At 54.0% G+C, this 57671-nt stretch carries 44 protein-coding genes and 5 pseudogenes (1 of these 49 cut by a window edge); 30 read left to right on the top strand and 19 right to left on the bottom strand.

The genetic code is table 11. The features are described from left to right. On the top strand, positions 1–89 hold the end of the coding sequence (locus tag NGM06_RS23645; protein WP_254270767.1) for a DUF8139 family protein. It extends 136 nt beyond the left edge of the window; 89 of the gene's 225 nt are visible here — the last part of the coding sequence; the start codon falls outside the window, past its left edge; it ends in the stop codon at positions 87–89. 27 nt (positions 90–116) lie between these two features. On the opposite strand, the gene NGM06_RS23650 is transcribed toward NGM06_RS23645, so the two are convergent. Together NGM06_RS23650 and NGM06_RS23655 are read right to left on the bottom strand one after the other, a co-directional pair. Continuing rightward, positions 117–1430 carry an McrC family protein gene (locus tag NGM06_RS23650; RefSeq protein WP_254270768.1) on the bottom strand — a complete coding sequence of 438 codons (1314 nt, stop codon included), beginning with the start codon at positions 1428–1430 and terminating at the stop codon, positions 117–119. A gap of 1 nt (position 1431) precedes the next feature. Then, entirely contained in the window at positions 1432–4566 is a 3135-nt protein-coding gene (locus tag NGM06_RS23655) for an McrB family protein (protein ID WP_254270769.1), read from the bottom strand. 124 nt (positions 4567–4690) lie between these two features. Here NGM06_RS23655 and NGM06_RS23660 point away from each other — a divergent pair. Continuing rightward, positions 4691–4933: pseudogene (locus NGM06_RS23660) on the top strand (BlaI/MecI/CopY family transcriptional regulator); the annotation flags it as partial. 743 nt (positions 4934–5676) lie between these two features. Beyond that, positions 5677–6933, top strand: coding sequence for an orc1/cdc6 family replication initiation protein (locus tag NGM06_RS23665; protein WP_254270770.1), 1257 nt, complete (start codon positions 5677–5679; stop codon positions 6931–6933). A gap of 455 nt (positions 6934–7388) precedes the next feature. On the opposite strand, the pseudogene NGM06_RS23670 reads toward NGM06_RS23665, so the two are convergent. The 3 genes and pseudogenes from NGM06_RS23670 to NGM06_RS23680 all read right to left on the bottom strand — a co-directional run bounded on the left by NGM06_RS23670 (position 7389) and on the right by NGM06_RS23680 (position 9393). Continuing rightward, a pseudogene (locus NGM06_RS23670) lies at positions 7389–7985 on the bottom strand (DUF8170 family protein). Positions 7986–8078: 93 nt separating this feature from the next. After that, entirely contained in the window at positions 8079–8402 is a 324-nt protein-coding gene (locus tag NGM06_RS23675) for a DUF6788 family protein (RefSeq protein WP_122106741.1), read from the bottom strand. 172 nt (positions 8403–8574) lie between these two features. Next, positions 8575–9393: a hypothetical protein gene (locus NGM06_RS23680; RefSeq protein WP_254270771.1), complete on the bottom strand. Its 819-nt coding sequence runs from the start codon at positions 9391–9393 to the stop codon at positions 8575–8577. A gap of 116 nt (positions 9394–9509) precedes the next feature. On the opposite strand from NGM06_RS23680, the gene NGM06_RS23685 reads away from it, so the two are divergent. Further along, positions 9510–10487, top strand: a complete 978-nt coding sequence (locus NGM06_RS23685; protein WP_254270758.1) for an IS1595 family transposase — start codon at positions 9510–9512, stop codon at positions 10485–10487. A 12-nt stretch (positions 10488–10499) separates the two neighbouring features. Here NGM06_RS23685 and NGM06_RS23690 read toward each other — a convergent pair. Further along, positions 10500–10912: pseudogene (locus NGM06_RS23690) on the bottom strand (hypothetical protein); the annotation flags it as partial. A 194-nt stretch (positions 10913–11106) separates the two neighbouring features. Between NGM06_RS23690 and NGM06_RS23695 the strand changes: the two are divergent. Beyond that, entirely contained in the window at positions 11107–12384 is a 1278-nt protein-coding gene (locus NGM06_RS23695; RefSeq protein WP_254270772.1) for a phage NrS-1 polymerase family protein, read from the top strand. Positions 12385–12389: 5 nt separating this feature from the next. Here NGM06_RS23695 and NGM06_RS23700 read toward each other — a convergent pair whose 3' ends face one another. Together NGM06_RS23700 and NGM06_RS23705 are read right to left on the bottom strand one after the other, a co-directional pair. Beyond that, positions 12390–12905, bottom strand: coding sequence for a DUF8154 family protein (locus tag NGM06_RS23700; protein ID WP_254270773.1), 516 nt, complete (start codon positions 12903–12905; stop codon positions 12390–12392). Then, a complete protein-coding gene (locus NGM06_RS23705; RefSeq protein ID WP_254270774.1) occupies positions 12898–13590 on the bottom strand; it encodes a nucleotidyltransferase domain-containing protein in 693 nt (230 codons plus the stop codon). Before NGM06_RS23705 ends, NGM06_RS23700 begins: the two co-directional genes overlap by 8 nt. A 151-nt stretch (positions 13591–13741) precedes the next feature. Here NGM06_RS23705 and NGM06_RS23710 point away from each other — a divergent pair, with 151 nt between their 5' ends. The 4 genes from NGM06_RS23710 to NGM06_RS23725 all read left to right on the top strand — a co-directional run bounded on the left by NGM06_RS23710 (position 13742) and on the right by NGM06_RS23725 (position 17271). Beyond that, positions 13742–14473, top strand: coding sequence for a DUF7437 domain-containing protein (locus NGM06_RS23710; protein WP_254270775.1), 732 nt, complete (start codon positions 13742–13744; stop codon positions 14471–14473). 8 nt (positions 14474–14481) lie between these two features. Next, positions 14482–15012 carry a PIN domain-containing protein gene (locus NGM06_RS23715; RefSeq protein WP_254270776.1) on the top strand — a complete coding sequence of 177 codons (531 nt, stop codon included), beginning with the start codon at positions 14482–14484 and terminating at the stop codon, positions 15010–15012. 1255 nt (positions 15013–16267) lie between these two features. After that, on the top strand, positions 16268–16819 hold the full coding sequence (locus NGM06_RS23720; protein WP_254270777.1) for a DUF7342 family protein: 552 nt from the start codon (positions 16268–16270) through the stop codon (positions 16817–16819). A gap of 77 nt (positions 16820–16896) precedes the next feature. Next, positions 16897–17271, top strand: a complete 375-nt coding sequence (locus NGM06_RS23725) for a hypothetical protein (RefSeq protein ID WP_254270778.1) — start codon at positions 16897–16899, stop codon at positions 17269–17271. Between the two features lie 175 nt (positions 17272–17446). On the opposite strand, the gene NGM06_RS23730 is transcribed toward NGM06_RS23725, so the two are convergent. Further along, positions 17447–18745, bottom strand: a complete 1299-nt coding sequence (locus tag NGM06_RS23730) for a DUF6414 family protein (RefSeq protein WP_254270779.1) — start codon at positions 18743–18745, stop codon at positions 17447–17449. Then, positions 18742–20028 carry an ATP-binding protein gene (locus tag NGM06_RS23735; protein ID WP_254270780.1) on the bottom strand — a complete coding sequence of 429 codons (1287 nt, stop codon included), beginning with the start codon at positions 20026–20028 and terminating at the stop codon, positions 18742–18744. The genes NGM06_RS23730 and NGM06_RS23735 overlap by 4 nt, the downstream gene beginning before the upstream one ends. Before the next feature lie 339 nt (positions 20029–20367). On the opposite strand from NGM06_RS23735, the gene NGM06_RS23740 reads away from it, so the two are divergent. The 6 genes from NGM06_RS23740 (at position 20368) to NGM06_RS23770 (ending at position 26801) form a co-directional block, all read left to right on the top strand. Then, positions 20368–21012 carry a DUF6735 family protein gene (locus tag NGM06_RS23740; RefSeq protein WP_254270781.1) on the top strand — a complete coding sequence of 215 codons (645 nt, stop codon included), beginning with the start codon at positions 20368–20370 and terminating at the stop codon, positions 21010–21012. 1062 nt (positions 21013–22074) lie between these two features. Further along, positions 22075–22680, top strand: coding sequence for a hypothetical protein (locus tag NGM06_RS23750; RefSeq protein WP_254270783.1), 606 nt, complete (start codon positions 22075–22077; stop codon positions 22678–22680). Positions 22681–22997: 317 nt separating this feature from the next. Further along, entirely contained in the window at positions 22998–23231 is a 234-nt protein-coding gene (locus NGM06_RS23755) for a hypothetical protein (RefSeq protein ID WP_254270784.1), read from the top strand. A gap of 196 nt (positions 23232–23427) precedes the next feature. Beyond that, positions 23428–24390 (top strand): HNH endonuclease, encoded by a 963-nt coding sequence (locus NGM06_RS23760; RefSeq protein WP_254270785.1) that lies wholly within the window; start codon positions 23428–23430, stop codon positions 24388–24390. Positions 24391–24602: 212 nt separating this feature from the next. Next, a complete protein-coding gene (locus tag NGM06_RS23765; RefSeq protein ID WP_254270786.1) occupies positions 24603–25715 on the top strand; it encodes a hypothetical protein in 1113 nt (370 codons plus the stop codon). Positions 25716–25814: 99 nt separating this feature from the next. Then, positions 25815–26801, top strand: a complete 987-nt coding sequence (locus NGM06_RS23770) for an HNH endonuclease (protein ID WP_254270787.1) — start codon at positions 25815–25817, stop codon at positions 26799–26801. Positions 26802–26815: 14 nt separating this feature from the next. Here the strand turns inward: NGM06_RS23770 and NGM06_RS23775 are convergent, their stop codons facing one another. Together NGM06_RS23775 and NGM06_RS23780 are read right to left on the bottom strand one after the other, a co-directional pair. Continuing rightward, positions 26816–28054 (bottom strand): hypothetical protein, encoded by a 1239-nt coding sequence (locus tag NGM06_RS23775; RefSeq protein WP_254270788.1) that lies wholly within the window; start codon positions 28052–28054, stop codon positions 26816–26818. Positions 28055–28243: 189 nt separating this feature from the next. Then, the gene (locus tag NGM06_RS23780) at positions 28244–30064 is read right to left on the bottom strand and encodes a 5'-methylthioadenosine/S-adenosylhomocysteine nucleosidase family protein (RefSeq protein WP_254270789.1); all 1821 of its coding nucleotides are present in this window, start codon (positions 30062–30064) and stop codon (positions 28244–28246) included. 526 nt (positions 30065–30590) lie between these two features. On the opposite strand from NGM06_RS23780, the gene NGM06_RS23785 reads away from it, so the two are divergent. After that, complete coding sequence (locus NGM06_RS23785; RefSeq protein WP_254270790.1) at positions 30591–30959, top strand: hypothetical protein; 369 nt, start codon at positions 30591–30593, stop codon at positions 30957–30959. A 112-nt stretch (positions 30960–31071) separates the two neighbouring features. Here NGM06_RS23785 and NGM06_RS23790 read toward each other — a convergent pair whose 3' ends face one another. Further along, positions 31072–31383: a hypothetical protein gene (locus tag NGM06_RS23790; protein ID WP_254270791.1), complete on the bottom strand. Its 312-nt coding sequence runs from the start codon at positions 31381–31383 to the stop codon at positions 31072–31074. A 96-nt stretch (positions 31384–31479) separates the two neighbouring features. On the opposite strand from NGM06_RS23790, the pseudogene NGM06_RS23795 reads away from it, so the two are divergent. From NGM06_RS23795 to NGM06_RS23805, 3 genes and pseudogenes are all read left to right on the top strand, one after another. Next, positions 31480–32293: pseudogene (locus NGM06_RS23795) on the top strand (IS5 family transposase). Between the two features lie 364 nt (positions 32294–32657). Beyond that, on the top strand, positions 32658–35009 hold the full coding sequence (locus NGM06_RS23800) for a type IV secretory system conjugative DNA transfer family protein (protein WP_254270792.1): 2352 nt from the start codon (positions 32658–32660) through the stop codon (positions 35007–35009). 354 nt (positions 35010–35363) lie between these two features. Then, positions 35364–36638 carry a phage NrS-1 polymerase family protein gene (locus tag NGM06_RS23805; RefSeq protein ID WP_248653157.1) on the top strand — a complete coding sequence of 425 codons (1275 nt, stop codon included), beginning with the start codon at positions 35364–35366 and terminating at the stop codon, positions 36636–36638. Positions 36639–36691: 53 nt separating this feature from the next. On the opposite strand, the gene NGM06_RS23810 is transcribed toward NGM06_RS23805, so the two are convergent. After that, positions 36692–36883, bottom strand: coding sequence for a hypothetical protein (locus NGM06_RS23810; protein WP_248653156.1), 192 nt, complete (start codon positions 36881–36883; stop codon positions 36692–36694). A gap of 144 nt (positions 36884–37027) precedes the next feature. Further along, on the bottom strand, positions 37028–37906 hold the full coding sequence (locus NGM06_RS23815; RefSeq protein WP_248653155.1) for a hypothetical protein: 879 nt from the start codon (positions 37904–37906) through the stop codon (positions 37028–37030). 555 nt (positions 37907–38461) lie between these two features. Between NGM06_RS23815 and NGM06_RS23820 the strand changes: the two genes are divergently transcribed. Further along, positions 38462–38911 carry a hypothetical protein gene (locus NGM06_RS23820; protein ID WP_248653154.1) on the top strand — a complete coding sequence of 150 codons (450 nt, stop codon included), beginning with the start codon at positions 38462–38464 and terminating at the stop codon, positions 38909–38911. A gap of 50 nt (positions 38912–38961) precedes the next feature. On the opposite strand, the gene NGM06_RS23825 is transcribed toward NGM06_RS23820, so the two are convergent. Further along, positions 38962–39918: a hypothetical protein gene (locus NGM06_RS23825; protein WP_248653153.1), complete on the bottom strand. Its 957-nt coding sequence runs from the start codon at positions 39916–39918 to the stop codon at positions 38962–38964. Positions 39919–40107: 189 nt separating this feature from the next. On the opposite strand from NGM06_RS23825, the gene NGM06_RS23830 reads away from it, so the two are divergent. The 4 genes and pseudogenes from NGM06_RS23830 (at position 40108) to NGM06_RS23840 (ending at position 45323) form a co-directional block, all read left to right on the top strand. Continuing rightward, positions 40108–40707 (top strand): DUF7437 domain-containing protein, encoded by a 600-nt coding sequence (locus NGM06_RS23830; protein WP_248653152.1) that lies wholly within the window; start codon positions 40108–40110, stop codon positions 40705–40707. 38 nt (positions 40708–40745) lie between these two features. Continuing rightward, positions 40746–41137 (top strand): annotated as a pseudogene (locus NGM06_RS23835) (PIN domain-containing protein); the annotation flags it as partial. Positions 41138–41240: 103 nt separating this feature from the next. Continuing rightward, on the top strand, positions 41241–41435 hold the full coding sequence (locus NGM06_RS24580) for a DUF8139 family protein (protein WP_465260990.1): 195 nt from the start codon (positions 41241–41243) through the stop codon (positions 41433–41435). 81 nt (positions 41436–41516) lie between these two features. Continuing rightward, entirely contained in the window at positions 41517–45323 is a 3807-nt protein-coding gene (locus tag NGM06_RS23840; RefSeq protein ID WP_248653150.1) for a helicase-related protein, read from the top strand. A gap of 8 nt (positions 45324–45331) precedes the next feature. Here NGM06_RS23840 and NGM06_RS23845 read toward each other — a convergent pair whose 3' ends face one another. Then, the gene (locus tag NGM06_RS23845; protein WP_248653149.1) at positions 45332–47638 is read right to left on the bottom strand and encodes an Eco57I restriction-modification methylase domain-containing protein; all 2307 of its coding nucleotides are present in this window, start codon (positions 47636–47638) and stop codon (positions 45332–45334) included. Positions 47639–47800: 162 nt separating this feature from the next. On the opposite strand from NGM06_RS23845, the gene NGM06_RS23850 reads away from it, so the two are divergent. Continuing rightward, positions 47801–48529, top strand: a complete 729-nt coding sequence (locus NGM06_RS23850) for a hypothetical protein (RefSeq protein WP_254270793.1) — start codon at positions 47801–47803, stop codon at positions 48527–48529. Next, positions 48462–51419, top strand: a complete 2958-nt coding sequence (locus tag NGM06_RS23855; RefSeq protein ID WP_254270794.1) for an Eco57I restriction-modification methylase domain-containing protein — start codon at positions 48462–48464, stop codon at positions 51417–51419. The genes NGM06_RS23850 and NGM06_RS23855 overlap by 68 nt, the downstream gene beginning before the upstream one ends. A 49-nt stretch (positions 51420–51468) precedes the next feature. Here NGM06_RS23855 and NGM06_RS23860 read toward each other — a convergent pair whose 3' ends face one another. Then, positions 51469–52200, bottom strand: a complete 732-nt coding sequence (locus NGM06_RS23860; protein ID WP_368410521.1) for a tyrosine-type recombinase/integrase — start codon at positions 52198–52200, stop codon at positions 51469–51471. A 990-nt stretch (positions 52201–53190) separates the two neighbouring features. Here NGM06_RS23860 and NGM06_RS23865 point away from each other — a divergent pair. After that, entirely contained in the window at positions 53191–54087 is an 897-nt protein-coding gene (locus tag NGM06_RS23865; protein WP_248653146.1) for a DNA-binding protein, read from the top strand. A gap of 213 nt (positions 54088–54300) precedes the next feature. Beyond that, positions 54301–55230 (top strand): transcription initiation factor IIB, encoded by a 930-nt coding sequence (locus NGM06_RS23870; protein ID WP_254270795.1) that lies wholly within the window; start codon positions 54301–54303, stop codon positions 55228–55230. 111 nt (positions 55231–55341) lie between these two features. On the opposite strand, the gene NGM06_RS23875 is transcribed toward NGM06_RS23870, so the two are convergent. Beyond that, positions 55342–55704, bottom strand: coding sequence for a DUF7522 family protein (locus NGM06_RS23875; protein WP_254270796.1), 363 nt, complete (start codon positions 55702–55704; stop codon positions 55342–55344). A gap of 86 nt (positions 55705–55790) precedes the next feature. Between NGM06_RS23875 and NGM06_RS23880 the strand changes: the two genes are divergently transcribed. After that, positions 55791–56681 (top strand): biosurfactant protein 1, encoded by an 891-nt coding sequence (locus NGM06_RS23880; protein WP_254270797.1) that lies wholly within the window; start codon positions 55791–55793, stop codon positions 56679–56681. Positions 56682–56873: 192 nt separating this feature from the next. After that, a complete protein-coding gene (locus NGM06_RS23885; protein WP_254270798.1) occupies positions 56874–57365 on the top strand; it encodes a DUF7995 family protein in 492 nt (163 codons plus the stop codon). Positions 57366–57671: the final 306 nt, after the last annotated feature.

The raw sequence follows: 57671 nt of genomic DNA on the forward strand, positions 1-57671 counted from the left end.
CACGGGACTCACGGCTCTATCGAATCCAGCTCGAATCGGGAGAAACGATTGATGTTCGATGGCAAGATATCCGTCCTCCGATTCAGTGAATGACTTCGAACCACCTAATCGAGTATTCATCGAGAGGATTCGGAGGCCTCGGTAACGACTTGATCGAATAATCGCTCCACACTTGCTTCAAGATCCTGCACGTATTCATCGTAGGAACCTGTGTCGGCGTCAGTCGACACTGCGAAGGAGTGCAACGAGTACCCCTCGACTGTTGAGGGAGGCATCTTCACACTTCCACCGGGATAGACTAGAACGCCTGGAACTTCGAGCGAGAGGATGTAAGAGGTCAGCTGATACACGTCGCTAGAAGACGGCGATTCGTGGTTGGTTTTCCACTTCGCGTCGGCGACGAGTATCGGTTCCCCACCAGCTGTCCGGACGAGGACGTCCGGTCGCATTGAAACCGAGTGGGGACCGTCGACGAGGTTCGGGATCGAGGCCTGACCATCAACGCGAAGACCCTCTAGTTCTTGTGCGACAGCACGAAACCCCCGTTCGACGATCCGCTCGAAGACGGTATTCATATTCACGAATAACGCCAGCGAGCGCTGGGTCCCGGCACGGATATCCTCGAAAAATTCTCGCTCTAACACCAGCGTCGCCAGTTCGAGTAATGTCGTGTAGTGGTCATTCAGTCGAGAGAGTTCGATACGTCGAACGGTTGCTGGCTGTACCGGTTCCACGCTAACGAACTCCCTGAGCTGTCGCTCCTGTACTCTGAGCTGGCTCCTAAGGTCGTCATCACTTACGAGAGTGATGAGTACCCGAATTGACGCCAATACCGCCTGATTCAGTGTATTGTCCGTGGTAAATTCCTCGTAGTCGACGGCGAAGTCGGTCGTGACAGGAGAGGGGCGCTGAAGCTGTCGTTGTACGTCGATTCGGCCTTTCACACGTTTTTCGATGCTACTCGTGGAGACATAATCCCGATGAAGACCTTGAGAGAACACCGAGTGGAGTTCAGCCCGAAACAGGATTCCAATCGCGTCAAAAAATGACGAGGCACTTGTGAAGTCCGTCTCCAAATCGAGAGTGTCGACCGGTGTATCAAACGCGTACCGAAGCGCCCACAGTAGCCGGGTCACAGTCCGCTTTGGGGTGACCTCGACGCGAACACCGCTGGGCAGCGTAAGTACCCCTACGTACGATCCACTAGAGAGGGTTACCTGCCCATCGCTCCCGAAGGAAACATCGAGTGGTGCAGTCCCAAAACGCTCCTCCATACACTCTAAAAACTCGGCATCCGCTTGCGAAACGGGGAAAGGGTCCGTCTCCTCATGTTCCCCGAGAGAGATTGGCTCCGACGGAGGCTCAGTTTCGGTGCCGCCAGCTTCGTCGATCTGTGGACCGATCCCGCCAATCGGGAGAAACTCAGTCATGCTATTGTTCGTTCGCCCGATTGACGAACTCGCGAAGGCTTTCGATGAGATCGTCGATATCTGACTGTGCGAGATCTTGTACGTTGAGCTCAGGGCTCTCGAAATCCCCGTTCTCCCCGTCTTCCGGGTCCCACTCGTGTTGATAGCCCGTAACCGATTCGAAGACCGTGGCGGCATCATCGATGAACGCCGGTGAAACCTCACTGTTGTCGTTCGAGACTACCCAGTTCCACCGGAACCCAATCGTACCATCTTCCTCAATCTGGATAACCCCGACAGATGGGTTGACCGAATCTGCTTTTACCATCAGACTCGCATAGTCGCCGTCCCCAAGATCAAGATTGGCGATATCGTCGGCATCATCAATCAACTGGAATATTTTTTCGGCGTTCGCCGGATCAAGCGTTGACGAAATCCGGTCACGGAACGCCTCAGTTGTTCGTTCTCCCACCCTCCATGTGTCGTCAGCGGAGTCAGAATCTGATTCTACTGATGATTCGCGTTCTTGGCCGGACAGATCGACTGGATTCTCGATTCCGCCGAGCGTACAGAGCGCCGTATAGAGGTCGTTGGCATTGAATGACTGAATACGCTCAGTATTCCAGTCAAATAGTGTCTCGCCAGTCCCATCAAGCAGATCTTCTCGAAGCCGGTCGAGCTGCCCAAAGTAGTATTCTTCCAGCTGAGGCAATATGTCGAAGCGCCACGCGTCGACGACTGCTGCCTTCGAATCGTGTTCGAGGAGGTAGGTGTGGCCGAGCTGTTTACCTTTCCCAAGCTGTGCCGCGTCCAAAATACGCTCGTTGAGTTCATCAATAGCAAGGATACTCGCTGCTAAGAGCCGGTCCCTGTCTGAGACGACTCCAGTAGGTGCTGTGAGCAGTTCTTCGGGTTCCATCTCGGCGTCGATGGTGTCGTACTGCTCGAAGACGACATCGAGATTTGGTGGGAAATCGATAAATCGGAACCGTCGACGGAGTGCCGTATCGACCAGCGATATCGACTGGTCGGCAGTGTTCATTGTCCCGATGATGTAGAGATTCGGGGGTAGCGTGAACGAATCGCCGGAGTGTGCGAGTTCGACCTCGAAGCTGCCTCGTTTATCAGCCTCCAGAAGGGTGATGACTTCGCCGAAGATCTGAGCGAGATTTCCGCGGTTGATCTCGTCGATGATTAGGACAAACGGCGGTGCCCGCTCACCCGCCGGCGTTGCCTCTAGCGCGTCGTTCGCGTCCTCAGCAACGTGTTTCAGCACCCCGTCCTCGACATCGTAGGTAACACTTCCAGACTCTGTTGCGTCGGCAGTCAGCCCCTCGATGAAATCCTCGTAAGAAAACGAGGGATGGAACGTCACCGAGCGAATCTGTTTCCCTGTGGGCTCCCTCTCGGTTTTCTCGTGGATCCATCGTTTTGCGAAACGCTTCGCATCAAAGGTCTTCCCCGTTCCAGGAGGACCATACAAGATAACCTGCTTGTTCTGGAAGAGCTGGCGTTCGATTTCTTCAGCACTATTCGGTTTTGACGGTAGTTCAGTGGCGTCGGTTGAGGTCGCCTTGTCGACGTCGATATCAACTTGGCTGAGGAGAAAGTTTGCGGCTGCGTCCGAGAGATCCGCAAGATATGCTTGTGCGAGGTGATCGTTTGAGTTTATTGGGTAGTATTTCTCTGTTCTGTACTTATCTTGACCGAGAGTCTCCTTAAGTTCGCTATCGACAGGGAGTGGTTCGTTGAACCAGTGGAAGTCGACAGCGATTCGCTGGTACTTCTGGTCGCGGAAGGAGTATGTTTCGTAGTGACCCGTGGCGATTGAGTAACCGATGAGCTCGTCGTCGAAATTATGGAAGATTACATCGCCTTCTGCTACCCGTTCAAGATCGTGATGCCACTCGTTGTCTACTTTAGCTCTCAGATATTCGTCTCGAATTTCAGCTTGATTACCTTGATTGATCCAGAACGGGTTGGTGTCCGTCCCTGCGAGGTCCTGAATTGTTGTCGTCGATCCATCGCCGCCCTCAGTACCAGAGTCAGTCTTAGCGTCGAGCACCGTCCGATAGAGTCGGATTGCCGCGTCAGAAGATTCGTTCTCGATACTCGACTCGTCGACCTTGTCGATCACATTGAATAGTTGATCCACCTCAAGCCGGATTGGGACCTCGAGTCCGTGATCAGCTTCCGCTGTCGCGTGGCCAACAACTTGCTCATATGTTTCGAGGAAATCTTCGAACTCCTCGACGCCCTCTGCGTAGGAGTCTGGTTGGTCGTAGTCGAAGAAGGCCAGACCGCTCTCAGTAGCGGCGTTGATGATCGGATACTCCTCAATATGGAGGTTGCCAAAGAGTTCCCGGACCGTCGTTTTACCACCTAGTTCAGATTCCCACTGGTCGTCGTATTGATCGGCATCACGAATTTCTTTTATAAGATCCGCAAGTTCATCAATCGAATTATCCCACTTAGACAGTATGTTCTCGGCGTTACCACGTTGGATAGCGGCATGCATCCGGTCCCACATCGACTTGAACCGTTCCGAGGTGGGATCGTCGATGAACGCATCCGCTCGATCCCGGATATCTTTCGTCCTGTCGTGTTTTTCGAAATCAAATTCCTCGCCAGCGGTGTGGTTTTCCGCGACTTCTCGCCACTCTTCAAGCACCTCCCGCTGGGCGGAAGTCAATATCGTGGACATCTCCCCCCCATCGCTCATTACGTCATAAACTCGGCTAAACGCCTCCGACCTGTTCTTAATCGGCATGACTGACTGGCGCGGCGCATACGCCTCGTCGTAATCTAAGACCTGGTTGACCTTCGCCCGATTGTAGCCATTCGTCGGGCGCCGCCAGTGTTCCCAATCGATGCCGACGTGAAACTCTTCGACATCATCGTCTGGGGCTACCTTCTTTTCAGGGTCGGTAATACCTTCACCACTCCACGGCTCCGACACAGTCCCAACTCCAACATAGGTGCCAGAGGGTTGATCATACATCAGCACCCTGTCGCCCTCATTTAGGGGTTGAAGCTGTTCTCCGTACTCCGACTTGTCGGCAAACGTCGCTGCTACGCTGACGTCCTCGAATAGTCGTTCAAAATCGATTGGATTGTGATGTTGCCGATTAGTATGAACGAAGTAGGTATCAGTCATCGATGATACCAATAGATTGCCTATTGGCTAAATAAAACCAGTCACCTAAATCCCTGCGGACGGTTCCGCGGTCGGTATGTTCGGAACATCTTCTAGAAAGCAGAAATCCGAATCTAGTCAATAGAGCCTCGACTCGCTCACGCCGCACCAGCGCGTCGTTTACAACAATGTTCGCGATCACGAGCCACTCGGGCCGAGCGAGATTCACGACCGCTATACCGAGAAGGTCGACGATCCTTGGACGAAACGGACAGTGCGGATGTATCTCTCCAAGATGGTCCAGTACAACCCACTTGATGCGGAAGGGACGAGTCGGGACCGGGAGTACTCACCCGTCGGTTCGGAAGCTGCGTCGCCAATGCAGTAATATCCTGTCTCCGATTGGGTGAGATCGAGCGGCAATCAAGCGAACCCTTGTGGAATCGCGAAACGCCGAAATCACGGTACTAGTACTGAGTGCCGACCGCGAATCGAGCATAAACCATGAATAGTTAACCAACATACCGTCAATAAATGCGCTTTGTTGGTTAATCGATGATCTGTATCGGTCGAAATTCGAACCACGATGAACGACAGGGATCGCGGAGAGTAGATTTAGAAACGGTCATTATCGGGAAGTGGGAACGAGCGAAACATGTGGAAAGAGGTCCACGGTCATCGATCGATTGGTGTCGGGAAGGGTAGATTTCGACTGGAATATCGGGCAGGCAACGATGGTAGCAGGGAGAGGGCGACCAGGGTTGCCAGTATTGCCAATAATACCGTCGTTTAAGTATCTCTCTCACTCCACCATTGCCAGTAACGAGGGGAGAATGGACAGGAGGGCAGAAGATGTCACGTCTCTAGTCTAGTCACTGTTATCTAAATCTACTATATCTAGTCGAATTTTCCCCAGTACGGGTTTGGTTTAACGTGCAATGTATTAAGAGTATCGCTGATTAGAGAGGGGGGTCAACGACCCCCTCCAGTTGTTGCAAAGGTTTACTGGCAATAGTGGAGTGTGTGTGTTTTATAAGCGGATGCGATACTGGCATAATTGGTTCGAGTGGTGGGTTAGTGGTGATACTGGAACCCATGGTTTTATGATGGTTCTTCGTCTTGAGTCCGCCTATGGGCCGATTCAATCGAGAATCGTTCATCATCCAGGACAAAGACGTCCTCCGGGATGATTACCAGCCAGAGACACTCGAGGAGCGGGACGAAGAACTCGACGAATATGCGGCCGCTCTCCGTCCCGTCATTCAAGGCTGGCAACCGAACAACGTTTTTCTCTATGGCGTTACCGGCGTCGGGAAGACAGCTGCTACGCACGATCTTCTTGAGGAGCTGCAAGAATCCGCCGGAGAGTACGACGACGTCGATCTCAACGTTATTGAACTCAACTGTACTGGCTGCACCACATCCTATCAGGTAGCGGTCAATCTCGTGAACGAGATTCGTTCTCCTTCTCACCCTCTCACCACAGTCTCGTCTTCGCGCGAACCGATGAGCGAAACCGGGTATCAACAAAAACGCATCTTCAACGAACTCTACAACGACCTTGAGTCGATCGGTGGGACTATTCTCGTGGTTCTGGACGAGATCGATAACATCGGCTCGGATGACGATATTCTGTACGAGCTTCCACGAGCACGCTCGCAATTGGATCTCGATGTGAAAATCGGTGTGGTCGGCATCTCGAACGATTTCAAGTTCCGAGAAAACCTCTCTCCGAAAGTCAAGGACACTCTTTGCGAAGAGGAAATCTTGTTCCCTCCGTACGACGCGACTGAACTGCAGAATATTCTCAAGCAGCGAGCCGATATCGCGCTCTACGACGATGTCCTCGAATCAGATGTAATCCCACTGTGCGCCGCATTCTCTGCACAGGACTCGGGATCTGCTCGGCAGGCGTTACGGTTACTCCGGAAAGCAGCTGATATCGCCGAGAACGACGCGATGGCGGGTGGAGAGGCGAAAATCACCGAAGACCACGTTCGGGAGGCCAAGCATCAGATCCAGCGACAACAGGTTGTCGAAGGGATGCATTCGTTGACCCGGCAGGGACAATATGTGTTGCTGACTGTCTGTCAGCTAGCGGCAGAAGGAGAAACACCCGAACGGACGAAACTGATCTATGAGCGCTATCGAGAGGTTCTTCGTAATCACGGCAGTGAACCACTGAAACGCAGGCGAGTACACGACCACCTGTCGGATTTGAGCCTCCACGGAATCTTACGGTTGGTCGACTCGTCGAGTGGACGCGGGAACTACAACGAATACGAGCTTGATGTCTCTTTGTCGTCAGCTCTTGATGCACTTGAGAGCGAGCTAGGAGAGCTCGACGACATTCGTGAAACTGCCAAGCGGCATAGGGTTCTGGAGTGACTTCTCAACCGTCAACACCAGTACTGCCAATACCCTCTCCACTTTTGCCAGTAACCGCGCAACCGTCAGTGCCAGTTTCTCCAGTACCCTCTCCGGTGTTGCCAGTAACTTCCTTGTTCCAATCAATCCGACTAGTTACTATCGGGACCACCGTTGCCAATTTCATCTAATAGCGTCTTGCCCTCCGATTTTACTGGCAATAGTGGAGTGTCTGACAAAATCTAAACGATATTTCATTTACGAGCATTTGCAATCGCTCTCCAGTGGACTACTTATCCCGTGAGGCTTCGTGGTTCGAAGACCCAATCTTGCACGGATTCACCCCCGCACTTACTACTCGAAAACGGGGGATGTCTTCCTGTTCGAGTTCATTTGTTGTCTGGGCCATCAGTGAACAGGATTTCGTGGAGAAACGACAGAAACGTCGGGGGTGTGAGTAACCGATTAGTCTCTGTCTACGGGTATTCCTGATCACTCACGAGAGCCTCGGTACACTCGACGAGGTCGTTCTCAGTCGTCCACCGGCAGAGACGCCTAGCATCGTTGAGCATCTCGAAGATCGCGGTCTGCATTCCACTGTAGGGACTCTCGACGGCTACGTTCGTGTCGATCGCGTCCGCATCTATCGTGTTGTACTCGCGTTTGAACACGTGCGTCTTCGCGAAGTACTCCTCTAGGGCTGTGAAGTAGCCCTGCTCGACGAGGAAGCAGCCCTGAGCGTGTTCGGTGACGCCCACGATGACGTCTGTGTGATCGGCGAGCAGCCGGAACTTGAGGTAGGTATTCGGTCACTCGCTTCGAATGTCGACCATCAGAAACGCGTACGCACCGGGCTGTCGGTTGAGACGATCTTTTACGAGCTGGAGACGACGGATTTCATGTTTCCCGTAGCTGCCGAGGACAAAGTACGAATTCTTAGCTGAGAAGATCGGCGTGAGCTCCGCAACACTCTGTTTCAGGGCTTCGTATTCTTCCGGTGTGAGTGAGGCTTCGTGCAGATACTCGTCGGCTTTCTCGGCGAGTTCGTCGACAGTGACTGGATCCTCACTCATCTAGCCGGGCATTCTCCCGTACCCTGCGTCTTTCACTTCGCAGACGGGGTGTCTCCCCGAACAACTGGCCATCCGACTGAGGTACTAGTTCGTCTACTCGTCCGGATTCACTGGGGATTTGTACTTTGATTTGACGCGATCTCCTTCTCGCCACTGCCAGTAGTAGTAGCGGTTGTCGTTGATCTCCTTGATCGTGATCGTCGCCTTCGTCGGGACATCATCGGGGAGGTCATCGGGTCGCTCGTCGATCTCGTCTTCCTCCTCCGCTTCGGCAAGGCGGGCCTCGCGCTCGCGATGCTCGGCGAGGTCCTCGGCATAGTGGGCAACGTCTCGGAGCAGCTCGGGTGAATAGCCGTTGAGTGTGTCGATGACGTCGGTGGGGAGGTCCGCTGGGGGCGTCGGTGGCTCGTAGGACATGGGCCGATCTGTGTTAACCAACACAGGCGCAAACTGCATAGTTTTGTTGGTTAAGTTGCTGCCAACTGTTCTCACCGGTTCTCCAGCAGCCGTCTCACTACTCGAAACTCTCCATCAAGGAGTTTCGTCTGATGTTACAGTAGCCTCGGGAGATCTCGAACGCTGGGCGATCCTACGAGTTCGAGGGGAGACGCCCATCAGGTCGTGGGACCCGCCCCTGCTTGATCTCCTGATCGACTCGCCGGAGGTGTTTACAGCCGCCCTCGGGCGTACGCTTCCGCCAGTCTGGACACGTACACGACTCGCTGATCACGTCGACTTCATACCAGTTTCCGGACGCCGATCGGACCTCATAGCGGCCACCCTTTTCGAGCAGCGAGACGGCCATCGATTCGTCGACGGCACGGCTGGTTCGCGGCTCGAGGTCGTCGTGCTGGGGCGAGTGCTCCGTGACGACCATCCGATCGCGCACGTCGCCGGAGCGGCCGCCGTCTGGGGCAACCGCAGCTTCGGGATCCTGGAGCCGATTCGCAAGCAGGGCCTCGACCGGATGCCCCTCCGGCCACAGATAGTGGACTTCCCGCCGCTCGCGATGGTCGTAGGAGCCACAGGCGGCAGCGCTCCCGATCCAGACACGCCACGCCCCGAGTGCTGCCATCACGTCGACGATGACTCGCGGAACAGCGTCGTATTCGTCGGGGTAGAATACCCGGAAGCGAGTACATGCCTCCTGCGGCGGAACCGTCTCCCACCACTCGACGTCGTCGTCCCAGCTGTTGCACATCGCGTCGTCCTCTCCGTAGCCGACAGTCACGCCGTCAATCTGCGGTACTTCCACCGATGTCTCGTCAGCCTTGCCTTCGAGCAGCCGAAGGACGGCGTACCGAAGATACTCGTGTTCCGGATGATCCGAAGATTGGGCGACCTGCTCGTGGTGCTCTGCGACTCGCTCTGCCTTGTCGAGAACGGTCGTTAGATATTGGTCGGTCATGGGTCGGTGGAGACGGGACTGCGCCTCCGCCCCTCGGCGGGCGCTGAAAAACTCGCTCTTGTGTAGAGCTACGGAAAGACCCTGTAGTTACACTGAGCCAGCTATAATCTGGGAGTATGTCTTCTGCTCAGCCGGCGTTCGGCGCGATGTTTCGAGAGTTGATCAAGCTGGGCGTCGTCGAGATCGACACCGAGCCGCTCGATGCGGGCATCGAGCGGCGACTCAAGGAATTCTGGGAGAATACATCCTGTCCACGGTGCGGGCACAACTCTGTTCAAACGTGGCCGCATCTCGACCGCGTTTGGTGTCGTAACTGCAACTTCAAGCCGGTCTACACCTACGGAACGCCGTTTCACGAGAAGCACCTCACCTGCGGCGAGGTACTTCTCGCGTTCACGCTCTACGCCGATACGTTGCTCAGTATCAACCAGATCGCGCCGTTGCTCGGTCGGGCCTACAAAACCGTTCACACGGCGATTCGAGAGGTGGAAGCCGCGATCCATCGCGGCTTCCCCGTCGTTTGGGGACTCCTCGACCAGACCATCGATGGACGGACGCAAGTTGACGAATCTGGCATAGTCTGTTCGGGGTATAAGGGACAAGAGCCGCCGCGAAACAGCCGTTCTCGCGGCGGCTCGTCCCAAACTGGCCGCTCACGTTGGCGGGGCCGCCACGGTGATCAGCTGACGCTCGTCGCGGCGTGCCGCGACTCGCTTCGCGTGATCCGTGGTCAACTCGGTATCGACTTCAGCGGTGATTTGGAGCCAGTGATTCGGGAGGCTGAAGACCTCTCCCAGCGGCTGGGAGAGGTCTGGACCGACGGACTCCAAGCCTACCGAGAGATGGACTACGATCACCGAACAGTCGTGCACAAAGAGAGATACGTATCGCCAGAAGGCGTCCATATTAACCAAGCTGAGTGCCTGTTTTCGCTCGTCCAGCCGTGGCTGCGGAAGTTCCGCGGCCTGTCCAAGCAGGGCTTGGAACAGGCCGCTCACACCTTCGGCATCATTCGGTCACTCAACCTAGCTGGTGAATCTATCGAGTCAGCCATTGATTGTCTCATTATCGGGGCTTTCCACAGTTCTACATAAGAGCGTGTGGTCTTAACCAACATGCGGTAGTATCCACAGACGGTTGTTGGTTAAGAGATAGCGCTCTTCTGTAGAACGGCGGAAAGCCCCGATAACGAGCCAACCAATGATTGAATCGGTGGATTCGCCAGCCAGATGGAGTGACCGAACGATGCCGAAGGTGTGATCGGCCTATAGCCCTGCTTGGACAGACCGCGGAACTTCCGCAGCCACGATTGAACGGGCGAAAACAGGCACTCAGCTTGGTTACTGTGGACGCTTCCCGGCGATACGTACGTCTCCTTGTGCACGACCGTTCGGTGACCGTAGTCCATTTCCCGGTATGCTTGGAGTCCATCGGTCCAGACCTCTCCTAGCGACTGGGAGAAGTCTTCAGACTCCTGAATTACCGGCTCAAGATTACTGCTGAAGTCGATGCCGAGTTGGCTATCCTCAAAGTCATCGAATGCTCGTAGCCCTGTTCACTCTGCCAACAATCCTCGCTTGTGCCCAACCACTATAGAATGGGTTGCACCCGTTGGACAGGGTAACGGACGGCCTGCTAGTCGAGTGGCGTTTTATCATCGTCGTGATAGTGAGTGTGCGATGTTCCAAGAGAATTATACAAGGAGAGACAAGGATGAATTCTGAGTCACTAGTCGAAGTATCGGTGCTTCCGGATGCGTTGTGTGAGCGCGAGCAATGGGTGTGCTGGAAGGAAGAAGAACGGGATGGGAAAGCGACGAAGATTCCAGTAACACCGGGTTCGGGTGAGTTCGCGTCCTCAACAGATTCAGAGACATGGACAGGCGTCGAGATCGCGCTCGACTACGTCGAATCGGGGAATGCTGATGGCGTCGGGTTCGTGTTCACCGATGATGATCCAATTGTGGGGGTGGACCTCGACGACTGCCGTGACTCCGAAACGGGAGATGCCGACGACGCGGCGTTGGACATCATTGAGCGTCTTGACTCGTACACGGAGGTCTCACCTTCTGGAACTGGCTACCACGTGCTCATCAAGGGGGACCTCCCTGATGGTCGGAATCGACGTGGGAGTTTCGAGCTGTACGAGACGGCGCGCTTCTTTACTGTGACCGGCGATCACGTCGAGGAGACGCCGTCGCGTGTTGCACGACGGCAGGACGCGCTCTCGGCCATTCATCGTGAGTACGTCCAAGACACCGACGACAGCTCGGAGGCAGAACCTGACCAGCGTGAGAGCGCTAACAAGAAGTCCACGGCGGATGGACCGAGTGAGGTTGACGTTGACCTCGAGGACGAGGAGTTGCTGGAGAAGGCAATGAATGCGTCGAATGGTACGAAGTTCGAGCGTCTCTGGAAGGGGAATACGAGTGGATATGATAGTCAGTCGGAGGCTGATATGGCGCTCTGCAATATGCTGGCGTTCTGGACTGGCGGCGACCAAACCGAGATGGACAGCCTGTTCCGGCAGTCAGGATTGCTTCGTGAGAAATGGGATGAAGTCCACTACGCCGATGGGTCGACGTACGGGGAGAAGACCATCGAGCGAGCAGTCGGGAATACATCGGCATTCTACGACCCAGAACCGAGAGAGGAACAGACTCAGGACTCTCCCTCGACCGAGGACTCCTCTGTCGATACTGGCCGTGACGAGTCAAGGCGGAGTCAAGCGTATCTCACCGAGAAGAATCGGCTGTTAGCCGAGCGTGTCGAAGAGCTTGAGACGCTCCTCGAATGGAAGAACGAGCGCATCGACGAGCTTGAAGCAGAAGTTGAGCGGCTCACAGCCGAACTCACGGAGTATGAGCAAGAGACGGAGCAGACCCACGAGGAGCAGACCACTGATGTGAGCCTGGATGACGAGGAGGAGTCACAGTCGGAGTCTGTCTGGGGGCGGACGAAGCGGTTGTTCGGAAATGACCCCCATTCATAGGGTCGTTAGTTTGGTGAGTCGCAGACGCAGACGCCGCCTTCCCTAATTTGGTTCGTGACGTGTTCGTGGACGTTTTGAGCTAGTTGTTGCATGGTGTCTGCTTGGCGTTCTGTCGGGCGTCGTCCACCATAGTAGCTGTCTGTACGGTTGGTGTCGTACAGTTGTCGGAGTTCACGGGTTGTTGTGTCTGAGAGGAGGCCGAGGTCGGTTGCGCGGTCGTAGCAGGACGTGTGGTCGTGGAAGTCATTGAGGTCGTCACCACCTTCGGCTAACGCATAGGCTTCGACGGATCGTTCGGTTGCGCCGAAGCACAACTCGATGGTCGCAGTATAGTAGCCTTGGTCGGCGATGGTTTCGACAGCGGCTAGCAGTCGGCAGGCCTTCGTTAGCTGTGTTTTCCAATCGACTTTCGGATCGATTGCATCTTCTCGTGTGGGGACACCGTAGCCTTCCTCGTTGAATGCGTCAATCGCTGCGTCGAGCGCGTCCGTGATAGCCTGTGGGTCTGACTCTCTACTCATCGAGGGCACCGTGGAACACCATCTTCCGGACTGTCTCGAATTTCTCCGTGTCGTGAACGACGAGTCCGTCACTCAGCACGTCTTGGAGTTCATCAGTATAGTTTGGGACGGCGGGAAGCGATTCGACATCGATATCGTATGCGTATCGGCCGGTGTCGAATTCGTGGTCTTCGAGGTCTTGGCGGACACGGTTCGCAGTTCGCTGATTCGCCATCCGGTCTTCTTCAACGAGTACCCACAAGTCGATGTCACTCCGGCGGTCGGCGTCGCCTCGCGCTACACTACCGTACAGGACAACACCGACGACACCGTCAAGATTCTCAAGTAACTCCGTGACCGCTGTGCGGACTGGCTTGTGGAATTCAGGTTGCGGGATTTGGAGGACGGGATCGTCCGAACGTGATAATCGGCCACGGTTGATGTGTACGTTCTTGACATTTCCTTCACGTCGGGTGACGACGAGGTCGTTGGCAGCCAGGATATCGACCGCCTTCGAGATGGTTGGTTGTGAGTAGTCCACGGCGTCACCTAATTCTGTGATAGAGAACTCGTCGGTGTGATACCGAGTTAAAAACGAGAGTATCTCGTGGACCGCCTGACTCTTGAAGAGATTCGGCTCTTGGGCAGGTATGTCGAGGCTAATTGTCGACCCACCACCCGAACCCATATTCGCATTCCCTTTCATACAAACGTACTCCTTCACCGAGTCACTTAAAGTTTATATTTAGACCGGTGCTAGATTTATGTTGGTCAACTGGATACACGCCCCCACCCGTCGTTTTAGTGACGGGACGACAGTCACGCGAATATCGTTGACCACCAGTAGTCTGAAGTTCATGGACTTTGAACTAGTAGATATGACTCACCCACCACAGCAATACCGCGTTCTTCCAGACGGAGGAATCGACATCCGAGACCCACCCCCAACCGACGTGTTGAATGAGGAGACGCTGACACCAGAAGCGCTTGCCAGAAACGCCCCTGGATTAGAGACAGTTGTCGAGCTTCTCAATCAGCCAGCACTCGCCCGTGTGTACGTGTACGTCTGCTATTGGGGGCCAGTCACGCCACCAGAGGTCATGGATGATCTCGACCTCTCGAAATCAACCACCTACGAATACGTTGACCGGCTGGTTGACCTCGGGCTTATCGACCGTGATGAGTCGACTCGGCCCCAGCAGTTGACTGCCGAGCCACTCGTCCTTGTTGAACAACAACTCCCGATCGTCATCACGCCGACTGTACTGCACGCCTTCGCACTCCAGGAGGTCGACGAAGACATTGCATACTTTGTTGACCGCCATGGCATCGGCAAACTCGTCGCGGCACTTCGGGGCGCAGGACTCCACTTCGCAGGCAAAACCACCCAACGGATGGTCGCGAGCGATATCGATGTTCGGGACGCCGACGCGATGCTGATCGTGTATGCGCTGGTGCCCGCGCTCGCGGTGGGCCGTGACCACGACCCCTACTTCGAGTACCTCTTCCCAGATGTCCATGACCAGATGGACCTTCCCGACCCTGCAGAGGCAGAAACGACGCCAGCGGACCCGGCGAATGAGGAGTGACGCCGGGAATGGATCAGGATACTCCGTTGTCGGATGCGACGACTGTTCTTGTCGACGCGAACGTGTTCATCGCGCTTGGTCGCCCATCGAAACCACAGTATAACCAATTCCGACAGGCAGTTCGGACGGCTGACGTTGTGTTGAAGATTCCACGTCGGGTGATTGGTGAACTCGGTGGACCACAGGCAGACCGCGTACAGACCGCGCTTGAGGAAGGCTGGGCAGAGATCATTGATGCGCCGGACCCGACGGATGGGGATGCTGTTGCGGCAAGCGATATTGCCAAGCGAACGATTGCGAGTGAAACGGGGCAGGCCGAACATGATGTTGAAAAGACAGACGCAATTCTTGCAGGGCTTGTCGTCCAGTACGTTCGAGACCGCGCAGAGCCGAACGTCGTTGTCCTCACGGACGATAAGCCAGCGAGACAAGGATTGAAAAATGCAGTAACTGCACAGGGCTATACGGACGCAATCACCGTATGCGGACTCTCAGATATCATCGGCGATGATGCTGGAAGCTCAATGCGGTTGATTTAGCCTGAACACGTACGAAGACACCACCGGCCACGAACTCCACACCGTAGCTGGCGATACTGACGTGGAGTTTCCAGGTATGGGGGAATTCATCGTTGAGTTCTGGGCGAGTGCCGACGAGTACTGGGAAACAATCGGCGGCACTCACCACGTCCCTGCTAAACAGTAACAGCACACATAGCTAGTCATCACTACACTTCATATCACCGTTGGCGACCGAGCACAGATCCGTGTGAACAAACCTTAGATGCGAGGCGGAATACGGAGTCTGTCGCCGACCTCGTACAGATATCCTTTCAATAATAGTTGTTCGATAATCTCACGGGCGTCGGCACGCGTGAGACCTTGCTCACTAAGGTACGTGACGGCGTCTGCGTGTGAGATACGCTCCTCATCTGCCGTAGTCTCGACATACGTGTCGAGGTGGTCGAGCACAGACTGCTCGCTCGTACTCAGGGACCTCCGTGAACTCGGCATTACCGGATACATTGCACGCCACCAAAATAGACCATTGGGTCGAAGCGAACCTTCGGGTTGGACTCGCGGCCTCGGGAGTCGGGAGAAAGATCGCGTCGTCGGCTATCGACCACCGAATACTGTATAGTGCGTGTCTACGAGGTCAGGTTCAGGCGTGGGATACCCAATGGGGGATTTGGGGAGAAACAGGATATCCCACACCTTGACTGGTCCTGGTCGCACGATATAAACGTGCGGTATTGGAACTGCAATGCTCTCCGGAGTTACGTCTCTCAACAGCAGACGGTTCCAGCAAGCCCAAATCATTAACCAACAGACGGTACTACTCGGGAGCGTCTGTTGGTTAAGACCGAGGCTTCTCAAAACAGCAGCAACTGCATCTTTGAACGGCCCTAGGTGCTCGTGGCCCCGTTTATTCTAACTCCGGCATTAATTCTCACCTGCGATCGATCACTATAGAACAGGAACAAGCGCACTAGGGGACTTGAAGCAAAGCGAAGTGACTCACAGCCGAACTCACAGAGCGTGACCAACCGATGAACCAGACCCACAACGAGCAAGGTGTTGATAGGAGTCCAGATGATGGGGGTCACAGTCGGAGTCTGGGGGCGGACGAAGCGGTTGTTCGGAAACGACTCCGAGTAATAGTTTTTGTTCGCCAGAAGAATGAGGCGCACTCTGTACGAAATTTTGCGGGGCGCTGTGAGTGACCCATCGTAGAGTGCCAAATAGTTTGTACTAGTACGAAACTATTAGTGAAGGCACGACGAAGACACAACGTATGAGTAAGAAAGAACCCCGCTGGCCCGAGAATACGGATGCAGCAGAGCGTGTCCGCCATGTCGCGCTAACGCGGACAGAACCACGGAACGCAGGCTGGATCGCCGAGGAGGCAGACGTCTCACGCGATACCGCCGTAAAGTATCTTGAACGGATGGTTGAACAGGGCGATCTGGAAGTTGTCGAGACAAACGAGGGCACGAGCTACAAGCCGGATAGCGTCACGCAGTTCCTCCGTGAGGTCCGTGAACTTGCAGAAGCACACACACTCAATGAACTCACGCGCGAACTCAATGCAATCGGTGAGGAGATCGATGCGTGGAAGGGCACCTACGAGGTTGAGTCACTCGCCGAACTGCGCCAAAGCATCGGCCGTGATGACTTGACTGGCGATGAACGCCGTGAACGCCTCGAAACCATCGAAGAGTGGGAGTACAATATCGAGATGCGTGAATCGATTCAGCTTGCAATTAGCCTCAAGAGTTCGCTCACGACATTAGGTGCGGAGTCGCTTGGTGATGAGTCGTCCACGAAACTTCCGCAGGAAGGCTAGTAAGATCGATGGTGTTATTGCTTGCTGGTGGTCGGGGATTCACCCGACGAGAAGGCCTTCGTCGTATCAAAGAACGAATGGAGAACATCCCTGGGTTCTACGATGTGCGATATGACCCCTCACGGATTCGCCCACGAACCGTCGTTGCAGACGTCGATGTGGAACTGTTCCTTGGCGAGTCATTCCCCCGGGCGGAAGCCAAAGTAGAGGTACTTTGGCGACCACGTGAGGGAACTGATGTGCAGCGTGTTCATTGGGCAGACGATGTCGTGAGTCTTGGCTGGCACAAGGACGAGGACCATCCAGAACTCGGGACAACGCATTTCCAGCTCGAAACTGATGATGAATCAGTCCATGAACCGGGAGCGATAGAGGTTGAAGCCCCACTAAGTTTCCTCGAAGTCTGTCTTGATCGACTTCCGGACAAGCTACGGCAAACAAGTGACTACTGACCTCAGTACGGGACAAAGAGTACTCAGACTTAGTCTGTGTATCTGACTCTTTGAATTGCCGTAATAGCTTGTAGGTCGGACTCCCAATTCATTGAGATTACCGTGGAACACCATCTTCCGGTCTTCCCCGAATCTGACTTTAGGAGGGTTCGGCTACCAACCTCGAATCAAGAAATCACCAATACATCGCTACCGTCTTAGCCTCAATCCGGAATACATCACTATCAGATTCTATTTCCTCATCTTCCTGATTCGACTTCGTAGTATCTACACGTAGTTCTTGGCGTTTCTCGTGATCTATAGAATCTAGCTCAAACATCTCAATAACGGCATCTGTGTAAGCATTTAGAACCGTCTTGCGTTGTGCTGTCTGGCTTTTCTCGTGGCCGATTTCTATATCTTCCATCGTTTCGAACAGCAACTGCTGCTGTTCATCTTCAGAAATGACAAGATTGTACTCGTCTTCTAAGTGTTCAGTATATCGTTCGATGTCTTGGCCCCACTGCGCTGCTGAATCAGCGGACCAGTCGGTGAAATCCCGTAGTTCGGATAGTTGACTCCTTGTCTCTTTCAACCCTTGACGGAACTTTTGATTCAGTTGTTTGGCTGTTGGTTCTGAGAGGCTGTTGATTGCACGGGTCACCTTCAGCGGATACCATCGGTCTAGGTCTACATCTTCCACCCTACAATATAGTACAAACCGATCGTTGCTGAACAGAGTTTGTATAGGGTCTGCCCAGAGACCATCAAGATTTAGCAGCGTGACAACCTCTAAATCCTCCACGTTCTCTTTTTCGGCGTCGCTCAGTTGACTGCTTCGTTTAATCGTCTTTTCCTTCCCGTCCACGACCTTGTAGTCAACCGCTTTTCCGATGACTGGAATCCGGTTACCTAGACTACTCTCTATTAATTCCAGCATCTCCTCCGTCTCGGAATCGATTTGATCTTCAAATACATCAGCGAAGTAGTCAATTGTCTGGTACAGTCTAAACAGTAGGTTCGCGGATAAATCAACTCTAAGCTCAACTATATCACCACGCTGTAAATTCGAGGTTGTAAGCCCTGAGAACGGTTCATCTGCAGCTTCTTCCAGAGGGATTTGACCGAGTGAGAGCTTCTTTTCTACAACGTCGCTTTTGTACAGTCTCGTGAACTTTGACTGGATTAAGTCGTAATTCCGAGTCTCAATCGCTGTGTTCTGATGTTCTCTTTCCTCCTCTACTCTTGAATTGACAGAAGCTGGGCCAGCTCCTAATTTTCCACCGACTCTGGACCCAGAGCGTCTTCTACGCATTTCCTCGTCAACTGTCTCAGAGACGATTCCTCCTTCTCCTGTTGACGCCAACAAGCTCCTTACACTAATCTCATCCAAGTAAACGAACTCACGTAGCTCATCAAACTGGTCTCTAGCAAGCCACCTTTCTATACGTATAGCCAGTGAATGCAACCTTTGACGAATTTTTAGACGGGTCATTCTTGCTCCCTCACTTTTTGTATCTGCTGGCGTTTGGCCTCTCGTTGCTTGTCAAACCGCTCAAGAGCGATCACAAAATCCTCATGGTGAACCTGTGGCCTCTCCTCTTTGAGAGCGATAAAACCGGCCTTCTTTACGATTGACTCCAAGTCTGCACCGGACCATCCATGAGTCCGTTCTGCGATGTCTTTGAAATCTACAGCGGAAGATAGCGGCATATTCCTTGAGTGAACCTTGAGAATATCTCTTCGTTCCCCGGTATCGGGTAATGTGAATTCGATTTCCTCGTCAAATCGTCCAGGCCGCCGTACTGCCGGATCAATAACCTCAATTAAGTTGGTAGCACCTATCACAATAATATCGCCGCGATCCTCTAAGCCGTCAAGTTCGCTCAAGAACTGTGCAACAATTCGGCGTTCCGTCTCATCAGCACGGTCTCGACGTGGAACAACACTGTCAATCTCATCGATAAATACTACTGCAGGCTGGTCTTCTTCCTCGGCTTTTCGTTCAGCGGCTTCAAAAACATCTCTAATCTGGCGTTCGCTCTCGCCGTAGTACTTGCTCACGATCTCAGGACCGCCTATATGGAAAAATGAATCAGATGAGCCCCACTCGTTTGCGGCAGCCTTCGCCATCATCGTTTTACCCGTTCCTGGCGATCCGTAGAACAGGATTCCAAACCGGCCTTCAAGATCGAAGTCTTCCATCTTTTCCGGCTTTTCCATAGGCAGACTTACTGCTTCGATAAGCCGGTCCTTGGCGTCCTGTAACCCGATAACATCTTCAAACGAGACCTCTTCTATATTTTCAGGTTGATATAGCCCATCTTCATTCCGGTCTTCCTCTTCATCGTCAGACCCTAAGTTCAGGTTGATTGCATCAATTTCCAGATCAGGCTTTGGCTCTATCTCTATCGGTTCATCATCTAATACGGTTGAAAAAGAATCGGAAGGAGTCAACGCGATAGTATATCCTTCCTCTACTGTTTCTTCGGGACGGCCGATTTCCAGCAATCCGTTTTCAGTCCTCACTGCAATCTTCTCATCGAACACAGCTTCTACAACTCCAATAGATTTCCCTCGGTCATACCCCCCCTTCTTGACTACCTCCACAGCCTTATCGTTACTAAGGACCGAACCCTCAACTTCTACAATATCTCCGACTTCGGCATCATCGGTGCGGTTTGCCACGGTATCGGTTCCAGCCCCGTTGAGAAACCTCACAATGAGATTGCCGTTATCAGCAATCTCATTTACCAAGGCCAGCTCCTTGTCGCTCATATTGAAAAGTGATACTTCCTACATTCTTCAATCTACCGTGTATCGAATTTTAGCCTTACTGTGTGTTCTTCTTGCCACCGATTTCGGCTATCTCGTCGCTGTTCTCGTTATCAAACCACTGAGCGAACTTATCCTTCACTACGTCGTTGGTATCTTCACCATCAGCCATGCGTTTAGGTTTCCTCTAGCATTTCGGTCTGGTTGAGGAGGATGTCGAAGGCGTGAATCGATGTTTCCATAGTCCCACCGGCACGATTAGATTCTCGGTGGCGAGCAGAACATTTACGATTGAAACACCACCGATTTTTGTGCGCCCGGCAGGACTGCGGGCGCACCTCAGTGACCCGCTGGTTCTGCATGGGATATCGCACACTCATCACCTACGAACGACCAGACGCACCGCACACCCTCCACTACTCGCATAACGGGGCCCTCGACTATCGGCTGAAACACCAACTCACTACGGAGACGCCCTTCGGTGGCGACCACCCCAACCAATGGGCTCACGACCAGTACGAAGCCCTGCAATCAAGCACGGAGACGACCGCGGGCGCATACGCCGTCGACCGACAGTCACGGACGCCAGTCAACCCAGACCCGATTACTGTGGGAGTCTCACTAGACGAGATCCCCTCGGAGTATCTGGACTATCTCCACCACGAAGCCTTCTACGTGGTCTCACTGGACTTCGAGGTGACGGCGTATCGAACGCGGTGGCTTGGCCTTGAGTACGACTGCGAGGCCGTCGAGGCCTCAGAGACGACAGGCAATGGCGTCCTCCAGTCCGTCAGTTGGCGGGACGGCGAACCCCGTCACGAGGAGTACAGCCACGGCCAATTCCAGGCGTTGAAAGACGTCGTCGGTGACCGCGTTGACGACGGGGAACTCACGCTTGGGGAGGCACGGGCGTGCATCGTCAAGAAACTCCGAGCGTGGAGTCGTGACGAGACAGCGGTCATCGGTCCCCACGACAGCGTGTTGTGACGTGTGGCGTACAGGGGAGTTTGTATGCGCCTGCAGGGGGTGCAGGCGCGACCCACGTAGTCGCGTCACAACAATGACTGAGAACACTCAACGTCCGTTTGGCCAGAGTCGTATTGACGCAGTCGAACAAGCCCTCGAACGCTGGCTACTCCGACAGGCGCAAGCAGGTGTTCCCGAACTCGTACTCGTCGGCCTCCTACGCAGGTACGCCGACGTGATTGAGTGCTACGGCGTCATTCCACGCTCATGGGACGAGGCGTCGCGAAAGAGTCGGCGCTCAACGCGGAGGCAGACCCGTCGATGAGCGTTCCTCAACTTTTGCACTGCCTCTTCACGAGGCAGAACGAATCAATGACCGTCTATGAGTGCCGGCACTGTGGGACGACCATCGACTCGAAGACAGACCCCTGTCCCTATTGTGGGCCAACAGAAATCGTCGAATACGAACTTCCCTGAGGCAGGTGGCTTTGTGACCCTGTCCCGTCTCTTTTACTATCTCTTTGCCACCTACTGATTTCAGCCTTCTAGCGGCCAGTGGCCGGTACTAAGTACGAGTTCGTGACCAACACCTCGGTTATGGACTGGAGTGAGTTGGCGGCGATAGGTCGGTCACGACCTCAAAAGCAGTGGCATCCGAGTCTAAATCGGCGGTTGCAGTCGGTATCACGAATTCCCGTGTGACACGCCAATTTCGAATCGACGCTCGCGCGAATCGGCCATCCTGTGGCGCATGAAATTGTACACATACCCCCACATGACCTAGTTTGCTACGGTGACGGAGCGGGAGTCCGTATATAATGGAGTCCGTCTACGGCGTGATCGGGGATGGGTGAGCGAGCACGGTCGCGGTCGAACGCGAAGCATTTTGCACACGTGGCCAGCGCACGGCGTGTGCAATTCTGGGCGTCGATTTCTGAGCGCGTCTGACCGCGTGTTTGTGGGTGTGTGACCGCGTGTGTAGAGTTGGAGAAGTTATAGACCCTGAATGACTTGGGCTCTAGCCGATGAGAACTAATCTGCCCTTACTGACCATTTATTACCTCTCCCTTATGAAGCCAACTTATGGTTTCCGAGGCAGTCATTCTGAGCGGGTTATTTGGAGTTGGCGGTTCAGTCGCAGGATATCTTGTTGCGGGGTGGTTCAACCTCAAAAGTACTGAGAAGCAAGTATCTGCTCAGCGTGACCAACTAGATAAAAGACTGCAAGCGCAAGAAGAGCGATTAGAGGCTCAAATTCAATCAGAAGACGCCAGAAGACGAGCAGAGTACTATCTGGACAAAAAAGTAGAATCACTTATTCAGACGCATTCTACTCTTGAGGAGACGCGTAGAACTTACAAACGCATTGCCGATAAGGCTGGACACGGCGGTATTTCCGAAGAAGATCATCAGGATGCGATTGATTTGTACTTCGAGTACAAGAGTACGGTTGACCGTGTCTCCATTTTTCTTGACGAACCCCAACACGAAATCCTACTTGATGTTTTTAATATATTGCACGATACCAATCCATATCTGTCTCGGGCAGTCAAACAGCCTGAAAATGTTGACTACCGAGAGTTCGATTTAGCGGAGTATAACGACCGATTCAACGAAGCCGAAGAGATGCTTAAGAAGGAAGTAAAAACCCCTATTGACTCACTCTCGTCAGGTAGGGATAACAAGTAAACACTCGATGAGAGGGGGATTTCTTCACTTTCACTTCTACTTCGTCCACGGCTGACCTTCTTACCTCCGCCCTCCGCGCTCTTACTCGTGACCGAAATTGACTCCGTCTTTCCGATGGATCGCGTCCTGACCGACGAAACGCGTGCTCGCATCATGAGCGCGTATCGGCGACTCCTCTCAGCCCCCGAGTCGGACTACTAAGAAGTCGAAGCCACGGACGGGCCTCTCCTCGACGCCGAGGTTCTTCACCTCCAACAGTTCGAGGACAACTCGGTACAGCCGGCGTCCTCCTCGACCACGGCGACGGGCCGACGCTGGTGACCGACGAGGTCGCGGAGTGCTCGCATCACGTCGAGGGCGAGGAGTTCTCGACGCGGACCACGCTCAGCGAGGAGTACGCCGCGTTAGAGAAGGACCTTGTAGAAGTCTCAGCGCTGATATGCGACCTACCAGAGTACGACGACGAGTTGCAGAAGTACGCCATCGGCGGCGTGGGATTCCTGAACCTCTCGTGTTTCGGCGAGGTACTTGCCCACTCAGCGGAAAATTGATTCTGAGTAATACAGAGTAGCGAGACACTCTAGCGATTCTGTCGCGGTATTATCCTCAATGACCTTGCCTGTCGTCATAGAACGACCATGAGACGATCCAGGTCGGGAGACGACGTTTAGAAAGGAAATATTCACAATGGCATACGGACAAACGAACCGCTTAGTGTACGACATTAGTGGACTATACCTTATTCCGGTGAACGACGCGTGGCGAGACGAGTTCAGACGCTCTGTTGAATCGCCAGTCAATCTCACGGCTTACGAGGATGTGCCACCGCAATTGGAGGGGTTGACGGAACGCAGAATTTGGGGGACAACCGAGACAGACGCGAGTAAGAAACAGACCGCAATCGACCAGATGACATCCGGTGATTCCGTCTTATTCTATCACGACGGGGAGTTCATTGCGGGTGGACGCGTGCAATGCACTTTCGAAAACTCGGACGTGGGGCGACTCCTTTGGAATGAACCGCGAAGTAGGCATATCTTCACCATCGAGGACTTCACTACGGACGTCCCCGCTATCGAACATATCTGGAACCTGCTTGGGTACAAGGGGCGGCCAGTCGTGCAAGGCTTCACTCGCGTCGCCGACCAGCGCGTTGCAGGGTTGGTAGACGACTCCGGCTCTGTCGAAGCCGCCATATTCGACGAAGGCTCGGATGAGCCATCTGAGGCGGAGATTGAGAACGCGCGGACCGAATTGAAGCAAGCTATCGCTGATGAACCCCGGCTAACTGAAGCCGAAGACGAGTTCACAGAACGTCGACAGCGGGCCCGGGACGCAGCGTTCGCACGACTCGTCAAAGAAGCGTACGACGATACGTGCGCGATGTGTGGACAGAGTCGAGAAACCCCCGACGGACGGCCGGAGGTCGAAGCAGCCCACATCTATCCGAAGGAACAGAACGGGCGTGATGATATCCGAAACGGCATAGCGCTCTGTCGGCTTCACCACTGGGCATTTGACTCCGGTTGGCTCTCACTTGCAGACGACTACACAATTCTCGTCCGGGACTGCCCTGGCCGGAATGGCTACCACGAGTTCAAACAACTCGAAGGAAAGAGAGTCCGGCTTCCGTCCGATGAACGATTTCGGCCAGACCAGCGGTTCACAGCGAAACATCGAGAACTCCACGGCTTCAAGAACAGCTCTTAGCAAACTCCTTTGGAGTGACGCAGCGTCCACTAACTGTAACTAAATGAGTCACGCAGTCCACGTTACTACGGAATGCTAATCTACTTGCTTACTGCGACTCGCCAATGCCACGAGCCTGGACGCAGTTTAGAACTCACCACATTCCGTCACCCCGAGATTAGATTCCAATAACAAGATTATTTTCACGTAGCCGAGGATACTTCTTACCGGTCATGGTTACTGGAGTAACTTCATTCATCTCATTCGACGATGTTCGTAGCGAGATAGATTCAAGCTATCCGAATCCCGGACAGGACGTTGAGGCTGATTTGCAGATCTCAAATAATGGCTATAGCCATCGCTTGGTAGGCAATTGCGTTGAATTCCTCTGTCGCGTCTGGTTGTACCGCCAGTGTGATTCTATTATCCGTCCGAATCATCCTGCGTATACGGACGGTTCGGAGATTTTGGACCGTGCTGAGCGATGGGGTCGAGACACGAGTGACTTCCAATACCAATACGGATGGAATTCAACGGAGAACCCGCCAGTTCGAGTCTCCGTTTTTGATGGGTTCGTTTGGGAGGACGAGAACAATCGTGCCTCAAATCGAGAGGAGTGGGAAGAACAGTTGGAGAATCGGGCAGACTGGCGACCACGTCCAAGCCCACTCACCTGGCGATATGATGAGGAGCTTCGGACGGTTGTTGAGCAGTTCATCGAGACAGGAATGAATACTGAGGGGGTGGTAAAAGCGGCCTTGCTGAACGCTGGTTGGCAGCCAGACGAAGTGGTTACCTCGTGGGTCGATCGCGCCGCGATTGAGGACGAGCTACGCGACGAGATGGCGAGTCTGTTTCAATTGCTCCGTGAACAAGCCTGGACCGACGGCGAGCACCTCATGGAGAATCCACGCTTTGGGATGCACCAACACATCCTGCCTGGGGAGGGTGATTTCATCATTGATAACCTGTTAGTTGATATCAAAACAACTGAGAAGGGAACCTTTACGCCAGCATACTGGCGACAGTTGTTGCTATACTATGTGTTGGTAGATATCCAGCGAGAGCTGTATGAGGTCGAGGGACGAACCTATGGAAAGGAGGGATGGGATGGCAAGTACCCGGAGGTGTCACGGGTCGGGATTTATTTTGCCCGGCATGGGGAATTGCAGACGGTCGATATGGATGACTTGCTGACGTCACCTGAGTACGAGCGGTTCCGAGCTAGAATCGTCGATATGGCCATTGAGGAGAACCGACATGCCCAGCATGATTATTCAGCGATTCGAGGTGTATTGACCGAGCCATATGATTACGAGCGCCAGCGGTCGCTCTCAGATTTCTAGTGCTAGTGACTATTCCACCAACGAGAAAGAACATAATTTCGTGTTTATGCTTGCTTTGACAACGAAAATATCTTGATCAGGCTCTAACACAACTCCGGTATGCCTCCGGATCGACTCCGCAGTATCGTCTCAATGTTCGGCGGCGGGACTCACTACGTCGAGACGTTAGACTTGATTCTGGAGTTCGTTCAAGCTCATCAACCATCAACGGATGAACTCATCGGGTGGCATCGAGGGACGTTCTCGAACGTATCAAGACAGAAATCAATTATGCGGCGAGTCCGATATTTGAGGAAGGTCGGATTCCTTCGGGAAGACGAGGAGTGCTGGTTGCTTGGGGAGGCTGGCCGTGAGTATGTTCAGCAGCAGGATGTGTCGACGCTCCTCCGTATCATGTGTGAGCGCAACGTCGGGCTTCGGAGTCTGTTGTACGCGTTGTCTGCTGGGCCGATGACGATCATGGAGATTAGCGACCAACAGTTGGATACCCACCCTGAGTTAGGGTGGAGTCGCGGAGAGACAGATATGGCGAAGCAGCGGGCGAACTGGCTACGGAGCATGGACCTCGTCGAAAAACAAGACGACGAGTACGTCCTGACTGATAGCGGATGGCGGTTCGTCGAAGATGCGGTCGAAGACTGGGCAGGTACTGACTGGACTTCGACGGCGTCTCCGTCGGGAATGGCGGCTGGCACGTACGAAACCACAGCGTATGCAAGAGCGGTCGATCCGGAATTCCGAGCGACAGTGATCGCACAGCACGACCAGACGTGCCCCATTTCTGGCGTTGACCATCCCGGGCTGTTAGATGTCGCTCACGTACTCTCGTGGAGCGAGTATCCGGACTACAGGGCGGATCTGACCAATGTACTCCCATTGAGCAAGACGCATCATGCCGCATTTGACCGAGGGTTATTCACCATCGACCGAGAGTACCGACTGCGAGTGAACCCGTCGTTCGAGACGGAAAGCGACCTGCTTCAGCGCACGATTGTTGAACAAGCCGATGAGCGTGTTCCACTCCCCGACGAGAGTCTCAATCCCGAGTATCTCGCCGAGCATAACTCGACGCTTGCATGGGTGTGAAGTCGTGCAGCTAGTTAGTTGAAGTGATGGACGGCATGTTCTAACGCCCAGTCGTTGGCGAGAACTTCGTCTTTGTCGTCGGTTCCGCCGTCTGTGAGCAGGCCGATGTGGTAGAGATGGTATTTGAATTGGAAGTGGATGCCGGATTTGTACACAGTTGGGTCAGCGAGCATTGTACTGTTGATTTCGCCGTCGGCAGTTAGGACGTCCTCTCGTCGGGTCTGTGTGAAAAACACTTCGACGGCGAGTGGTTGGTTAATACGGCAGGCCTCTTGGGCGACCTCGTCGATAGTCGCGGGTTTGATACCTTGCTGGTGGAGGCGTTCGAGTGCTTCGATGATGAGTTGGGTTGGGTCGTACTGGACTGCGACTGAGCGAGCGAGTTGCGCCCAGCGAGGGGCGAGGTCAGTGAACTGAGTGGACCGGCCTTTCCACGACGCGAATTCGTTGAGTGCGGTAGTGACATTTCCGTGTTGGTCTCGGGCGAACCTGACGACCTCTGCGCCAAGGTGTGTGAGGACATGTCCATCAGGGCGATTGTCGACAAGTCCAAGAAGCAGGGCTCCGCGACGGCCGCCAGAAACGCTGTTAATTACGTGGCTGGAGTAGACGTCCCGTGTATCACCGTCTGCGGCCAGGGCGAGAGCGTAGCCGAGGTAGTTCTTCGGATGATTTACAGGGAAGCTCCCCTCAGTGAGTTGGTGGGTTGTTGCTTGGAATCGGATCGCGTCAATAGTCGTTGAGAAGTCGCCGACACCGGTGACGCGCGCAGGTTCAACGAGCGTTGCTTTGTGGGTGCTTTCAACGCCAATGATACCGACGTTGAGGTCGCGTGCCAAGGCGCGTGCTTGGTCAGTAATACTTTGGATTGGGGCGGCAACATACCCGAGGTTGACTTCGGACAAGTGGCCGTGGGCTTGATTGATCCCACGACGAACATCAGCAGCGCTCGGGTCCGTGTTGTGGCCTTTCGCTTCAATCACAGCAACGGGCGTTGTTGCAGTGTCGGCGTTCAACACTTCTTGGGCGGGCATCCCAACGCCGAGGAGGTCCGGTTCACCATCAGAGAGGCGAATCGTATTATACGGCGCAAGACGACGGCGCAGATTGTCCGGGATCTCCCAATCACCCCACGAAGATTTCGTGAACTGGGTTTCCGTGACTGCGTAGTGGTCTGGACTATCGTCGAGATTAGGATAGAGTGTTTCCTTCGCGGCAGCAAGGACGGTGGGTTCAGTGAGCGTAGCTGCCATTGATGCGGGTATTCTCACCCATGGACATTAAACTGAGTCATGTTCATCAATCCAGAGGAATGGGCCGTTCCCGGTCAAGTTGTTACCCGCAGTTCCGATCGAATCGGAGTCGGCTTTCAATTGGTCTTTCTCTTATATGATAGATGATATTTTAGTTACCAGTCCGTCAAATATTTCCAATTCGCTCTATCAGATATTCGGAACTGAAATACCTCCCTGTTCCTGATCCACCCCTGGAAGCGCCGTATGGAGAGTTGAATGGTCAATATTCCGTTTAAGAAGCCATTGTCCATCCACTTCTTGAACATCTCTTTCGAAGTCAGATAATGGAACCGGACTTGCGTACACGTCTATCTGGAGAATGTCCCTGTCCCCCCAAGGATACTGGGCTTCATCGAACCTATGTTTCCGCCGTTCATTTGAGTCTGCCTCCGAAATGTTAAATGAGACGGAGGTGTGACCACCATCTGGTATCTCACACCGTGCTGTAGCTGACCTTCCTTCTTCAACAGCGACCCGTCCGTTGAGTGCTTCCATCACAACTTCGTAATGCTTTGTCGTACTCTGAGCATCAAACCGTTCTAATACAACAACCTGTGATGCTGAAGGTAGTGGGACTACATCTCCTCTGCTGAAGTGGCCAGCAGGTACCTCCTTCATGTCCCAATTCCGCCGAGAGAACGAATCAATTGCAGTCCCACCGACTGCACCTCTAGACGTAGTTGTTTCAAGAATCTTCAACCGGAGATGTGCATCGCTCATATTTTTAACTAACTGCGCAGCTTCCCTCCCCTCCTCTGGAATTTGATTCTTCAGGTTAGATTCCAAGGAATACAACATATTCCGGTGGTCACGGAGTGCCGCTGAGAAGACATCGCTAGCCGCTCCGTTTGTTAGAGAAATATCGCTTTGCAAACACTGGTTTTCGAAGGCAACCATTATTTCAAGCAATATATCCTCAGTTGGCATCTCTTCTTCTAAGCGCTCTGGAAGCGATTCAAGCGGGTCTTCCAATGACCGATGGGCAACGCCAAATTTTCCCTCTACTTGTCCACGAAGGGTTGATGCGATCTTTTGTGCACGTTTGATTGCTGGTGGGGTGATGGGAGTGGGAATTCGCTCATTAGACGAAGCCTTGTTAAATATGTCATCCAGATATCCTAATTCGAGAAGATATTTAAATAAAGACGCAGCAGAGTACATAGCATAGTCCTGCCTCCCTTCTTCGTCTGTTCCCTTATCAGAGTCAGCGAAGTCACTGATCCCTCTAAGGACACCCGGAACCACGTGACGGCCAAATTTCGCGTTGTTGCGCTTAACTTGTTCGATGACGGCCACGCTCTCTTGATCAACCACTAGGATGTTCCGATCGATACTGACAATATAATCAGACATCCCATCCTCAATAGTTCCGCGATCAGTGACAACTGATCCAGAACTCGCAATGGGTCCAGTAGTGAGTGCCGGTTCAAACTGATCAGAGCCATTAGGAGAGATGTCAGCTGGGCTAAGACCGAACGTCCCTAACTGAGATCCAACGTTACTGGACCACTCTGAGATCGTATCAAAGTCAACCCTAATCTTCTTTGTCGCTGATTTGAATCGATTCTCCATGTCATACGGCTTTGGACCAGCCCGTCTGATCGGGCTAGAATTCTGATCATCACTGGTATATTTTTCATTCCGATCAATCTCATACACGTGTGACCCGGAGACGACGTCTCCGATTTTCACATCGTCATCATCAAGACCTCCAGCAATCCCAATATTGACTAGAAGATCCAGACTCGGGCCGATTTTCTCGTAGAGATCGTCCGTCGCTGAGAGTGCTGGGGACAGCCCTTGTTCTTGTACACAGTGTACTACCCCACGGAAATCACTTGATGTGTGAACTTCACGGAGTTGTCCCTCAAACAATCCTTGATTTATATTGGAGGTGTCAAAAACGTCGCAAAAGACCTTGAACTCGCTGAGCATCGGGATAATGATCCCGAAATCGTATTCGTCCATGAGCGCTGTATTAGAAGGCTAAGGTTTAGTTTTACTGTTCTTCTCGGCTTTGCATGTTGAAAAACGATTGACGAACTAGTCGCAGCACTCATGGAGGTAGGACTCCGTGTCGTCGGCCCACAGTACCACGTCGTCCTCCAAGATATTCGCGACGGAATAGAATCCGATTCATCTCGCTGACGTTCACTCTCACTTAAAAGACAGATCACATCGATCACTATCAAGCTAAGAAGGCACTATCTAGTTTAAATTCTCGATGACAGAAACAATCATCTAATAGATGATACAAAGAGTCAAGAATCACTAAGCAACATGAGCTCACAAGTCTCACTCCATATCTCGACAAAGACGCATGACGGCGTTTCATCCGATATCGGTCGAAGAGCCACTGTACTGCTGGCATATGCCAAAAGTGCTTAGCTACACAGTATTCCAATCAGCCTTTGCCGACCCAATCAGTAATCTCTAACGCAGTCTTTGAGTTCTTCACAAAAATACTATGAGTAATGGTTGATGATTAGCGCTAATGGCAACCACCAAAACTGCCGAAGATATGTACCGTGAGTTAGCTTGTGTGGAAGAAGGAGGAGCACTATACACACTTCAACGAGCTACTCGGTATGAAGTTGAGTATGTCGAGCGTAAGTCACGAAACGATGGCGGTGACGGCGTCGTTGTCTATCTTCGAAGTCCCTCCAGCGGCCACTATCCAAACGGCAAGCCATATCGACTCGTTGTTGACTGCGGCGAAGACCGATTCGTCATGGAAGAAAAACGGAGTGGAGAAGAGTGGCGAACACACTCCGCAAAGTTCGCAGGATTCCGCTATCGATCACCAACCCACCCAAAGAACGACGAGTCATGGGAGTACGAAGAAACACAACCATCAACGTGATAACGCCACAAGCGAACTCGGCGACTTACTAGAATTTCAATTACAGTATTATTCCTACCGGCATTGACCTTCAACGAACAGACCAAATCCTGTTTTCGTCGTCCCTATGCGCTCACTCGTTCCCTACTATCACGGGGTCAAGGTCGAATTCGCTTTGGAGAACCTCGTTAAGAGCTGAGGCAGTGAAGTTCTCGAACGTGCTGTTGTCGATCTTCCCTCGGACATCGTGTGGGTGGTACGATTCATTTTCTAAGTTCCGCGCTTTCACATCACCAATCGGTTTTCGCAGACTGATGTAGCTATAAGGTTCGGCGTCTTCCGGTAAGGGTTGGTGTCTCGGTCGGACCCAGAGCTCCCAGTCAATCCCATCTGAGAGAAGTGCAACGGCATGGAAATCCAGGTCTTTCCGCAAGTATTCTTTCACGTCTTCTCGTGCATACTCTAGTTTGCTCCGTTGAATGCCGACGCCGTCTGCGGATTATATCGCTGATTTCAGGGGAATTGGACGCTGTCTTGCGATATGGGGCGTCTCAAGACCCTCGCACAAACGTTTCGAGACTTTGCCACGAACCACGTAGAAGAACCAGACGTACCCGCCGCGCCGGACGGCGCGGACGGGTACGCTAACTCCACGAAAATCGCGCTGCTTCTGCTTAAAGAGGAAATCAACAAACCACTCCGGAAGCTCGAAGATTACCTGAACGAGATGCCGGGAATCCTCAATGTGTTCGGCCTTGAGAAATCTCCTGATTACTCGTCGTTCAGCGTTTGGGACGGTGAATTTCCGATGAAAGAGTTGCGCCGCCTGCTCCGCCAGTCAGCGGAGCAGGCGGGGCTTTCGGGCACTGCGTCGATTGATGCCAGTGGCTTCCAACGAGATCAAGCCAGCTCACTACCGAAATCGAGTCGGTTACTCGTTCAATGCGATGAAGACGACGCTGCTCGTTGATACGGACTCACTTGCCATCATGGACGCTCATTTCACGACGAAGAAAGCCTATGACGGCCATATCGGACTGCAGGTCTTTCGGCGCAACGCCGAAGACCTGCAGGAGTTGCTGGCTGACAAGATGTACTCGTGGAGCGATCTCCGTGAAGCCTGCCGTGACGCGTCAACGCGACCAGTGATCAAACACTGTGAGCAAAACGCACTGAAGAAAGCTCACAACGCCAGAATTGACGACGACGTCTACAACCAGCGGTCGATGAGTGAGACAGTGTTTGCGATGCTGAAGGACGACGGCGACGAGATCCGCTCCCGGAGCTGGCATGGCCAGTTCCGGGAGCTCACGCGCAAGTGCATCGTACATAACCTAACGCAGGCGGCGAGTTAGGGCTCGCCGCCTGCTCCCTTTCTCCGGACGTATCCGGGAGAGGCATCGCCATCGTCCACCTCATCCTTCGTGCGGTATCCTGTGAAACTGATGTTTTGATCACTGCGTAAAGCCGCTAAAATTGAATCGTCCGATCTTAGAATCCGCAGAGAGAGCGTAGCTACCCGTGAAAAATCTAATGTCATAATACTGATTCTGTCGCTGTCTTGCGTTCAACAGAGCATCCAAGCACGATAAGACGGTCGGGCTGAATTTCCTCGAAGTTCCCGAGTGCGAGACGCCGGAGGAATACGAGAACGAGATCGAGAGCCGGATCGAGAATCTGAAGGCGATTTTCGATACCGACGAGTACTGGGGTATCAACATGGAGTCGATCACCGAGTCGATGGGTCGAGCGATGATGCAGTCCGAGAAGCCATTCTCGGTGATTGATCTGTATTTCACGCTGTTGAACGCCGAGCGCCGCGAGGAATTCGCGGCGAACGTTGAGGACCCCTACGTGCGTGAATTCTGCATCGAAATCGCGAAGATGGAGGACGAGACGGTGCGACCAATCCTGAAGCGGATTAAATCGTGGGTCGAGAACTCGGTTATCCGGCGGATTATCGCCCACCGTGAGAGTACCATCGATTTCCGCAATATCATCGACAACGACCGCATCGTCATCGTTCGCACGCCTGTCGAGAACACGGACATTAAGAAGATGATCACGCTCGGGGTGATGCGGAATCTCTGGAGTGCGATTCAACGCCGCTCGTACGAACTTGACCGCGACCCATCCCCCTACTTTGTGCTTGTTGACGAGTTCGACGAGATCGCTAGCGACAACCTCGACATCGAGTCGATGCTCGCTCGCGCTCGCTCGATGCGTCTCTCCGTGACGCTGGCGTCCCAGTATCCATCGCAGTTCGAAGAAGAGACGCTCGAAGCAGTGCAGAATAACTGCGACAATCTCATCGCGTTCTCAGTGAACAGCGTGGACGACGCTCGTCTGTTGATGAAGCGGTTCCGTGATTACACGGCCGAGGACCTCATATCGACTGACCAGTACAAAGCATGGACGAAACTCCCTCTCAGCGGTGGTCGCTACTCCGAACCAGTTCTGCTCAATTCGTTCGCGCCATACCCACCGCTTCGGTCGCCAGAAGCGGTTGACGACATCATCGAGGAGAGCCTCGAACGCTATGGGACGGACCCGTTGACTGACGCCGAAATTATGCAGAACCTCATCTATAGCGACTCGAATGAAGCGGCGAATCCGACGCGGATACTGGACAAGACGATGGCGGAGGCGATTCGCGCAGTCCAGATTCGAGCGGGTGTCCGCACAGAAAACGGCTGGGTGGACGTCACCGTCGTGGACGACGAACTCGCGGTTCGCCTCGACAATCAGGACGCCGATATCGAATATGCGCCCGAGGACTTGCCCGACGTACGAGATGCCTCTGGACTAATGGAAGTCGAGTTGCAGGACGACGATATCGTAGTCCGCCTCACTGAGGACGGCGAGACAATGGTCGAACCGGAGACTGGATCCGTTCGATCTGCGGGCGGTGAAACTCACGATGCAGTCCTTGTCGATACTGAGGAAGCGCTTACTGAGCGCGGGTTTAGTGTCGAGGTTGTCGAACAGGACGGGAGTGAACAACCCGACGCCGTCGCAACCCATCCGGACCACGACGCCGTATTCAACATCGAAGCTGAGACCACAACACCGGATCGCCCCGTGAAGGTCTTGCAGAACCTCAAGCGCGCCCACGAAGCAGACCGGATTCCAATTTTTGTCGTTCGACCGGGTGACTCGGAGACGAAGTGGGCGTCACGGGTTGAGAACATTCTCTCACCGCCACTTCGTGAGCGCGCAGACGGTACCGAGCAGTTCTACAACTGCGACGAGGTCGTGACGTTCGGCGGTGGCGCGACAGCACATGGTGGCGTAACTGCAGTCCGACCACGCACCTCCGACACGAACCGGACAGTCTGGACTCGTGATGGTGACGAGCGCGTACTCTCTGACGGCGAGACGGAGTTTGCTCATATGTCCGACGAAGGGACACTCTCGAAAGACATGGTTCCGGCTTACTACAGTCATGACCGAGAAACCGGGCAGTACACCGTCCACAAACCCGGCGCAACACAGACATACGACTCGAAAGACGAGTTCGAGGCGGAGTGGACGCCAATCAAGCGACCATTCATCCCGAGTGACGAACTGCCGGAGGCGGAGATTCCCCGAGATAGCTACGTTGTTCTGATTCTGCCAGCAGACGGCAATCCAACGGTCTTCCAGCAAGGGGAGACGTATGCGCTCTCGGAGAATCCTGACGAACTATGGCCAGACACTTCAACTGAAGATTCGGAGCAGTCTGAGAACTCCGCTCAGAGTGAAGAAACCTCCTCCCCTGAGGACATTGATTCCCAACCACCTGCTGAGTCGGTGGAAATCGATCCGAGTGAGGACGGTGTTGAAGCGTTCACAGCAATGTATGTTCGGCAAGTGGACGAGGCCAGGGTTCCACAGGATGACCTGTTTCAAGCGTATTCTAATTGGACGGACCAGCACGATATCGATGGGACGAACAAGGGATGGTTCACTCGGAAGCTTCGAAACGTCATTGAATTCGATACTGATCGGTCGCGAGTGGACGGTGAGCGTGTGCAGTTCTACGTTGGAATCACGCTGACACAAGAGGCCGAGACACTACTCGGTCAATGAAATCAACCAAATACATGATACAACCAGCGGGTGGCTTAGCCACCTCCCTCATTCGACAGAAGCTAGCCGACGAAATACTGCAATACAAGCCTCAAAGCGAGCAGACTCGGCCTTTTACGCTCCCTGTCCATGCAGACTGGACGGCCAAGGATGTTGCATGGACACGACTGTCCACGAAAAATCGCATGACGGGGGCGCTGTCCATGCAAATACCCGGCCAAAGACCAACTAATATAGAACGGGTTGCACCCGTTGGACAGGGTAACCGTCAGCCTGCTCGTCGAGAACTGTTTTGTCATTATCGTGATAGTGGGTGTGTGATGTTCCAAGAGAATTATACAAGGAGGGATGAGTATGGATTCTGAGTCACTAGTTGAGGTATTGGTGCTTCCGGATGAGTTGTGTGAGCGCGAGCAGTGGGTGTGCTGGAAGGAGGAGCAACGGGATGGGAAGGCGACGAAGATTCCAGTAACCCCTGGGTCGGGTGGGTTCGCGTCCTCAACGGATTCGGAGACATGGACGGACTTCGAAACCGCGTTTGACTACGTTGAATCGGGGAATGCTGATGGCGTCGGGTTCGTTTTTACTGACGATGATCCGATTGTGGGAGTGGACCTCGACGACTGCCGGGATCCCGAAACGGGAGATGCCGACGATGCGGCACACGACATCATCGAGCGTCTCGACTCGTATACAGAGGTTTCACCATCCGGAACTGGCTACCACGTGCTGATTAAAGGCGACCTCCCTGAGGGCCGGAATCGGCGTGGGAGTTTCGAGTTGTACGATACGGCGCGGTTTTTCACCGTCACCGGCGACCGTGTCGAGGAGACACCGACGCGGGTTGCACGGCGGCAGGACGCGCTCACGGCCGTCCACCGTGAATACGTCCAAGACACCATCGACAGTTCGGAGGCCGAACCTGACCAGCGTGAGCGCGCTGACGAGGACTCTACGACTAATGGACCGAGTAAGGTTGACGTTGACCTCAAGGACGAGGAGTTACTGGAGAAGGCGATGAATGCGTCGAATGGCGCAAAGTTCGAGCGTCTCTGGAACGGGAATACGGGTGGGTACGATAGTCAGTCGGAAGCTGATATGGCACTCTGTAATCTACTGGCGTTCTGGACTGGTGGCGACCAAACGAGGATGGACGATCTATTTCGCCAGTCGGGATTACTTCGTGAGAAATGGGATGAAGTCCACTACGCCGACGGTTCAACATACGGGGAGAAGACGATTGAGCGAGCAGTACAGAATACCTCAGCGTTCTACGACCCAGAACCGAGAGAGGAACAGACTCGGGACTCGGCCTCGACTAGGGACTCCTCGGTAGATAGTAGCCGTGGCGAATTGGACCGTAGTCGGGCGTATCTTACTGAGAAGAATCGGCTGTTGGCCGACCGTGTCGAGGAGCTAGAGACGCTTCTCGAATGGAAGAACGAGCGCACCGACGAACTTGAAGCAGATGTTGAGCGGCTCACGACTGAACTTGCGGAACGTGAGCAAGCGACGGATCAGACTCACGAGGAGCGTGTTGGTAGTGGGAGCTCAGACGAGGAGGAGTCACAGTCGGAGTCTGTCTGGGGGCGGACGAAGCGGTTGTTCGGAAACGACCCTGACTCGTAGGTGTTCGTAGAGGGTCGTCAGTCTGGTAAGCCACGGACGCAGACTGCAAGCGGTTAGATGCGAGGTGGAATACGGAGTCTGTCGCCGACCTCGTACAGATATCCTTTCAATAACAGTTGTTCGACAAGCTCACGGGCGTCGGCACGGTTGATTCCTTGCTCACTGAGGTACGTGACGGCGTCTGCGTGTGAGATACGCTCCTCATCTGCCGTGGTCTCGATATACGTGTCGAGGTGGTCGAGCACAGCCTGCTCGCTTGTGCTCAGGGGCCTCCGTGAACTCGGCATCATTCGATATATCGGACGCCATCAAATAGACCAGTGGGGTCCGACCGAACCTTCGGTTTGGACTCGTTGCCTCGGTAGTTAGTAGAAAGATTGCGTCGTCGACTATCGACCAACGAATCGTCGGTAGAATGTTGTCTGAACCCCGTACGCTAGGTAACTAGCCACTCCGAGCGCCAAGACAAGCGGAATAAGAGGCCAAATGAACGACGAACTAAACCCGAATGGAGACACTCCGACTGCATTGAATGCAACCATCCCGAGAGTCAACAGTAGGCTGAACGCGAGAAGAGATACAATCAGGAGACCGACAAACTCTGCAGATCGATCCCCGCCACGTTCCGTGTCGGTTAGCATGTAGCCGGCAATTGCACCGAGACACACGGCCGTGACGATCCCCGGGCCACCACTAAGACTGTAGCTGGTCTGCGTCGCAGCGAGATATCCACCGTACGCGATGAAACCGATGAAGCCAACCAGCAGTCCAGCAAATGCCCCTTTGACTGCGCCTAGAAGTCGAGGTCGGTGACGGCGGTACCACGCGGTCTCGACTCGATAGGCAAGCAGGTACGACCCGACGAAAACGGAGATTGCTGTCAGGGTCGGAAGGACGAAATATGGCATCGAAAACAGCCAATCTCCAAGGAGCCACTGGAACGCCATTGTTGGGACGATGGCGAGCGCCCAACCAGCAAGAAGCGATCCGACGAAGATAACGCGGTTTCGATGTGCTGAGGCTGATGTTGAAGCTCGGTTGCTCGTCACCCAGCGGTATCCGCCGATGCCGCCGACGAGGAGACCCAGCGGAGCTGCGAATTGAATCGACGTTACCCAGTTTGGTGGCAAGAAGGCATCCGTCGTTGCACGGTAATAGTTTCGGAGGAGACGGCCGAGTGTATCAAGAACGAAAGTCTGGATTAAGCCCCATTGAAGGGCAGTGACGAGTGCCTGCTTTTGGGTGGAAGGAGCGTCTTGGGAGGGCATATCTGAGGGTTCTCCCCTGGTTGATTAGAAAGTGTTGATGGAGTACCTATAAATACTGAACAAGCCTTCGTTCGATACCATCGGATGAATGCGGAGAACTTTCTGACGCAACTCCACACGACGTGTGCTGACGCCATTACGGAGTATCGAACTCAATTCCCGGATCACCCACCATTGTCCGAGCATCTCCAGTACGACAGTGATAGCCCTCTTGCGAGTGAGACTGGTCTCCATCGGTGCTTTCGAGAACTCACCTATATCTACGACGATCTCTTTGCTGTGGACTCAACATCATATCGCGACCAGTGGCGCGACCATCTCGTCTATGATGTATCCCGGCAAGAGCATCTGCGGCTCATGAGTAGTGACCCACCGACGTCACTCATGTTGGGGTGGATTGGGGCGCGATATGCTGCTCGCACAGGCCACATCGGTATTAGTACCGGCCGACTCCCTGTGCCGAGAGCGTACTCCGTACTCGCCTCCGAACTCCTCCATGCCTACCAGCATTGCTTTGACTCCCCAACTTGGCACCATCCCTACCTCCAGGAAGGAATGGATCGAGCCGTCTCGGTTCGAGCGCTCACCCAACTCGCTCAAGAACTGGACGACGATGACAATGCAGTTGCCCATGCTGCAATGAGACAGCGAGCGAATGCACTCCTTGCAGGAGTGCTTGCGCATGGCACCCGCCACGGCGGCATTACGCCAGCAGCTATCCGTGACCTTGGCGTCACCACCGACGAACTTTCAGCCCTCCAAGCAACACTCCCATGGCGAGCACTTGGCCATGTTCAACCACGCTACCGATGGAAGGACACCGCATTCCTTCCCGACTACGACCTCTATGGCTCTCTCCTCCTCGTTAGTGAGACTATGGACGTCCCCGATACCTACAGCCGTGCATTCTGGGGTGACCACCCCTGGGACAAGCTTATCGGGGATATTCAATCCATCAAACCCCGCTGGTTGTGGCAGTACATTCACTCGACCTCAAACGAGTAGCCACTAGACTTCCATTGTTATGGCTCCTACTCCCCGAAGCGGCCTCTTGTTTAGCCTGCCGTCGTCTGAAACGCGTCGCGCTGGACGACGAGCGTCGTCCAGTATACGTCACCTTGGTACTGAACCAGATACGGGCCACTCAGATCACCCTCGCCGTCTTCGTCGAGTCTGTGAGCCTGTTCGTGGCCGCGAAACTGATTGGCGAGCGCCACAAGCGCATCAGACGGCGTCTCGTCGGGGCCGACAATGTACTGCCCCTCTGTAATCGCCGTCTCGACGATGTCCTGCTGGGCTTCCGGAAGCTCCCCGAGTGCGAACACTAACCGCTCACGCATTTGTCGGCCGTAATCGGCGGCCGTCGCCACCTGTTTGGCAGTGTACCGATAGGTGTTCAGGGTCGTGTCGTAGGCGTCGTCGACGATCCATTCGGCTTCGGTACCGTCGTCCCAGGTGATGTACGAGTACTCTGACTCCGGGACGAGGACAGATTGTTCGCGTTCGGCGTCCGTATAGAGGAATGTTGTCCCGATACCGACCGGATCACCATCCGCGAGCCCGTGAGCGGCAAACTCATTCTGGTCGACCTCGGGGAGATCAGCGAACTGAATGGCTTCCGACTCAGTTACTGAGTCTGTGACGATATCCACTTTCACGGAGTACCTCGTGGCAGGGGTTTCCTCGATTATGTCATAGGACAATTCGTAGACGCCCTCTTGGTAGGCGATATGTTGTTGTTCGGGGAGTGGTGGACGTGTCCCCTTGGTTGTCGCGCCGCCGTCAAGAATCGAATCAAACAGTTGGGCAGTCGCGTCGTCGCCTTCGGCAGGGCGGACTGTATAGAGTACCTTTGTCGGGAGTTCTGCGTCAGTAATCGTCGTTAGTTCAAGTCGCGCTGTGGAGGCTTCCGCGACGGCGTTGCTCCTACTGAATCCGCCGGAACTAGTGCAGCCAGCGACGATTGCGGGAAGAGACGTGGCGGCGGTCGCGAGGAGGGCGCGGCGGCGCATAGTCGTGATTCCTCGGAGATGCTGGAAAAACTTTGTGTCGGCCGCACCGAGAAGCGTGTAGCGCGCGTCAGCATGTCTGGGCGGGTTGGCGACGTACTGGACACGCAACTTCAAGAAGCATCTCGTCACGGTGTGGAGTGATCCAAACACTCTTTACTGTTTCGCTGTAAACTGTAATCAAGAAGCGCTATGTCACGTACCTCGAACCAGGCCGGTGGCGACGTTGTCCGGGACTTCCTCTTGGTCGCGGACCTCCTCGAAGAGCCACAGTTAGCCCAACTGTACGCGTATCTCGCTCATGAAGGCGAGGCCACTGTCCAGAACATGATGGACGACCTTGAACTCGCACAGGGCACCGCATACAGCTACGTTAATCGACTTGTCGACGCTGGCGTCATCGAAGTCACTCACGACGAGCAGCCCCAGCGGTACGCCGCCTGCGAAATCGACCTGACCGTGACGACAGCCGCTGGCGACCGCGAGTACACAATCACGCCGGCGCTGATCGACGCCGTCGGCCGCCGAGAGACGGACGCCGACATCGACACCTACATCGACCGCCACGGTGTCGCTGGGCTTGCGACGGCGCTCACCTATGCGGTTGCTAGAGAGCGGGGCGAGGTGACCCACCGGCTGATGGCCGAGGACCTCGACATCTCGCCGCTGGCCGCCGAGATCATCCTCCAGGCGCTCCGATCCGTCGTTCACGAGCACTACGATATCGAAGCGTCGGGAGCATCACTCGACGAGTTGGATATTGACGACGGCGACGCAGTTGACGATACGTGAGCACGCTCCATATCGCCGACACTGGCCTGTTCGTCGCGATGGGCCAGCCATCGAACAGTCGGTACCAGGCTGTCCGCCGGTTCGCCCGCCGCAACGACGTCACCTACGTCCTGCCCGAACGCGTGTACGAGGAGTTGACCGTCGACGACTCCGACGTCGAAACGCCGCCCGTCAACGCGGCAATCAAGGAAGAGTGGGCGACGGTTGCGCCGCCGCTCAAGTTCTCAGAGCCAATCGTCTCACGGGTGATGGATGGCGTCCAGCGGTACATCGCGAACGCCGACGACCGCCCAGCAGACGAGGTCGAGCGGGCTGATCCTGCCCTTGCCGCGTTGGCAGCCAAGCACCTCAGTAGTGGGGTAGCGACCGAGGTGTACATCTACACGACCGACACCCTCGCCGGCGAGGGGCCGAGGCCGTGCTCGCGAGTGAGGGCTACGAGGACTCGGTAACGTTCGTGAACGGCTTCCGGTTCATTGAGGATCTTCGGACGGGCGACCGTTGACAGGCCAGCGTTCCTCGATACGAGGTTCATGATACTCGAAAGCCCCGACGAGACAGATTTAGATTACGAGCACCTCCATGGACATCAAGGAACAGTCGTTGAGATCATCTCAGACGATGCAGGAACTGTAACTGGTAATCAACGGGAGGGGCATCCTTTCCGAGTTGAAATCGCTAATAGTAACACCATTGACGTCCGCCGCCGGGATTTTCGGCCAGTTTGATTGGCCATCGTATGGAGACACCTCTGTAGTCCAAGGTCACTAAATACTAAGTTAACGTACTGAATACATCTCGGCATTACGATGCTCTCGCTTCCTCCGCTTGTCGATAATGCCAACAGGACAGTAGAAGACGCTTACAAGCGGATTATTCCCCAGATCGAGGAGGGCCGTATCGCAACTGGATACTTTTATCTCTCAGGATTCGACCTCTACCGGGAAGACCTTGAGAAACTGGCTGATCCCGACGATCTTGGCCACGCTCCGCTTCGGATCTTGATGGGTCGTCAGACGAATAGGGGAACTGCTGACGAAATCGGTGAGGGGCAGAATCTCAAAGAGGAACTCAAAAGAGAAGTGAGAGAAAGCATCTCGGAGCTGAATAACGCTCAGATCGGGCGACTAGACCGGCTACGAGACTTCATCGCCGAAGGCGAGGTGAGCGTCCGTGTGCGAAATCCTGAAAACGGTTACTTCCACGCAAAGGGTGCATCATTTCGAGCGCCACTCGAAGATAACGAAGATTGGGGACAAGACGAGGAGGAAGACACCCGCCCATGCGCTACCGTTGTTGGCTCCTCGAACTTCACCAAGAGCGGCCACCAGAACAATATCGAACTGAACCTCACGAGTCAGGATCGACACAAGGCCAAAGCGTTTGAGGAGTGGTACGACAACCAGTGGGCCAACGCTGAGGAGTTCAGTGAGGAGATTATCCGAATCATCGAGAACAGCGAGGAGTACCAGGACTGGAAGGAACAGCAGGAGGACGAGTCCGACAAGGAAACGTCATCCGAGAAGTTGGGGACTTATTTGGAACCGTTCGAGCTCTACAAGTTGCTCGCCTACGACGAACTGAGTGGGAACGTCAACATCCGTGACAGCCCACTGTACTACTTCCAGAAGCTCGGGTACGAGAGTGCAAAGGAAAAGCTCTCACAGTTCAACGGGTGCATCGTCTCCGACTCGGTCGGTCTGGGGAAATCATTTATTGGCGGTGAACTTCTCCACGACTACCGCCAACGTGGCGACCATTGTCTCCTCATAGTCCCGGCCAACCTGACTGATCAGTGGGAAGACCTACTCGAGAACGACACTGACGAAGACGGCAATCCATACTTCGGGTTAGAGGTGGACGGCACGCACCTTGACGTGATAAGTATCAGTAAGTTCCAAAATCTCTCCTACGACGAGGTCCAGGACCTCAAAGATGAGTTCGATGTCCTGCTTATCGACGAGGCTCACCGGTTTCGGAACTACGGGAAGTGGCGACCGAACCCGGGCCACGATGACGACTACAAGGGGACGCGACGACACGCGAATCTGAGGCAGCTCCGCGGAAAGACGATGATCATGCTGACCGCGACCCCGATCAATAACAGTGCCACCGACCTGAAAAACCTCATCAGCTTGTTCACCAGCCCGGAGGAACTTCGGAACAAGGCATCACTCGACTTCGATGCGTTCGACGAATACATCGAACTCTCGGAGACGCGAAAACGCATCGCGGCCGGGAAAGAGGAGGTTGGCGACGACGAACAGCAGGAAATTACTGAACAGCTCCAGCGACACTCCTCTGAGATATCGAATATCCTGAACGAAGTGATGGTTCTTCGGACGCGCAAGCACGTCAAAGACCAGATTCAGGACAGCGAAGACTTCGAGATGAGCTTCAAGCCGCCGAAACTCAACAAGCAACAGTACTCTCTGCCGGCGGCCTACCAGCCAGTATATCGGATGCTCCCCGACGTGATGGACGCCCTCCACCTTCCCCACATCACAGTCAAAAACCCGAAAGCGGGGAGCACGCTGAAAGCCCTCTACAAGCTGAACCTCCTCAAACGGCTTGAGTCATCAACGTACGCGTTCGTCCAGTCGATCGAGACGCTGCATCAGAGTGAACGCCAGCTTCTCGGCCTTCTTGGTGAACTCCCCGAAAACGAAAACATCGATATGCTCCGAACTGTTCAGAAGGGAGAGGACTCTGAACTCGGTGACTTTGTCGAAGGAGCGGACGCTGCTGAAGATCTCGAACAAACACTCGAAGAATTCGGTTTCGATACCACCGCTATTCAATCGGAAGAAGGAACTGATACCGAGGGAGATGAACTGGTAGACGCCACCATCGGCGAGGTGAAGACGTACATCAGGGAGGACCTCACCCTTCTCTCGTATTTCCTCTCGCAGTTCATCGGTGATGTCGCCCGTGATGCGGGTGATGTGAGCGATTATGCGGTCTCCACGCGCCAATGGCTCGCTGAACACGACGCTGGTGTCCTCCCAGATATTCCTGAAGAAGAGATGAATCCGATTCTCTACCCGAATAGTGATCTGAGCGAAGTCGACCCCGCCACACGCGACTTTTACGAGGCCGTCTTTTCACTCCGCGAGTTCCGCGACCCGAAGATCGACCGGCTTGCAGATGTCCTCACTGATCACGACCAGAAAGTGCTCATCTTCACTCAGTATCGGGCAACTGCAGACTACGTCTATCGAACCCTCTGTGACAACGCGGACTCACCACTCACCGAGGCGAATAGTGCCGTCGTCAAGGGTGGCGACGAGAATAAACAGGACATCATTCAACGCTTTGCCCCCGAGGCGTCAGGCTACCAGCAAACGCTTGCCGAGTCGGGGGATTCAGAGCTACAGTACGTAGTGGCCACTGACACGCTGAGTGAAGGGGTTAATCTTCAGGACGTTCATGTGGTGGTCAATTATGACCTGCCGTGGAACCCGATGAGGATTGTCCAGCGTGTCGGGCGAGTCGACCGGATTGGGAGTACCGCTGAGAAACACGTCCACAACTTCTACCCGGACGGCGACATTGAGGCGGCGATCAAGCTCCTGAAACGCCTGCAGGCAAAGATCAACGATATCGCGCTCATCGTCGGAAAGGAGAACAACATCCTCGATCCGAACGAAGACCAGATTCTCGAAAAGACAGGTGTAGACACGGAGAAGACAATCGGGGAATTACAGGTGGACGAGATCGAAGACTCCCTCCAAAAGTCCCGTGAAATTGACGACGTGAATGAACTCGACGACACGAGCAAGAATCCGCTCCTCCGCAATGCGGGGAGCAATGAACACGCTGCGTTCGAACGGTACCTTCTGAAGCGAGAACTAAACGAGGACTACGACCTGACCGCGGAAGACTTCGAGTACGCTGAGGACTTCTTCGATGACCCGCCCGAAGAACGGGAGTTCCTCTACACGAATGTAACTGACCACGATGCCGGTCCTCGTCCGGGCGTGTTCGCCCTTGCCCACCTCTGGTTCGACGATGATGACCACGAGTCCCCGCTTGGTCGCGTCCGTCGTGCTTTCTACTACAAGCCCTTCGCCGACGAGGTCAAAGAGCGGCCCGTGAGCACGCTCAACATCGACCCTTCAGTTGACGGCGAACCGATTACCGGAAATCCAGATACGGTGTTATCGAATCGCGGTGAAATTCAAGCAGTGCTTGACGAGCGTCTTGAGGTGATTCGAGAAGGCCAAGTTGAGGGTGCTTTCAAACAGGGAGAGGCCTTCTCGAAGGAACAGGAGACGATCCTCGATTTCATCAGTCACTACGTTCAGCCGAATCACGGTGATGAGCCGGCTCCTGTCGAAGAGTTCGAAACAATAGGAGAATGGGCTAACGGCATCGAAGAGCGGCTACAGGAGGTAAAGCTGGCGAACACAGATGAAGACCGAATTCTACGGGAGATCTTTCGCCAGAACGAGCAGTACGACTCCTTCCCAGAGTGGCCGACCGTGGAGTTCCTCAGTCAGCTTGAGGAGTTCTTAGAAGAGAACGTCGAAGCCTCTACTGAATATCAGACAAAACTGATGGGAGAGAGTGATGTACAAGCGAAGCTCGTATGCTGGGGGGTTGTCGGACAGTGATTCGGGAGCTACGGTAGGGGCCCCTTCTGATCCAGCAGATCATATTTCTCCAAGACCAGATCGAAGTACATCTCGTCCATCAGCTTCGGATTCTCAACGCGATGGAAGTCGTCGAGGACAAACTTCACGTCACGACGTTTCAGGCCATACGCGTGGAATGCGGCCGCGTCGATTTCAGCCTGTAATTCTCTGCGTTCTTGATCTTCTACCGCTGCCTCGATTCCGCCGAGTCGCTCACGCATTTCTTTGAATTCTTCTCCGTAACAGTTCAACCGGGCAGCTCGTTCAGCGATATAATAGAACCAGTCATCTCCGTCGGTGAGGCGTGGTAGCTGGGATTCCAATAGCTCGCGCTTGACGATGTGCGTCTCGACTTTGGTTCGCATCAGGAAATCGAACGCAATGCTGTTCAGGAGTCCCGTTGCCGCGAAGAGTTCTTGATCCGTAAATCGCCGGACGTAGGGTGACCGAAGTGGGGACTCTGTGAGGTGTTCCTCTTCAGGCTCAATAGCGAACGGCTTGAACGTGTTAATGGTGTGGAGACAGATGACGTCCTTCGGAAGTACCGTCGCTATGATCGTCCGCTCGTCCCGAGATCGAGAAACGTCTCGAATGCCGATTCGGTATTCAGTGCAATCGAGCAGGACATCTTCTTCCTCAAGTCCGTGACCACGGTGTTCTTCGAGTAGTTTATCTACGAATTGAACTTGAGACTTGCTCGTCTCTGAACCTCCAAAGGCGTCATAGATTGCCCGTTTGAGATTACCCCTGTTGAATTTCTTTTCTCGAACACGGTACTGAGCACTATTCGGTGGATCGTACATCTCACGACTCCAGTACTGCGGTCCATCTAACGCTTCTGTGTGGGTATTATCGTACTGGAACTGGTGGATATTTTTGCCGCCATAGACGGGATAGTCGGCCTCCTCCGGCGATGTCAGGAGCCTATCCTTATCAGTCGATTCAACGAACTCCTTAGTGAGCATATCAACTGTCCAAGCCTCCTCTAAATCTTCACCCAAGGAAGGCTGCTCAACTACCTTCTCCAAGACGCTTACTTCGATCTGCGAGGTGATGGATGGGAAGATTCCCCCTTCTGGAGAATAACTGACGAGTACATCGCGCGGAATGTTGACTGCCTCATCTTCGATCCTGTAGACTATATCCATGTCACGTTGGTTGAATATCCCCCGAAGAGCTGATGTCTTCCCCCCATATTCGAACGTCAGAATCGCGAACCGGTATCTATCGTCGATGGCCTCAAAGATACCCTTGTTCTCGAACCCGATGAGATTCTCCACGTCCGTATGGTCCAGCAGATGCATTCGGAGGTCTTTCCCCATTACTCCCCCGAAGATAGTACCGGGGAGGAGCAGACTCACCTTCACGCCGTCTCTGGAAAGTCTGAAGACCCGCTCAAGAAAAAGAGCCGAAAGTTCGTTCTTTGTCGGCATCGTTCGACCGCCCACCACCGGAGATTGGAGCTTATAGACATCTCCCTGCGTAAAGAAATCTGCCTGAGTTTCCATCGATTCCTTGTAGTCCTCCCATTCCCACGCAACTTTGGGGTTTGAGAGAAGGTCTTCCATCACACCATCCTTTTCCTCCGACGGATAGGTACGGAACTGCTCATCGTAGCGGATAAAGAAGTCGTCGCGATTCGCGTAGAGCATGTCCCACGGTGGGTTCCCGATGAACACGTCGAATCCGCCTTTCTCGAAGACGTCGGCGAACTCCAACGGCCAGTGGAAGGGAGACCACTCCCGGATTTCCTTGATCGTTATGTCGTCAAAGCCAGCGTCTTGGAATTCTCGCCGAAGAATTTCGTCAAATTTGTCCCGATGTTCCTCTATTCTGTCTTCTGCTTCTTTCCGCCATTCTTGTGCTTCAACACTGGTCTCCGCTTTCTTATGCTTCTTGATGGCCTCTTTCACGTCCTCAAAACGAGTTTTCACCTCCCAAGAATCGAGATCGCTGTCTCCGTCTTCGTTACTCTCAATGTCCGTATCGAGTTGACCGATTAGGCTGTTCCCCTGCCGTACGTTGAAATCGATATTGGGGAGCGGCTCCACCTCGCTCGGTTCGTCCTCGATATCAGCGACCATCGACAACCAGAGCCTGAGCTTGCAGATCTCAACAGCACCTTCGTCGATATCGACTCCGTACAAATTGTTGAGGATAGCCGTTCGCTTTGCGTAGAGTGCTGATGAGCCTTTTCCAGACTCGATTTCCTCTATCTCTTCTCGTGTTCTGGATTCTAGCTCCCAGCCTTGTCCCTCTGATTCGAGCCGCTGGAAATACTCAATGCATTGCATCAACTGAGTGGTTCGCTATTGGCTGTTTTCGACTTAATCTACGAATACTGGTAAAATACGAGCTGCTTCTTACACTCTATTCAACAAGTGGATTGACCAGTTCAGTCGAAAGTCACGCTCATATCCATCATTTTCATATGAGTAAAGCAACTTGCAGGTGGTATGACTCTCCAGCAGATTACTGCATCCGATATCGCGGGCTGGGACTCTTTACAGGATATCGCGAACTCCTTTGAAAAACGCGGGCTCAAACCACGCCCGAAACTAGGGGGCGATAACGAACTCGTAGTCCAGCTTGATGATGACGAATTCATCGTCATTGTCAATGCTGGTCCCGGTGAGACTGCCACGGACTTCAAACCGGAAAATCGCTCACGGCACACCAACCTCGTTGCCACCAACGATTTCGAGACTTTCACCTTCATTACGCGAGTCCGAAGCTGGGAGGGGCAGCAGCACGGTCGAATTAAGCATCAAAAGATTTCGTTCTCGAAGGAGCAGTTCACGCGGGACAGCGGAGAAAAGAACACTATTCTCCAGAAACTGAACTCGATCGAGTACGGCTCCTCCGCTGCGATATACGATACGCTCTACGACACACAACAGGTTGTCAAGGAGTTCTATGAACAGTTCGAAGAACTCCGGACAGATCTCATTCAAGAGGTCACGGGCATTCCCGACGATCGGGGTGATGCGAAGCAACGATATGTGCAGGTCATCCTTGACCGGATGATTTTCCTCTACTTCATCCAAGAAAAGCGCCTCCTTGATCGGAACCCGAACTACCTTCACGAACAGCCGAATGAAGTCGTTGACGAGGGTGGTGACCACTACGAAGAGTTCTACGAACCGCTCTTCTTCGAATACCATAGAAGACAAGCAAAACCCTGACTTCGGTAGTCTTCCGTACCTGAACGGTGGCTTGTTCGCAAGGAATCCCGTCGAAGAAGAGTTCGAGGACGCGAAGTTAGGTGGCCCTGCTGAGGAAACGAACGAGCTCTTCGACGATATCCTCGACTTCCTCTCCGACTGGAATTGGAACGTTGACGAACGACTCGACATCGTTGATCCCAAGAACCTCTCCCCGGCGATCTTGGGCCACATCTTTGAGCAAACGGTCAATCAGAAGGAGATGGGGGCGTACTACACACCGGAAGAGATCACGGGGTTCATGGCCCGCCGGACGATCCATCCGTATCTGCTCGATCAGCTCAACGAGACTGTGGACGCAGACTACGACGAGATCGACAATGTGTTCGGATTCCCCGTGCCCGAAGCAGATACTAGCACAGAAGCTGTTGCCGATGGCGGAACCATAACTCAGCAAGTTCCAACGGAAAAGGTCCAGACCAGCCATGTGGAGACTCTCTACCACGATATTCTGAAGGAAGCGCACATTCTCGATCCTGCCGTAGGAAGTGGCGCCTTCCTGCTCGCCGCACAGGAGGTGCTGATGGACCTATACATGCAATGCATTGAGTATTTCCAGCAACTCGAATCAGAGGGACAAGGCTGGGAGCTGGAGAGTCGTAGTCGCGAGGAATTAGAAAGTATCGAGGGTAGGCATGGTGGGGAGTCGCTATACGCAAAACGCTCGATTATTCTGGATAACCTCTACGGGGTGGATATCGACGAGGGCGCTGTGGAGATCTGTAAACTTCGTTTGTGGCTCTCGATGGTTGCGGATATCGAAGACGAGCCAGGGGAGGTCGAACCGCTCCCGAATATTGATTTCAACATTCGGCAGGGGAACAGTCTTATTGGATTTACAGACCTCATCGAAACCGTCAACGAAGAGGGTGATACCTCACTCACAAATTATGGAATCGGTGAAGAAACACCGGTTAGTGAGTATTACGAGGACGTAATCCACGCTCAGCGGAAACACAAAAGGGCAAATTCCTCAAAAGAAGCAACCAACGCCCGTCGTCAGGCAGAGTCACTCATCACCAGCTACAGTCAGAATCTGGACAACAAGGTGCTAGATGAGTTCCACAGTGCCAGCGCTGAAATCACTCTGGATCAAGTTCAAGAATTCTATCCCTTTCATTGGATTCTCGAATTCGCGCTAGTCTACGACCAGGGAGGTTTTGATCTCATTATCGGGAATCCTCCTTGGGACCAGCTTCGAGCAAGTCGCGACGATTACTTCGTCAAGTTTGATGAGCAGTTCCGGTCCCGGATGCCTTCGAACAAGGACGAGATGCAGAAACAGCCAGAAGACGAGGAGATTTCCGAGGGATGGGAGGAGTATCAAGAGCAGATAGAGAAGCAAATGCGGTACTTCACTGATGGATCGGAATACACTCTCCAGAAGCCGGTTATAGACGGCCGCAAGGATCCGAACGAAAACAACCTTGCTGCTCTCTTCTTTGAGAGACTATTTGACCTCGTGAGCAAACAAGGGTACGTAGCGCAAGTTCTCCCTGGAGTTATCTTCAGTGGGTCCTTCTCAAAGGATCTCAGATTAAAATTACTTGATGACGCAGAGATCAAGACGTTAGTGGGCTTCGAAAATCATGGAATCTTTGAGGAGATCGACAATCGATACCAATTCGCCATTCTCTCTTTCAAGAACAGTGGTAAAACGGACCAGATAGAGGGTGTATTTGATCAGCGTGATGTTTCTGTCCTCCGCCATTTTGATGAGATGGCAATTACTATTCCTCGAGAAGTGCTTTCGCAATATTCACTGAAAGCACGGATATTCCCTAATATCACTCATCCTGAGGAAGTGGGTATTTTGAAGAGTATTGTCTCACACCCACCGTTGGGAGAAGAGATTGAAGAGAAGTGGAACGTCACTCCCCACCGTGAACTGGATCGATCACGGGCGTCTGACCGTTTCGTCGAAGAGGAAAATGAAGGTGATTACCCTGTGTACGGTGGAGCAAACATTCACCAGTTCCAGCACGACAACACGTTCGATTCGAGTCTTGATTCCCCTTCACTATGGAGTGTCGATGAAGATCGGCCGGACCTGAGCGCTAAATACCGTGTTCGGGAACGGGCGTACAACGGTGGAACGCCGAAAAAGGACATATACGAAGCGTTTGGTGGACCAAAGACCAGCAAATCACAGAAGGGATTCGTCAACGATCTTCTTCAGGAACACCGTGGACAGGACCTTTGTATGGATGATCTCCTTCCAGACTTCACGGGATACCGAATTATCTACCGGGATATCGCCCGACCTACCGACGAACGGACAATGATTTCGACTGTGTTACCTAAAGGAATTGTTTGTGTTCACACACTCCAGACATTTTCGCCATATGAAGTCAATCCGGAGCAGGAAGACCTCTCAGAGTATCCCCTCCGTTCAATCTATGAACGTGCCTACGATGATGAGGAACTGTTCGTCATCACCGGTCTACTGAACAGCATTCCGTTCGATTACCTAATGCGGACGAAGGTCGATTCACACATTGTCCGGTTTAAACTGGAAGAATCGCAGGTCCCACGTCTCACAGAGGGCGACAACTGGTTCCACTATATTTCAGACCGGGCGGCCCGGCTCAACTGCTACGGTGAGGAGTTCGAGGAGATGCGGGAGCGGCTCGGCGGAATTGAACCCGCTAAAGAGGAATCAGAGCGTCGGCGACTTCAGGCCGAAATTGATGCAGCTTCTTTCCACGCCTACGGACTCGATAGGGGGGAAATGCAGTTCGTTCTTGATGACTTTCATCGGGTGTCGAATCCTCGAATTATGACGGAAGCCTACATCGAGAAGGTCGCTGAGAAATACACTCATCTTGGAGACGTAGGGCCAATGGAGTAACTTCTGAGTTAGCACTACGCCTGGTTCTTGAATGTTAGTCCATTCAAGCTTACTGATGAATGCTGTCCAGCGCTCGCCGGGTCATCGCTCCATCGACATTCAGATATTGACGTGCAGTCGTGATGTCCTCCCAACCGAACATTGCTCGAAGTGCAGGAAGGTCTAAGCCCCTTCCCGCATGGTACGACGCTGCTGTGGCACGCAGTCCGTGTAATGAGGTTGCGTCGTTGGACAGTTCTGGAGACAGTTCAAGGGCCGTTTCCAGACGTCGCTGTAAGGTCGAGAACGAGTATGGCCAACCGCCATGTTCGTCAAGTAGTAATTCGATCGCGATTCGGACTCGATACGAAAAATGGTACGGCACTGTTCGAGACGCGGCCTCTGTTTTCGGGAGCCAATAGCTATCCGCAAAACTTTGGAAGTCCTTCTTGGGATTGTGGTCCATTCGTTGTTTCACCGCTTGCCGACAGTAGCCACAGATACCGCCGTCACGTCCCTTTGTACAATCTTCTTGTTTGGGAATTTGAATCATCTGACGCTCTAGGTCAATCCACGATGTAGACAGGTGCGTCGTTTCTCCTGGCCGAAGTCCCAGGCGTCCCCCGAGGAGGATAGCGGCTCGTGTCTCAAGACGTCTTTGCGTATCTGATATCCGCCCAGCTCCTTCTAACAATAGTTCAAACTCGCGTTCGCTAAGAGCCCTTTCTCGTGTTGCTTCCATACCTGTCTCTGTCTGTCGATACAAAGATAATCCGTATCTTATCCGAGTGTCAAGAGTCATAAAACAACATACCTCTCCCTGAGTTCAAGCAGTTTCGGGCATACAAATACATGGGGATGAAATCCAGCAAATCGAACAGGGGCAGGTAACCCTCCTGAGCGAAGGAAAACTGACCACAGATGATTCTGGATTTGAGGCCGTGTGTGAAGCACTTGACGGGCGAGTCGAGGTGCATGGCCCAATAAAGAAGATCGTCGTCGTAAGCCTGGAGGACGAGCCCGACGTTGTCGAATGTAGTGGCATATTTCAATTCCTTCTGGACCTATGAGACTCTACAGGATCGACGAATCGAGCTCCTGCTGGATATTCTGACGACGCTTGGATTCGATTCGTTTGAGGACGAGTTCGGGATTGAATCCGATCAAGATGAAGTACGCCAAGAAATTCGAGAGAAGACTGACCAAAAGTTTGAGAAACGTCTGTCTGTCCGCTCTCTCTAATCTCTCTGAGAAGACACGGTTTTGGGAGCAATAGTAGAAGTTCTCATTCTTGAGTCCGCCAGGAGGTCAGCTATGTAAACGGGCGACAAGGCCGGTTGAGTGGGTGTCCTTCGTTACGGCCCGCCCCGCTCGCCGCTTACCGGCTTCCGGTGAGCAAGCTCACCGACGTCTCGTTCGCTTCGCTCACGAGACCGCCGCGTCGCTCGCGACCGACCATTCCGGGCATGCGGGCGCTCTCCACACCGCGAGCGCCCGGTCCGGGCTAAAGTGAATCTGGTCTCGACGCCAGCGGGTATCCGCCGGGGGTTGCGCGCCGTGGGTGCTCACCCCGCGACGCATACTCCGCTGGACGCTCGCGGCGGCCGAGACGGCGCGCGGCGCTGGATGCATCCTCTCCCAAAGTGCGCTCTCGCTCGCGCCCCAAGGGGGCGCGCGAAGGCGCGAGCGAGAGCGCAGATGAGTCTGTTGGTTGTGGGTGTCGAGGAAATCCGCGATGTAGGAGCATCGCGGTGTCGGGCGCGTGAGCGCCTTCGGAGCTACGCTAACTCCAATGTCTAGTAACAACGCAAGCGGCAAGGTCGTTTCGGTCGATGAACAGGCACTCAAACAGGCGGACGAGCAAGCAGTCGATGCGGATGGCTTCGAGGTGGTCGAGGAGACGCCCGAACTCAGAGCGACAGTCGAACAGGAGGTCCAAGCGAAGGTGGATGCCAACCACCCAGATGGAATCAAGGAGACGAACAACGAACGGATTCAGGGTGCGACCCTCGAACAGGAGGAGCGCATTCGAGCGCGGGAAGCAGAACTAGAGCGCATCAGTATCAGAGCTAAAGTCAGTCGGCAGGATGGTCGGGCAGAGCGAGCGCGAGACATCGCGGCGAAACGGAGCAAAGAGCGGCGTCGAGAGTTCCAGAAGCGGGCGGCAAGCGTGACCCCCATGGCAGACCCGGAGCGGCCGGACCCACGCGAGGAGCTATCCCAAGACGAGCTAGCAAGCGTGAACGAGCAGACACAGCGGTTGAGCGAGAAGTTGGATGGGTGGACGAGAGCGGCGATTAGTCGGCGATTGGCCGAGCGCGTGGTCGAAGGGGCAGGCATGATGAGTGCGGTCGTCGGCGTCCACGAAGAATTGCAGACGGCCCCGGGACACGTGATTCCAATCGGCAAGCTCGAAGACGTGAATCGCAAGGAGGTGAGCATCTCCGGGCGTGTCGACACATTGTGGGAGCCATCGCATCCAAGTATAGCGCAAGTCGGACTCATCGAAGACGAAAGCGGACGAACCCGAGTCACGGTCTGGAAAAACTCGCAAGCGCCGTGGATGGAGGAAGGCGAGCAAGTGTGCATCCGCGGGGCGGCCCGGAACTGGTACGAAGGACGTGTCTCCCTCGCCGTGACCGGGTGGACGACCATCCAGTTCCCTGAGCGCGGTCGTTGGTGGGAATAGCCCGAGTACGCCCCCCTTTTTTGCTGGTGTGGTGCGGTCACCGCCACCTCCCACCACCTCCACGGTCCGGGCCGCTCACGACCCACGGGCCGTTCGCGGCCGGGCTTTCGCCACAGCAGTCAGACTTGGTTCCCCACCACGACGTGTTTATTCTGCCCTCAATTGGTGAGGGCCTCTTCGAGAGACCGGTTCACGGAGTCCCTCGTGAGTATCATGGCAACGAGCGAGATTTACGAGACGGCGTTCGACGAGGACGTACAGAACGATACAACGAATCAATGCCCGGAGTGTGACGGACGGGTCGCCACGAACGTCGCAGAGACCGTCTGTGAGAAGTGTGGACTCGTTCTTGAGGACGAACGTATCGACCACGGGCCGGAGTGGCGGTCGTTCAGTGACGACGAGCAGAACCGAGAGCGTACAGGTGCGCCGCTGACGGCGACGCGCCACGACCGCGGCCTCTCGACGGAAATCGGGCGTGGGACCGACGCAAACGGAAATCAGCTCTCCGGGCGAAAGCGACGGCAACTCGGTCGACTCCGTCGGGAGCAGTCCCGCGGGCGATTCCAGTCGAAGGCCGAGCGCAACCTCGCACACGGCCTTGGGGAGGTCCGCCGAATCAGTAGTGGGCTCGACCTCACCGAGACGATTCGTGACCAAGCATGCCAACTCTTCCGGAGCGCCCAGAACGAAGACCTCCTTCGGGGCCACTCAATCGAAGCGATGGCGGCGGCAAGCGTCCACGGCGCATGTCGATGTAACGGCCTCTCGCGAACACTCGAGGAGATCACCGAGCCAGCGCGCGTTGAGCAGGCCCGAGTGAGGACTGCGTATCAGACGTTGAATACGGAACTCGGCCTTCCAGCCCAACCGGTGAGGCCGAGTGGATTCATTCCCCAGTTAGCCTCCGAGCTTGATATCCCTGAACGAATCCGGCATCGTGCCCGGCAGTTAGCGGATCAAGCAGAATCAGCAGGTGCCGTTTCAGGCGTCGATCCGACAGGATTCGCCGCTGCGTGCTTGTACAAAGCAGGCTGTGATGCAGGGCGCTTGATGGTTCAATCAAAAGTTGCACGAGCCGCGAGTGTCTCGACGGTGACCATCCGCACTCACCGAGATACATTAGACGAACTCGCTGTGTGAACGCACGCTACGGAGTTACGGTTCTAATTACGTCTCCCATTACGGACAGAATCGGCGGAATTCAAGAATACTCGTAGTGTAATTGATGCTTAGATTTGAGTTGGAAGACCGCTACTCGTCGTGTATCTGCTGGAGGCATTCCGTGGTGAAGGTGTTGAGATTGTGGGCTGTTTCTGGTTCGAGGCTGACGGCGACACCTCGATTATTGCCGGTCGGGAAGTGCATGATGATTGCTTTCTCGAACCGCCGAACAGTCACGTAGAGGTCGCCAAAGGGGAACGCCTCTTCTTCGGCGGAGTGCGATTCCGGCTCTAACCGTGAGAGCATCCGATCGATCTGGCTCTGTAAGCGGACTTCACGAACATCGTCCCGTAAATAGAGGACATCTGCTGTTCCCTGATGGTATCTGATAACGCCACGTAAAGCGTTACCCACCCGATCACGGAGATACTGAACTAAATCTGCACCTGGCATACATAGGGGTACCTAGAAGATAAGTATAAGTTCAATGGCCGAACCGATAAAACCGAAAGCGAAGCAGACGACTATGAGACGACTTGATGACTGACCGGAACTCTAACTACAAAGAACTTCGGCCACTCGGCGAAGCGACGCATGTTCCCGACGACAAACTCTCCAATAGTAGCGACGAAGAGTCTAGCCAACAGCGACTAGATGCAGTCGCTACAAGATATCTAAACGAAACTACAGTAACAGAGAGCGAGTGTTCCTCCTGTAGAGCATCAATCCCTGCGAATTGGACCAAATGTCGGTTCTGTCTGGTGAACCACCTCGATAGCTCCGAGGAGGAACAGTCAAGGTCCGATACCGAGTGGACACTGCTTCACGTTATCCATTTTGTCGTGGAAGCATCGACGTTCGACAGCGCCGTCGCGAAGGGGACTGCAGCTGCGGGCCTGCTCGTGAAGGCCGACAGAGACTCCGCGGTCGACGACTGCCAACTAATCTCCGAGTTTGACGAGGAGCCTGCATCACAACTTGCGGACAAGTGGCCTTCGCTTCCCGAAGCAGTACAGATTACGTCCAACTCAGGGAGACAGCTACTCGAGACTGCCCGTGAGCTGACGGAGTGGCAGGACACGACGCAGTCGCGTCACGACGGCGAACATGCGACGTTCCTCTACGATGAAAGCGGACGTGGAATTCAGAACAAAGACCATCTTGAGACTCTTCTTGAGGACGTAGACGACGTGTGGCTAGTACCCGCGATTGCACTCCAGCAATCTGTCGAAGAGACCAGGACTGACAGCCACCAACGCGAGCGACCGAACAGGAGGCACCTCGAGTGTCGTGAGTGCGACCGCGATACGAGGCACCGATTCCTCGACTTCGAGACTGCCCCTGACGACGAGTGGAGTGGCCAACCAATGTGGGAATGCCACGTCTGCGGAATGCCTCAATACGGGCCAGAACCCAAAGCAGATCAGTAGACGGGAAGACACTCTTAACCAACAGACGAGGGCGTATTTCGGCATTTGTTGGTTAACTGCAGTCCCACTCACCACTCCTTCCTGGTTGGACGATGTCGGTCCGTGTTTTTTCTGCGCCGGCAATGAGTGCCGGCGCACCAAGCAGTAGCGCGGCGTGTAGTCGCGTGCGTCGGCAGATCGAAGTGAGAACCAATGCATATGGTGATTTATTCGCTGGTAGAGGCATCGACACGAGACGACGCACTCGCAACTGGAAAGACGGTATTCGACCAACTCGTCGGAGCCAGTCCACACGCGACTGCAGTGTTCGACTACTACGTAACGTTTGACGAGTCGGGCACGTCAGTCGCTGGGAAGGCCCGGTGGGGCGACCTGCCAGTAGCAGTTCTTGTGGAATCCGACGATGGTCAGGAATTGCTGGAACGTGGGTGGGAGGCGACGAAGAGCGAGTTCGAGCGGAATCTCGACCGCGTCCGGGAGGCACTTGAGGAACTGAGCGACGAGGAGATTATGCGCGACGACGGGCTTGCCCGGCATGCGTTCCACCAAGTCGGCGCATACGACGGCCCCACCATCTTCCTGTACGACGAACACGGGAGCGGCATTCGGCATCGAGACCAGCTTGACCGCATCCTCGACGAGGGCGAGAATCTCTGGATTGTCCCAGCAGACGTTCACTACTGAATGCCCGAGCTAGCCAGGGAACGTGACGGAGTAACCGCAGTGAGTTTTTCGTCCTCCCTGAGGGGTGCATGAAGTCCGAGTTACTGTGGAGCGACCAACGACTCGTCATTCGAGTATCGGTGGCTGGAACGAACTCCGAAATCGCTGTTTGTAAATTAGAGTTGAAGACTCTTATATATCGATTTAGTATTGTTTGTCAAATAGCTACCACCGACTCGGTACGTTCCAGTCCAGTACTAGTATCAAATTATCTGTAATGTCCCGTTAGCGGTTAGTGCATTCTATCAGTTCGGTGAACACGCCGTT

Source organism: Halorussus aquaticus, assembly GCF_024218795.1.
Classification (GTDB): domain Archaea; phylum Halobacteriota; class Halobacteria; order Halobacteriales; family Haladaptataceae; genus Halorussus; species Halorussus aquaticus.

What these genes read in the sequence shown, in the direction of transcription:
- NGM06_RS23650 (WP_254270768.1), bottom strand. Translation starts at nt 1,430, where the DNA reads ATGACTGAGTTTCTCCCGATTGGCGGGATCGGTCCACAGATCGACGAA.
- NGM06_RS23655 (WP_254270769.1), bottom strand. Translation starts at nt 4,566, where the DNA reads ATGACTGATACCTACTTCGTTCATACTAATCGGCAACATCACAATCCA.
- NGM06_RS23665 (WP_254270770.1), top strand. Translation starts at nt 5,677, where the DNA reads ATGGGCCGATTCAATCGAGAATCGTTCATCATCCAGGACAAAGACGTC.
- NGM06_RS23675 (WP_122106741.1), bottom strand. Translation starts at nt 8,402, where the DNA reads ATGTCCTACGAGCCACCGACGCCCCCAGCGGACCTCCCCACCGACGTC.
- NGM06_RS23680 (WP_254270771.1), bottom strand. Translation starts at nt 9,393, where the DNA reads ATGACCGACCAATATCTAACGACCGTTCTCGACAAGGCAGAGCGAGTC.
- NGM06_RS23685 (WP_254270758.1), top strand. Translation starts at nt 9,510, where the DNA reads ATGTCTTCTGCTCAGCCGGCGTTCGGCGCGATGTTTCGAGAGTTGATC.
- NGM06_RS23695 (WP_254270772.1), top strand. Translation starts at nt 11,107, where the DNA reads ATGAATTCTGAGTCACTAGTCGAAGTATCGGTGCTTCCGGATGCGTTG.
- NGM06_RS23700 (WP_254270773.1), bottom strand. Translation starts at nt 12,905, where the DNA reads ATGAGTAGAGAGTCAGACCCACAGGCTATCACGGACGCGCTCGACGCA.
- NGM06_RS23705 (WP_254270774.1), bottom strand. Translation starts at nt 13,590, where the DNA reads ATGAAAGGGAATGCGAATATGGGTTCGGGTGGTGGGTCGACAATTAGC.
- NGM06_RS23710 (WP_254270775.1), top strand. Translation starts at nt 13,742, where the DNA reads ATGGACTTTGAACTAGTAGATATGACTCACCCACCACAGCAATACCGC.
- NGM06_RS23715 (WP_254270776.1), top strand. Translation starts at nt 14,482, where the DNA reads ATGGATCAGGATACTCCGTTGTCGGATGCGACGACTGTTCTTGTCGAC.
- NGM06_RS23720 (WP_254270777.1), top strand. Translation starts at nt 16,268, where the DNA reads ATGAGTAAGAAAGAACCCCGCTGGCCCGAGAATACGGATGCAGCAGAG.
- NGM06_RS23725 (WP_254270778.1), top strand. Translation starts at nt 16,897, where the DNA reads ATGGAGAACATCCCTGGGTTCTACGATGTGCGATATGACCCCTCACGG.
- NGM06_RS23730 (WP_254270779.1), bottom strand. Translation starts at nt 18,745, where the DNA reads ATGACCCGTCTAAAAATTCGTCAAAGGTTGCATTCACTGGCTATACGT.
- NGM06_RS23735 (WP_254270780.1), bottom strand. Translation starts at nt 20,028, where the DNA reads ATGAGCGACAAGGAGCTGGCCTTGGTAAATGAGATTGCTGATAACGGC.
- NGM06_RS23750 (WP_254270783.1), top strand. Translation starts at nt 22,075, where the DNA reads ATGGTTTCCGAGGCAGTCATTCTGAGCGGGTTATTTGGAGTTGGCGGT.
- NGM06_RS23765 (WP_254270786.1), top strand. Translation starts at nt 24,603, where the DNA reads ATGGTTACTGGAGTAACTTCATTCATCTCATTCGACGATGTTCGTAGC.
- NGM06_RS23770 (WP_254270787.1), top strand. Translation starts at nt 25,815, where the DNA reads ATGCCTCCGGATCGACTCCGCAGTATCGTCTCAATGTTCGGCGGCGGG.
- NGM06_RS23775 (WP_254270788.1), bottom strand. Translation starts at nt 28,054, where the DNA reads ATGGCAGCTACGCTCACTGAACCCACCGTCCTTGCTGCCGCGAAGGAA.
- NGM06_RS23780 (WP_254270789.1), bottom strand. Translation starts at nt 30,064, where the DNA reads ATGGACGAATACGATTTCGGGATCATTATCCCGATGCTCAGCGAGTTC.
- NGM06_RS23785 (WP_254270790.1), top strand. Translation starts at nt 30,591, where the DNA reads ATGGCAACCACCAAAACTGCCGAAGATATGTACCGTGAGTTAGCTTGT.
- NGM06_RS23800 (WP_254270792.1), top strand. Translation starts at nt 32,658, where the DNA reads ATGGAGTCGATCACCGAGTCGATGGGTCGAGCGATGATGCAGTCCGAG.
- NGM06_RS23805 (WP_248653157.1), top strand. Translation starts at nt 35,364, where the DNA reads ATGGATTCTGAGTCACTAGTTGAGGTATTGGTGCTTCCGGATGAGTTG.
- NGM06_RS23815 (WP_248653155.1), bottom strand. Translation starts at nt 37,906, where the DNA reads ATGCCCTCCCAAGACGCTCCTTCCACCCAAAAGCAGGCACTCGTCACT.
- NGM06_RS23820 (WP_248653154.1), top strand. Translation starts at nt 38,462, where the DNA reads ATGGATCGAGCCGTCTCGGTTCGAGCGCTCACCCAACTCGCTCAAGAA.
- NGM06_RS23825 (WP_248653153.1), bottom strand. Translation starts at nt 39,918, where the DNA reads ATGCGCCGCCGCGCCCTCCTCGCGACCGCCGCCACGTCTCTTCCCGCA.
- NGM06_RS23830 (WP_248653152.1), top strand. Translation starts at nt 40,108, where the DNA reads ATGTCACGTACCTCGAACCAGGCCGGTGGCGACGTTGTCCGGGACTTC.
- NGM06_RS24580 (WP_465260990.1), top strand. Translation starts at nt 41,241, where the DNA reads ATGATACTCGAAAGCCCCGACGAGACAGATTTAGATTACGAGCACCTC.
- NGM06_RS23840 (WP_248653150.1), top strand. Translation starts at nt 41,517, where the DNA reads ATGCTCTCGCTTCCTCCGCTTGTCGATAATGCCAACAGGACAGTAGAA.
- NGM06_RS23845 (WP_248653149.1), bottom strand. Translation starts at nt 47,638, where the DNA reads ATGCAATGCATTGAGTATTTCCAGCGGCTCGAATCAGAGGGACAAGGC.
- NGM06_RS23850 (WP_254270793.1), top strand. Translation starts at nt 47,801, where the DNA reads ATGACTCTCCAGCAGATTACTGCATCCGATATCGCGGGCTGGGACTCT.
- NGM06_RS23860 (WP_368410521.1), bottom strand. Translation starts at nt 52,200, where the DNA reads ATGACTCTTGACACTCGGATAAGATACGGATTATCTTTGTATCGACAG.
- NGM06_RS23865 (WP_248653146.1), top strand. Translation starts at nt 53,191, where the DNA reads ATGTCTAGTAACAACGCAAGCGGCAAGGTCGTTTCGGTCGATGAACAG.
- NGM06_RS23870 (WP_254270795.1), top strand. Translation starts at nt 54,301, where the DNA reads ATGGCAACGAGCGAGATTTACGAGACGGCGTTCGACGAGGACGTACAG.
- NGM06_RS23875 (WP_254270796.1), bottom strand. Translation starts at nt 55,704, where the DNA reads ATGCCAGGTGCAGATTTAGTTCAGTATCTCCGTGATCGGGTGGGTAAC.
- NGM06_RS23880 (WP_254270797.1), top strand. Translation starts at nt 55,791, where the DNA reads ATGACTGACCGGAACTCTAACTACAAAGAACTTCGGCCACTCGGCGAA.
- NGM06_RS23885 (WP_254270798.1), top strand. Translation starts at nt 56,874, where the DNA reads ATGCATATGGTGATTTATTCGCTGGTAGAGGCATCGACACGAGACGAC.